Source organism: Rhizobium sp. 2YAF20 (assembly GCF_052114685.1).
Lineage (GTDB): Bacteria > Pseudomonadota > Alphaproteobacteria > Rhizobiales > Rhizobiaceae > Rhizobium.
The window spans coordinates 1-54,082 of sequence record NZ_JBFRFF010000007.1 but is presented as its reverse complement, the minus strand read 5'-3'; the positions used below and the strand labels follow the sequence as shown (position 1 = coordinate 54,082).

The window sequence follows — 54,082 nt, the reverse complement described above, 5'->3', positions numbered from 1 at the left end:
ATCGGAGAAATGGAGCGTCCGGCAGTCGTCAGCCACATGACAAAGCCGCTGAGGACAAAGAATATGTCGACGCCGGTCTCTCCGAACAGGTGGAATTCCCAATCGAAGCCGGGATTGACCTTTGGGACCTGAAGAACCGAATGGAAATAGACCACCAGCAAGGCGGCGATGGCGCGCAGATATTGAAGCTGGACAAGCATGGATCGCTGTTACACCTCGTGAGGTCCGGCGCCGACCTGTTGTCTCGGTCAGCCCGGTGCTCGGCTACTCCTGATATTTGCCAGGTGCGCCTCGCTGGTGCGTGGATTCTCGGAAAACCGCATGAACCCGACCAGGAGCCACAGCAACCCGGCGATCTTCATGGAAAAGATCGCCGTGCCGCCAATCATCATATTCAGAAAAATGAAAAGAGAAAGTGAATGGCCGCAGCGGCGTTGCGCGGCGGTTGTGCCTGCGGGATAGAGGCATATGAACAGCCAGAAGACGATGAGGCCAAAAATCGTCGTTCCATAGATCAGGTAGACATAGCCGCTATCGGCAAATTCGACGGTGCGCGAGACGGAAAGGCCGAGGACTGCATTGAAATCGAGATCGAGCATCTTGGTGATCGTCAGTCCGACGCGACCGGTAAAATTGTCGCCGACCTCGTTCGGTTTCATGAAGTGCACGAAGAACCCGACAAGGATGAGCAATGGCATCAGCAGCAGGTCGAACAGTTTCGGAATCTTTGGAAAGATGAAATACCCGACGATGCTGACGACGGAAAAGATCAGCATCGTCCGAGTGTTGTTGGTGAGCAGGATGAGCACGATCGTTGCCACGCACAAAGTCTTCTCCAACCGCCCGAGCCTCGGCCAGAAGGAAAGGAGATAGATTGCGACGACGCCGCAGAAGTTGGCGAGCGACACTTGCTCAAGGAAGATCGATGACGACCGATGGTCGATCAATCCAAAGGAGAAGCGCCCCTCAAAGCCGAGTGCATTGGCAAACAGGCCCGTATTATTAAAGCTCATCTGCTTGATGCCGCGGGTATTCTCGAAATACTCGGCAGGGTGGAACAGGTCCACGTATAGCGTGACATCGACGATCTCGCAGACCAGAAACAACAGCACGAGAAAACAGGCAATGGAAAATGCAAGCCGCACCGTCCGAGCGGTGGTCCAGCTGCCAATGCCAGCAAAGCAGAAGAGCGCCAGCACATTGCGGAACTGATCGATGAAGGCAATCCGATTAAGCACCGTCACATAGAGGGTCATGATCAGGGTGAACAGGAGGTAGAGGAAGATGGGCAGATCGTCCTCGTAGATGCCTTTCTTGAGAATATAGGCAACGCTCGCAATCATGATCACCGCCTCGCACAGGACGACATGCGAAACAGACAGAGGCATGATGTTGTGGTTGATGTAAGCGAGGATGCCGTTGTAAAGGACCGAAAACAGCGTGATCGCCAGAACCGGATAGTCGATGCGCTCCTTGTCGGCGAACTTCTGCATGGTGTGTCCAGAATGGCGGCCGACCTTGGCCCTAGATCGAGGATATCAGGCGCCTGATTCGCGACCAAGCACTATCCGGACAGACGGCGCTTCCGGAAGAGGTCAGATCACAGGCTTCACCGCAGCGCACACCAGCCCAGCAGGCGCACCCAATCCTCTCCCTGCAGAGCGTCCCACAATGACGGCCATCTGTCGGCTATCTCGGCCGGCGCGAGGCTGCACGTTGAAGGGCTCGGTCGGCGGCCACCAGTCCCCTGCCGCCCAATAGGTCGAGCCGAGCCATACGTCGGAGTTATTAGCTAACACGCTCATCATCTGCTGCAGTCCGCCGAGGCAGGTCTCGTTCGCCGCTGCGCCGAATTCACCGAGAAAACCACGCTTCTTGTTCTTCCTGAGCCACGTCGTGACGTTGGTCAAACCGTCGCGCGCCTGGTCGGCACCTTCGCATGTCGAATGCGTGCCGGAGGAGTCGGAATCCAGATATTGGTGAAACTCATAGGCATAGTAGTTCAATGGGTCCTTGACGCTAAGCATGACCGTAGCATTGGAGCCGCCGCCGAGCGCGTCGGTTTCCCAAGTCCAGGCGCCGCTCCAGATCGTGCCCGGCACCAGGATCATGTTGCGCGCACCCGTCGTCCGGATGCTCTGGATCGCCATGTTTGCAGCCCTTAGCCAGTCCGTTGGTTTGATGTCGTGCGGTTCGTTCATAAGGCCGAAAAGCACCCCGTCGCGATTGGCGAATTCAACTGCAAGGCGTGCCCAGAAGTCGCCGAAGGCAAGGTCCGTTGCTGGCGCCGTTGTGACCTGCGTCTTGTCGTAATAGCCAAAATTATGGGGATCGAGAATAACGGACATACCATTCTTGCCGATCAGATCGACGGCGTCCTTTAGGTTCTGCAGCTCCGTTGCGTCAAGCGGCTGGTTGAGAACCGGCTGCAGCCGCTCCCATTTGAACGGCAGGCGTACGACATTCATTCCCTTCGAGGCGAAATATTTGACCGTTGCTTCCGAGGGATAGGTATAATTCGTGCCGAGAACCCCGCTGCGGTCGCCATACTCGGCGCCGGACAGATTGATGCCGCGATAGCACAATGCCTGTGCGGCGCGCGTCGGATCTGCGATAAAGGAGGGCGAGGCAAAGACCGCGCCGGTAAGGGCAAGTCTCAATATGCTTGCAATGGTGGCAGTCATATAGATCTCTGCTTTTGTGGTGATCGCGCTGCACGCCTGCGTCTTGCCATCGTCTTACAGTTCGCTTGACGCGAGGTCTAGAACAAATATGCAACTTATGGTGACATCTACGAAACAAGATTGGGAATCTCCTTAAGAATCCCTTAGCCAAACATTTATAGAGTGACGGAGATCCGCCCACGCAGTCTGCGGAGAGGCGTTGAAAGTCACGCGTGAGCTCGCATGAAGAAAGCAAGGGCATGAGCCGCCTCCCGAACTGGCGCACCAACGAGCACCCGCCAGAGGTGCTTGAAGGTGCGCGTGTGCGCGGCCCGCTTGTAAAGCCCTCGGATTTCGTTCGGGATAGGGTACCGCCACCCGCTGTTTCTGCTGAAACGACGGCGCCGGGCAGGTTTCAACGAGATGAGGAAAATAGTCCCGAACGCGTGATTGGAGCAAAGCCGCCCCTCCAAGTGCGCCAGGTCGAGCCGATGGCGGCGGCGGAAGAGATGCCTCTGGCTGCGCCCGCGCCCAAGCCGGCATCCCAGGTGCTTGAGCCTGCGACGCCTGTCCTCGATTTGCGCTCCATCGTCCAGGCGACATGGGCTCGGCGGAAGCTCGTTGCAATTCTTGCGCTTGTTTTTGCAGTTGTCGGCGCGACGCTCATTCCGCTCCTGCCACGGAAATACACTTCGGAAGCAAGTCTTTATTTCGATCCGCATAATCCGGGCGTGCCCGATAGCCAGCAGGTACCCGTCGCCCCGGAGCTGATCCAGGCGACGATCGGCAGCCAGACGCAAATCCTGTCGTCCGGCAAGGTGTTGGGACGCGTGGTCGATGCCTTGAAGCTCGACCGGGATCCGCAGTTCGGCGGCGCAGAGACTGGAGAAGCAGCTAAATATAGTGCGACGGCGGTACTGCGGAGCGTGCTCCTGATCACTCGGGAGCCGAATACCTATGTGGTTTCCCTGAAAGTGACCACCAACAATGCAGAAAAGTCCGCCCAAATTGCCAATCAGATTGTCGCGTCATTCGCAGATGAGGAAAGCAAATCGGCGGCGAACACATATCGCAGCGCCAACACGGTGTTGGATAGCCGATTGGATGATCTGCGTCGGCAGGTGCTTGATGCGGAGAAGGCTGTCGAGACCTATCGCGCCGACAATGACATGGCCGCGGTGCAAGGCAGCCTGATTTCCGACAAGAGACTAAATTCGCTCAACGACTTGCTCGTCACCGCGCAGCAGAAGACGATCGACGCGAAGGCGCGGGCGGATTCTGTCGATAAGCTGAGCTTCGAGGATGTCGTTTCAACGACGAGGCCGGATGCGCTGAACTCAGCCTCCAATTCCCTGACCAATCTGCGCCAGCAATATGCATCGCTCGCCGCAACGGTCGGCAGCCTTGAAAGCCAGCTTGGCGCCCGTCATCCTCGCCTCCTGGCAGCACGATCGTCGCTGGAAAGCGTGGCCGGTGAGATACGAAGCGAGTTGCAGCGGCTTGCGACCTCGGCGAAGGCGGACTACTCCCAGGCCCAGAAGGCGGAGCAGGATGTTGCCAAGGAACTGGCGGTGCAAAAGGCACTTCAGGTCAACACGTCGGGCAAGCTGGTCGAGCTCAACGAGCTCCAGCGCAAGGCGACAGCAGCGCGCGACATCTATGAGACCCTCATGAAGCGCTCTGACCAGACAAGCGAAGACCAGCGGCTGACGCAAACCAATATTCGCGTGATCTCGGAGGCCCAGCCGCCGATCAAGGCGGATGGCCCTGGTCGGATGGTTATGATGATGGCGGGCTTTGTTGCTGGCGCCCTGTTGGGCCTTGGCATCGGAGCGTTTATAGCGATCGGCGGAAGCATCTTCCGACATCCCGTGATCCGCAGCTATCTCTCACGATGAGCTCGGGAAACATGATATCGCACAGCACTTGCGGCGCCATCGGATCGTATGATTGCTAATCTAAATGCCTGGTTTGCTCTAACGCCAATTGCCTTTTGGCTCTGAAAGCAGCAAGACAGGCTCGTGGTGCCAATGCGCTGCGAGCAACCAGTACGAGACCTATGGTATGATCACTCTCAATGACCGGCGCCGAAGGAAATTTTAGCGATGGTTCCTGCGGATAAGCTCGTCTTGCCGTTTTTGGCGTTGCCACGCGCAACCAAGCGCGCACTTGCATTACTCGTCGATGCCAGCCTATGCGTCCTGACTGTCTGGTTTGCTTACTGCCTTCGCCTGGACGGTTGGGTGGTCCTTCAGGGGATACAATGGCTGCCGGCCATCGTTTCACTAGTCGTTGCCATTCCGATCTTCATTGTTCTCGGGCTCTATCGGGCCATCTTCCGATATGCCGGGCTTTCCGCCTTCATGACGGTCGTCAAGGCGGTGTCGATCTATGCCCTGGCCTTCATGACCATCTTCACCGCGATCAGCGTTCCCGGCGTGCCGCGCACCGTTGGCATCCTGCAGCCGCTGCTGCTTTTGATCGCCATAGGCTTGTCGCGCATGTGGACACGCTATTGGCTGGGAAATGCCTATCAGCGACTGCTGAACCGCAGCGCCTTGGCGAAGGTCCTGATCTACGGAGCCGGAGCATCAGGGCGGCAGCTTGCAGGCGCGCTTGCCAACAGTTCCGAATTGAATGTGGTCGGCTATCTCGACGATGACCGGCACCTGCACGGCAGCATCATGGCCGGCCTGCCGATCTACAATCCGCGCGATCTGGCGGCTTTGGTTGAATCGAGCGGCATTCGGGACGTGCTTCTGGCTCTCCCCAATGCGGCGCGCCAGCGTCGCAACGAAATCCTCGAGAATATGCGCAAGGCGCGTGTAACTGTCCGTACCATGCCTGACCTGACCGCCCTGGCACAGGGACTTATCTCCATATCCGATTTGAGAGAGCTCGACATAGAAGACCTCCTCGGGCGCAACATCATCGCCCCAGACCAAGCACTTCTCGATCGCAATATTCGCAACAAGGTCGTTCTGGTCACGGGCGCCGGCGGCTCGATCGGCAGCGAGCTTTGTCGCCAGATTCTAAAGAACCGGCCCGCCAGCCTGCTCCTCGTGGAGCAGAACGAGTACGGGCTCTACGCCATCCACGGCGAGCTTGAAAAATCGGCACTGACGATCGGCGACAGCGATATCCGCATTATTCCCTTCCTGGCATCGGTGCGCGACGTTCAGCGCCTTCATCACATCATGAACGCCTGGAAGCCGCACACGGTCTACCATGCGGCTGCCTACAAGCATGTGCCGCTTGTCGAGTACAATCCGACCGAAGGAATAAAGAACAATGTGCTTGGCACCGTTGCCGCAGCCCGGGCAGCGCAGAACGCCGGCGTCGAGAATTTCGTTCTGATCAGCACGGACAAGGCGGTCCGCCCCACCAATATCATGGGTGCAAGCAAGAGATTGGCGGAGATGGTGCTGCAGGCGATCGACGCAGAGGAACCTGTTGGCGGGATGCGCACCAATTTCTCGATGGTCCGTTTCGGAAACGTGCTCGGCTCCTCGGGCTCGGTCGTCCCGCTGTTTCGCCAGCAGATCCGTGACGGTGGACCGGTAACGCTGACGCATTCGGAGATTACCCGCTATTTCATGACCATTCCGGAAGCATCCCAGCTGGTTATCCAGGCAGGCGCGATGTCGACCGGCGGCGACGTCTTTGTTTTGGATATGGGTGAGCCGGTAAAGATCGCCGATCTTGCGCGGCGCATGGTTGAGTTGTCCGGCCTCATTGTGCGTGACGAGGAAAATCCCGACGGCGATATCGAGCTTCACATCACAGGCCTCAGGCCCGGCGAGAAGCTTTACGAAGAGTTGCTGATCGGCGACGATCCGCAACCGACCCCTCATGCAAGGATCATGCGCGCCCGCGAGGATTTCCTGCATTGGCCGGAACTGTCGAGAAGGCTGGCGGCGCTCGAAAAAGCGCTTGATGACAACGATATCCCATCGGCCCGCACGATGCTGGAGACATTGGTCTCCGGCTATACGCCGAGCGTCGATGTCGTCGACCTTGTCTTTCGCGAACGTGAGACCGACACGGCAGCATAGCGGTCGGTGTAGGAAAGCGGCCGATGACCTATCCGCGCGACCCGGAACGCGCTCTCAGGGCGTAGAGCCAGCGGCGCAATTGATCGTGGGTCCGGAACCAATGCGCCGAAGCCCGCAGGATGAAATGCTTCTTGACGGCTCGATAATGCGATCTCTTGCCGATCGTCGTTTCGCTCCTGTGCGGACCGAAATCTGCCAGATTGCCCTCGGTGGAAAATGTACCAACACCAGTCGCCCATCCACGCTCGAGTGCCACGTCATAAGGCAGCAACATCGGGCGCAGCGTCATTAGCAGCTTCCTTGCAGCACTTCTGGTGACGATATAGCAGGCAGCCGAGCCTTGCGGCCCATGCAAGCAGCGTCCGACAACATCTCTTTCGGCACTTTCCGTTGCGCGCCTGAAACCCACCATTCTATGGTTGACCAGCTTGATGAGGCCCGCGCTCGGGACAGCTTCGAGCGCCGCGAGCGCCCGAGGAATAAGGCGCTCATTGAGGTCGATATCATCTTCCATGATGATCGCAGCGGCATCGCCACTGTCGACGAATTGCGTCAGAGCCATTATATGACTGCGGTAACAGCCATACTCGCCTGCGAGAGCCTTTCGACCATTGTGATAGACGAACTGCCTTTGATTGAAGTCGGCGCGCTCGTGTTCGCCGACCAGTCTTCCGTCGACCGCACCGACGCGGACGACGTTCAGTCCGAACTGCACTGCCTGAGCGCGCAGCCTCTGCCAGCGCTCCGCGCAGCGATCAAGATTGATGGCGTAGATGAAAATAGGCGAAGCCGGCGTCTCGACGCTCAGGTCGTCGGCAAAAGATTTGGTCCGACTGATCCGCTCAAGAATTGCACCGACTCCCGCTACAAATACGGCTGCATCGCGACGCCGTATAAATGTCACAAGTATCTCGCCCAATACAAACTCTGATTGCGCGGTAACTATGTTAATACAAGCTAATGGCATTTCCTGGTTTCGATTTCAAGCGCATGACAGTGACGCTCGCGCGAAAGCTCAACCGTATTCCCCAGGCTTGAGCCATCCTCCTGATCCCGGTAACGAAGTTGGGAAGCATCACAGAGCCTTTTCGCTACCCTTCCGCTTTTCCTTGGGCAAGCCAGTGATTATATCCACGATAGCCGCATTTGCATGACGTATCGTAAGGGTTTCGGCAAAGATGAAGATCATCTCGAACATGGCTGTAGCGACCGCACTTGCTCTTTTGCCCGGTGGCGCCTTTGCCCTCAGCCTCACCGATCCAATCCCGCCCGGCCATATCGTTTACCCCTACAAGGACCTTCCTGGTGTCACGGCGCCACATCCGGCTGTCGATGATAACTTCAAATGCCACACCGCCATCGGTCACCTGCGCGAGATTGACGGCATCCGCTTCCGAAGCCTTCCTCGGCTGATCTACGTTTGCGAGCAGAATGGCGTCATTTCCGAAAGCACGCGCCCGCCGAACCGACCATATTGGCAGTATAACGATCCTGAGAGATAGTCGCGAACACTGGGTGGAATTACCGAGGGCAAGTTTTCGCTCCCGACGGCGACTGGGAGGTCTATGTGAAAGGCTTGCGCTGCGGTGGCTACCTTGCCGGGAGTGGATCACGCTCGATAGTCATCGACGATGACGGCACGATCGACATCAACGAGCGCGCAGACAGCTGGCAGTCAGCAGGCTAGTTGGACCGCCAGGATAATGCCCCCTTGAAAGGCTGATCATGCAACGAATTCAAGGGGGATAAATGGGAATGGTGCCCAGAAGAGGACTCGAACCTCCACACCCTTTCGGGTACCAGCACCTGAAGCTGGCGCGTCTACCAATTCCGCCATCTGGGCGACGGTCAGGCATGTAAGGGGGTGGTCGTCCGGTGTCAACAGCGTTTTTGAAGATTTCATGTCAATCCGCAAAAAAGCTGGTCAGGTTAGCTTCGCAGCGAAGGTGCGGATAAGGCCAAGTCCTTGGCTCAACAATGCTTTTGCAGCTTCTTCGCTCGGTCCCTCGACGTAGCACCGCATCTCCGGCGCGTTTCCGGAAGGGCGGAAATGGATCATGCGGCCATCGGCAAGCATGACCCTTAGACCGTCGATGTCGCTCGTCGAGGCAACGCTGCCGATAGGGGCGAGAAAGGTCGCGAGATTGGCGTCCGACGCCCTCAGATAGGCCATCAACGCCGCACTCTTCTCCAAGGCGAAATTCTCCAGTCGATCGGCGGCGGCAAAGGGCAGACGAAAGCCTGACGCGACCGACGACAGCGGCTTGCGCTTACTGGCGGCGGCATGGAGCGTTGCAAGGATGGGCAGGAAACAGTCCCGCGTCGGCAAAGCACGTACCTGGTGACCAGCGACGGTAAAGCTGCTGCCTGTCAAGGTTCCTCCATTCGCTTCGAAACCCATCACAGCCGACTTGCCGCTGGCAATCGCCTCCTGCATTCCGGCAATGACGTAGGGCGAACCGACGCGCGTCCGTGTTACCAAATAGCTGCCTGCCGCCTCGATGCCGGAATTGGACGTCACCGGCGTCACGACGACAGAGGCGCCAAGGTAATTGGCGGCGATGAGGCCGAGCAGATCGCCGCGCAGCGGCTCGCCGGTTTCATCCGTGACGAGCGGACGGTCGCCGTCGCCGTCGGCAGAGACAATCGTATCGAGCCGATAATGCGGAGCCCAACCCTTGAGCAGTGCCACCGTCTCCGGCGAGACGGCTTCGGTGTCGACCGGAATGAAGTCGTCTGAACGGCCGAGGGGCACTACGCGGGCGCCGTAGTGCGACAGCACCAGCCCCAGCACGTCGCGGGCAACGGAACTGTGCTCATAGACGCCGACGGTAAGCCCCCTGAGGCTGTTGTCCGGCAGAAGCGTTGCGTTTCGCTTGAAGAACATCGCCTCGGCCGTGGCAGAGCGATCTTCCGCTGTTCCTGAGGTAGCGTCGAGCGGTCCGTCGCCGATGGCAGCGGCTTCAGCCGCGATCGCCGCCTCGTCCATCTTGTCGATTTCGCCGTCCGGGCGATAAAATTTGATGCCGTTGCGGTCGGCTGGAATATGCGAGCCGGTGATCATCAAGCAGGCGGCTTTCACCTCAAGCCCGTAAAGCGCGAGCGCGGGGGTCGGTATCGTCCCGCAATCGAGCGGCGCAAGGCCTGCGCGCTTGAGCGCTCCGATGCAGATGGCAGCCACCTCGGGGCTCGAGCTGCGGAAATCGCGACCGACAAGGATGGGGTCCCCAGGCTTGGCAAGGCCGCTCTTTTGCAGGTGTCGTGCAAAGGCGGTGGCATAGACTGCCGACGCCCGGCCGTTAAGGTCGACGGACAGGCCGCGAAGGCCGCTGGTTCCAAATTTGAGGCTGGTCATGATACTCCCCGATAAGCTCTCAGTCTTATTGCCTAGGAACCGTGGCCGATCAACACCTTGGATCGGCCAGGTACCGTCTTTGAACGTGCTACGTGCCGCATCAATATGGCGTGAGCCGTACCCGTCGGTCTTTGCGTGCTCCGATTTCGACTTATATCTTGAAGGTGTGTTCCATTTGGAGATCTGGAGCAATGAAGAGACATCGTGAGGCCTGGCGTCGCGAGACCGGGGATCGAGTTTGGATATGAGCGCGATAAACAGATGGATGCTTGGCGGATTGTTGGGCTTTGTTTCGATGATGCAAACCCTTGCGGCTGCGGCAATGCCCATGGCAGGCGTGGTAGCGCAGCGGTCTGACATCGTCGATGCGCAAGTGACTTGCGACGCGCGCGGCTGCTTTAGTTTCGGCCCGCGACAGTCCTATCGCCCTCCGAGCTATCGGCCCCCCGATTACGGCGGAGGGACTTACTACAAACCCCGCGGAACTGTCGTCCAGCCGTTCGTCTACCGCCCGCAGCCGGCAAACCCAGCGCCGGCAACCGGGGTGCCGGCAACCGCCATCAGCAACCGTCACAAGCAATGGTGCGAGGATCGTTACAAATCCTATAGCCGCATCACCGACCTCTACAAGACCCAGACCGGCCACTTCCAGCCATGCCAATCCCCCTATGATTGACAGGCGGCGCCTGCTTAAGCGTCTGTCGCCGTGCGATCGGTATGCCCAAGGTCGCGATCGGGGTCGATGACGTCGCGCACGCGTTGCTTCAGTTCCTTTGGGCCGGGGAAGCCGCCGTCACGCTTGCGCTCCCACAAAAGCTCGCCGTCGATGCGGATCTCGAAATTGCCGCCGGTCCCGGGAATGAGCGCCACTTCTCCCAGGCTATCCGTAAATGTCTGAAGCAGCTCCTGCGCCATCCAGCCGGCCCGAAGCAGCCAGTTGCATTGGGTGCAATAGAGGATGGTAATCCGTGGCTTGTCGCTCATCACATTGATTTCCCGCGGCTGTCGACATCCGCGAACCGGTCGCCAGCCGTCGCTTACTCGTCACTCATCTTCAGCGCAGCAATGAACGCTTCCTGCGGGATATCGACCTTGCCGAACTGGCGCATGCGCTTCTTGCCGGCCTTCTGCTTGTCGAGCAGCTTGCGTTTACGAGTTGCGTCGCCGCCGTAGCACTTTGCGGTTACATCCTTACGCATCGCCGAGATCGTCTCGCGGGCAATCACGTTGCCGCCGATCGCCGCCTGGATCGGGATCTTGAACATGTGCTTCGGGATTAGCTCTTTCAGCTTCTCACACATGTCGCGGCCACGCTTTTCAGCGGCCATCCGGTGGACCAGCATCGACAGGGCATCGACCGGCTCGCCGTTGACGAGGATCGACATCTTAACGAGGTTACCTTCCTTGTAGCCGTCGAGATGATAGTCGAAGGAGGCATAGCCCTTTGAGATCGACTTCAGCCGGTCGTAAAAGTCGAACACCACTTCGTTGAGCGGCAGTTCGTAGGTCAGCATCGCGCGCGTGCCGACATAGGTAAGCTCGGTCTGGACGCCGCGGCGGTCCTGGCAAAGCTTGAGAATGCCGCCGAGATAATCGTCCGGGGTCAGGATCGTCGCCTTGATCCAAGGCTCGCGGATTTCGGCGATCTTGACGACATCAGGCATGTCGGCCGGGTTGTGCAGCTCGCGCTCGCTGCCGTCGGTCATGCTGAGCTGGTAGACGACCGACGGTGCGGTCGCGATAAGGTCGAGATCGAATTCGCGCTCGAGCCGCTCCTGGATGATTTCCAGATGCAGCAGGCCAAGGAAGCCGCAGCGGAAACCGAAGCCGAGTGCCGCGGACGATTCCATTTCGAACGAGAAGCTGGCGTCGTTGAGCCGCAGCTTGCCCATGGCGGAGCGGAGTTCTTCGAATTCGGCCGCATCGACCGGGAACAGGCCGCAGAACACCACCGGCTGTGCCGGCTTGAAGCCGGGCAGGGCCGAAGCGGTTGGGCGCTTGTCCTCGGTGATCGTGTCCCCGACCCGGGTGTCGGCAACTTCCTTGATGCTGCCGGTGAAAAAGCCGATCTCGCCTGGGCCGAGGCTTTCGACAGTCACCATCTTCGGGGTGAGAACGCCGACGCGCTCGACCTGGTACTTGGCATCGGCGCCCATCATGCGGATGGTCTGGCCCTTGGTCAGCACGCCGTCGATGATGCGCACGAGCACCATGACGCCGAGATAGGCGTCATACCAGCTGTCAACCAGCAGCGCCTTCAATGGTGCCTTGTCGCCGCCGGGGCTCTTGGGCGGCGGCAGCCGATGGACGATCGCCTCGAGTACATCGGGAATGCCGAGCCCGGTCTTTGCCGAGATCAGCACAGCTTCTGACGCGTCGATGCCGATGACCTCCTCGATCTGTTCCTTGATGCGGTCAGGCTCGGCGGCCGGCAGGTCGATCTTGTTGAGAACGGTGACGATCTCGTGGTTGTTGTCGATCGCCTGGTAGACGTTGGCAAGCGTCTGCGCTTCCACGCCCTGCGACGCGTCGACGACGAGCAGCGATCCCTCGCAGGCCGAAAGCGAGCGCGAGACTTCGTATGCAAAGTCGACGTGGCCGGGCGTATCGATGAGATTGAGGATGTATTTCTCGCCGTTGTTGGCCTGGTAGTGCAGCCGCACGGTCTGCGCTTTGATGGTGATGCCGCGCTCGCGCTCGATATCCATGCTGTCGAGTACCTGTTCCGACATCTCGCGCTCGGCAAGGCCGCCTGTCGTCTGGATCAGGCGGTCGGCCAGCGTCGATTTGCCGTGGTCGATATGCGCCACGATCGAGAAGTTGCGGATGTGCGAAAGCGGAATGGTCGAATTGGTGCTCATGCGCGCCATATAGCAGCGGCGACAACGTCCGCAAAGCGGTAAATTAACCCTATGCGGGCCCTATTTGTAGACGTGCGGATCCTGGGCGGCCATCGGCACCCGTCATGAACCCTATACCGGCCATTGCTCCAGCTTCCAGGCCGAGTCCCAGAACATCCATTCATATTGCGCCGCGCGGACGAAGGCCTCCAGCATCTGCGCCCGCTCATTGGGCGATGCGGCCTCGGCGGCGATGTCGGTGAGCGCGATCACTTCGCGGGCACCGGCTGCAAATTGCGGGTCGCCATAGGTGTTGATCCACGCCTGAAAGGCATTGCCTACCGTAGCGGGCCGGCGCTTGATCGCCTCCCCGACATCCCAATAGATCCAGAAACAGGGCAGGATGGCGGAAAGCGCGACAGCGTAGGAACTGTGATAGGCGGTGGCCAAGAGGAAGTTCGTGTAGGCAAAGCCGCTCGGCGAGGGCTCGGCAAGGGCGACATCGGCCGCGCTAATGCCGAACGCCGCCAGAAATCCGGCATGCAGGCCCTGTTCGACCTGTATGGCCTTTTGCGCCGAACTCAGGAACCGCACGACCTGCGCGCTATCAGGCGCCTTTGCAGCGACGATCGCCAGGCAACGGGCATAATGGTTGAGATAAAGCGCGTCCTGCTGGATGTAGTGCCGGAAAATTTCGGGCGGCAGCGTTCCATCCGATAGCTTCTCAAGCAGGGGCAAGACATCGATCTTCTGCCGGATCAGCGCGATCGTCCGCCATGCGGCAGCGGTGAAGCTCTCGGTTGTCGGGTCGCCGGCCATGTCGTCATTTCCCGCTATTGTTAGGGTAAGCCGCCTATATCAGGGCCACCGCGGGCCGCAAAGCGGAAAGCGGGTCAAGCGCGGCATGGCGATAGTATCCCTTGATTCCATCGGCAGTCCGTGTATTTCTTCTATAGTAGAAATATGGCGCTTATGATGGAAGACGAACTGGAAATCGCGATCGGCGCACGCGTCAGGCAGCTGCGAGTAGCGCAGTCGCTGACGCTGGACGAGCTCGCCACAGCTTCCGGTGTCAGCCGGGCAATGATCTCGCGCATCGAGCGGGGGGAGGCAAGCCCGACTGCCTCGCTGCTGGGCAGGCTATGCGCGGCGCTTGGCCTGTCACTATCGTCATTCTTTGCCGAGGAAGAGCGTGCCGTCTCGCCGCTTTCCCGCCGCATCGACCAAAAGGTCTGGCGCGATCCGGAAACCGGCTATCTCAGGCGTTCGGTTTCGCCGCCGGGCGCGGCCTCGCCGATAGATCTGGTCGAGGTCGTGCTGCCGGCAGGCGCCCGTGTCAGCTTTCCGCCGCATGCGGCAAGCCACGCAATGACCCAGCATGTCTGGCTCTTCGAGGGCGAGCTTGAAATGACGACGAAGGATGACGTCCACCGTCTCGAGCCAGGCGATTGCCTGTTCATGCCCGTCGGCGACGGCCACGTCTTTCACAATCCCGCCGGCCGGCCGGCGCGCTATTGCGTCGTGCTCAACCGCGGCGGACGCTGAACTGCAGGAGGAGCAAACATGGCGACGATCCGCATTCTGGCCGGCGAAGAGGCACGCGCCGCCATTCCGGCGCTTTCCGGGGTGCTGGTAGATTGCGTCAGCGGCGGAGCCTCCGTGGGCTTCATGAACCCTTACGGGATGGACGATGCGGCACGTTATTGGAAGGATGTCGCCGATGCCGTTGCAGCCGGCACGACCCTCCTTTTTGTCGCCGATGTTGACGGCAGGACGGTGGGAACGGTGCAGATCGGGTTCGCCCAGATGCCGAACCAGCCGCACCGCGGCGATCTGAAGAAGCTGCTGGTGCATCGCGCCGCGCGCGGCAAGGGCCTGTCGCGGTTGTTGATGGATGCTGCCGAGCGGGAAGCCGCAGCACGCGGTAAGACCCTGTTGGTCCTCGATACTGCCACCGGCAGCCCCGCCGAGGCAATCTACCCGAAACTCGGCTGGGTCCGCACCGGCATTATCCCCGGCTACGCCCTCTGGCCCGATGGCGGCTTTTGCGACACGACGATATTCTACAAGCGGATTGCTGCCGCTTAAAAACATCAACCGAGGACCCCAATGCGCGTCATATATTCAGAAGACCATAAGCTCAGGGACGCCAGGACGGAGTTGCACGACGGGCAGCTCGTGACCCCGTTCGAGGCGCCTTTCCGCGCGGAATGGATTCTTGCCGCGGTGGAGCAGGCCGGCTTCGAGGATATCGTTGCCCCTGATATGCATGGCCTGGAAACGGCGCGAAAGGTGCATGATCCGGGCTATCTCGAATTCCTGGAAACCGTCTGGGAACGTTGGGTCGCGGCCGGCTATAAAGGCGAGGCGATAGCGAATTCCTTTGCTGTGCGTCGCACCAGCCAGCGCATCCCGGAAAATATCGTCGGAGTGATCGGCCATTATGCGAACGCGGCCGACACGTCGATAACGAAGGGTTCCTACGAGGCGGCAGTCGCGTCGATGCGCTGCGCCCTGACCGGTGCCGACTGGCTGAACGCCGGCAATCGCTTCGCCTTCGCGCTCTGCCGCCCGCCGGGGCATCATGCGGGCATCGATCTCTTCGGCGGCTATTGCTTCATCAACAACGCAGCAGTCGCGGCCCAGCGCTTGCGAGATCATGGCGCAGCAAAAGTAGCAATCCTCGACGTCGACTTCCATCACGGCAACGGCACACAGGATATCTTCTACCGGCGCGGCGACGTTTTCACCGCTTCGCTTCATGGCGATCCGATCCACGCCTTTCCCTATTTTCTCGGCCACGCCGCTGAGACGGGCGAGGGCGAGGGAGCGGGCGCGAACAGGAATTACCCAATGCCGCGCGACACCCCGTGGAAGACATGGTCGGCAGCCCTTGTCGACGCGCTTTCGCATGTCAAGACTTTCGGCGCGGAAGCGATCGTTCTCTCCCTCGGCGTCGACACATTCGAGCGCGACCCCATCTCGTTCTTCAAGCTGACCTCGGAGGATTTCGTGCGCATGGGTGGCCTGATCGCAGCGGTCGGGCTGCCCGTGCTTGTCTGCATGGAGGGCGGCTATGGCGTCCCGGAAATCGGGCTGAATGTCGTCAACGTGCTGAAGGGTCTGGAAGCATAGAACGTCGAGCCGCCATCAATCTACCTGATACCGGCATGAAAACTTTGCGTTTGTCCAAGCTTTGCCCTCAGCGTAAGAACCCGCCACGTGTGGGGGGCATGCATGGATAGCGACGCTATAGTGACCGGAACGGATGGCGGCGCAGCACTCCTGCAACGGTCCGACGTCCCGCCTTCTTCGAGCGGTGTGGCGGCGGGCGCGGTCATGTGCCTGTTGTCGATGTCCTCGATACAGTTCGGCGCGGCGCTGTCTTCGACTGCCATCGATGCATATGGCGCGGTCGGCGCAACCTGGCTGCGACTGGCTTCCGCCGCACTGATCCTTGCCGTCATCGTCCGGCCGCCGTTGCTGCGCTTCAGCCGCGAGCAATGGATTGGCGCGCTGCTCCTCGGCGCCGTGACCGCCTGCATGACCATGTCCTTTTTCGCAGCGATAGAGCGCATTCCGTTGGGGCTTCTGGTGGCGATCGATTTCCTCGGGCCGCTGTCCGTTGCAGCCTTTGGCTATGGCGCAAGCTGGCGGCTCGCATGGCCGCTGGTCGCCGGCATCGGCGTCGTTCTTTTGGCACGGGACGGGAACGGCTGGGTCGGCAATCTTGAAGGCGTGCTTTTTGCCGGTTGCTCCGCGATCGGCTGGGCGGCCTATATCCTGTTGACCAAAAGGGTCGGCGCGGCCTTCAAAGGGTTCGAAGGCCTGTCGATGTCGCTGATCGTGGCCGCCATCGTGTCGACGCCATTCGGCCTCTTTGCGGCAGCGGACGCATTGACGGTCAAGGGATTGGTTGGCATGGTCGGGCTGTCGATCCTTGTCCCACTTCTGCCCTATGCGCTCGAAATGGTGGCGCTGAGAAGCATGCCGACAGCGTCCTTCGGCATCCTGATGAGCCTTGAGCCGGCCATCGGCGCCGTCGCCGGTTTTCTCATTCTCGCTCAGCCGATGACGGCGCTGCAGATGCTCGGCACCGCCTTCGTGGTTGCAGCCAGCGCCGGGGCTACCCTCATCGCTCGGCGCAGCGAATAGGATCAGGCCGGCTTTGTTGCAGGGTCGTCCAAGGCGGGATTGTAATACAGTGATAGCGACATGCTGCTTGCGATGCGCTCGGCCGTTGCCGTGAACCAATTCTCCGCCTCTTTGGAGGGCGCGATCTCGGCGAGTGTGACGGCAAATAGCGCCAGCCATTCCGGAAAGAGGTCGGGCGCAATGCCCTCGACGCCGAGATGCGCCTGCAGCGGCTTACCGCCATAGGCTCCGCTCTTGAGGGCGACCGACGACCAGAAGCGCTTCATTTTTTCCATATGCTCCGGCCAACGACCGGAAAGCTTGGCGTCGAAAACGGGACCAAGCCGCGGATGCTTCTGGATGCGAATGTAAAAAGTGTCGACGAGCTTCTCGATGAAAGCGGCGTCGACGCCGATCCGCAGCATATCGGTCTCAGCGCGTTCACGGATACCAGCCACATGCGCGGCGCGCCCTTGCAAGTCATTGTTCATGCGATTCTCTCCAACCGTTCACGATCGCATCTTTTGAAAGAGGGATGGCGAACGTCAGCCGTATGTAGGACCTCGGTCGCCGCAACCACAGTGCAGCCATCGCTATTGCGGCAATCTGTCAAACCTCGGCAACATGCCCTTGACCGCAATTGTCTCCCTCTCTAAAGTTTAGAATAATTCTAAAAGGAGAATGTCATAATGTTCGCCGGGCTTTTCAGGTCACCCAAGCGCTCCTTTTCCTCGCTGACCGAACAGGAAATTCTCGCGGTCGCCATTGCTGCCGAAGAGGATGATAGCCGCATCTATCTCGCCTATGCCGACATCCTGAGACAGGATTATCCTGCTTCCGCCAAGGTATTCGAGGATATGGCCGAGGTCGAGGATACCCATCGCAAGACGTTGATCGACATGCATCGCAAGCGTTTCGGCGAGCGTATTCCGCTGATCCGCCGCGAACATGTCGACGGCTTCTACGAGCGCAAGCCCGACTGGCTGCGAAAGAGCCTGCCGCTCGAGGCCATGCGCCAGGAGGCTGAAGCGATGGAGGGGCAGGCCTATCGCTTCTACGTCGAGGCTGCCAAGCGAACATCAGATGCCTCGACGCGAAAGCTGCTTGGCGACCTCGCCTTGGCCGAGCAGGGGCATGAAGATGTTGCGGCCATGCTCGCCGACAAGCACACGCCGACCACCGTCAAGCAGGATGAGGATGCCGATGCGCGCCGCAAGCTGATATTGACCTATGTCCAGCCGGGGCTCGCCGGCCTGATGGATGGTTCGGTTTCGACATTGGCGCCGATTTTCGCCGCGGCCTTCGCCACGCAAGACACCTGGCAGACTTTCCTCGTCGGTCTCTCCGCTTCGGTCGGTGCCGGCATTTCCATGGGCTTCACCGAAGCTGCCCATGACGATGGCAAGATTTCAGGGCGCGGTTCGCCGATCAAGCGCGGGCTTGCCTGCGGCATCATGACGGCGCTCGGCGGCCTTGGCCATGCGCTGCCCTATCTCATCCCGCAATTCTGGACCGCGACGATCATTGCCGGCATCGTCGTGTTCTTCGAACTCTGGGTTATCGCCTTCATCCAGAACAAATATATGGAGACGCCGTTCCTGCGCGCCGCCTTCCAGGTGGTTGTCGGCGGATCCCTGGTCCTTGCCGCGGGAATTCTCATCGGCAACGCCTGACGTTGCCACTCCGGAAAAGCATAGGGCCGGCGATGAAGCCGGCCTTATGCTTGACGGTATCGAGGCGGCGCGATTGCTACTTCACAGCACCGACGACGAGATCGCGGCCATTTTCGATCGTGACCCAGCGGCCGGCATTATAGCTCGCTTGGCGCTTGATGTAGGAATAGGGCGTCTGGTACCAGATCTTCACGTCGTCCTCGAGATTGTCGAGTTCGTAGTCGCCCTGCGCGGTGCGAAGCGTGAGAATGGCATGACCTTCGCCATCCGGCTTGCGCACGACGGTCATGAGAAGGTTTGACGGGGCAAACCCGCGCTGGATGAGGATACGGCGCTTCAGAAGCGCGAAATCCTCGCAATCGCCTGCTGTCACTGGATAGGCCCAGTATTCTTCGACGCCATAGACTTCCATGTCGGTTGCCGGCGTGATCGTCTTGTTGACGTTGCGATTGACCTGGTTGACCGTTGCCCAGTTGTCCGCGGTCATCTTGACCGGCATCAGATCGCGGTTCGGTCCACATTCGTTGCGGTAGCGCTGACAGAAATCATAGTGGCCGATGGGCTGCGAGGTGACGCTGCCGGTCACCATCGAAGGTCCCTCCTGGGAAGCCGGCATCGCCGATGTCGACATCGCAACAATAGCCGCGAAGGCTAGAAACAAGCCCTTTAGACGCACGCCCACTATCCTTGTATCGCCCCTGTATTTATTAACAAATTGTTAACGGAGGAGGATGCGGGTCGTCAATCGTTACTTAAGTGTTAACGCCATCTACCCACGAACATGGTTAAAATGCCGCATAATTTCGGACTTCCGTCACGTGAGCGGAGGACATGTTTGACTATACATCAGGCAGATGCCGCCGATTTGCTACTTGGCTGCCAGCGCCTCGGCGGCGGCAACAATGCGTTCGATGTCCTGCGGCCGCGACAGCCGGTGGTCGCCGTCGCGGATGAGGGTCAAAACGACATCATCGGCCGGCAGATGCTCGACGAGCTTAAGGGCGTGCGAAAACGGCACGTCGGGATCGAGCATCCCTTGGAGAATATGCACGGGGCAGCCCGTCTCGACGATGCCCGTCAGCACCCGATTGGCCCGGCCATCCTCGATCAGTGCCCTGGTGAAAATGTTCGGCTCGGGACTGTATTCCGAGCGTTCCTCGAAATATCCACGGTCTAAAAGCGAGGCACGCTCGATTTCAGTCAGGTTAGGCTCGATGAGATCGGTGGTGAAATCAGCGGCCGGGGCGATCAGAACAAGGCCCTGCAGGATTGGCCCCTTCTTCCTCTTGCGCAATTCCTGCGCCAGCCGAAGACCTATCCAACCGCCCATCGACGAGCCGACGATGACGATGCGCTTTGGCTTGGCGTGGCCAAGGACGGCAAGCGCTTCCTCCAGCCAGCGGGAGATCGTCCCATCAGTGAATTTTCCGCCTGACACGCCATGTCCGGAATAGTCGAAGCGGATGCAGCCAAGGCCGAGCCGCTCCGCCAGCCGATCGAGCTCAAGCGCCTTGGTGCCGCTCATGTCCGAACGGTAGCCGGAAAGCCAGACGAGCGTTGCGCCCTTCGACCCTCTCTTTGCATCGCGCAGCATCATGGCGATCGCTCGCGCCTGATCGTCGCTGCCGACGGTCAGGAATTCGTGTTCGGCGATGTCTAGGGCTTCCGACATAATAAAGACTCCCGTTTTAGGCCCTATAAAACAGTTTTGCCCGGGCTGACAGCAGGTGATTTATGTCTTAAAGCGTGCTATTGACTTCGCCGCAGCTTTAAGAGGCTTTCCGTCAGTTGCGCCGATGGAAGTGGCAGGCTGGAAAAATCCGAAACAATTCGTGGAGAATACGACCATTCGCAGACCTTTTAAAACCGACGCGCCCGTGAAGGAAGGGCCGCGTTCCAACAGGGATATTCGCATCCCCAAAGTCCAGCTCATTGGAGCAGATGGTGCGAATTTGGGCATCGTCCCGACAGACGAGGCATTGAAGATGGCAGAAGATGCCGGCCTCGATCTGGTTGAAATTTCCCCCAATGCCGAACCGCCTGTGTGCAAGATCCTGGATCTGGGCAAGCTGAAATATGCCAACCAGAAGAAGGCCGCCGAGGCGCGCAAGAAGCAGAAGATCGTCGAAATCAAAGAAATCAAGATGCGCCCCAATATCGACACCCATGACTATGAGGTGAAGATGAAGGCGATGGGCCGGTTCTTCGACGAGGGCGACAAGGTCAAGGTGACGTTGAAATTTCGCGGTCGTGAAATGGCCCACCAGGAACTCGGCATGAAGCTTTTGCAGCAGGTCAAGGAAGACACCCTGGAAATTGCCAAGGTCGAAGCCGAACCGAAGCTCGAAGGCCGCCAGATGATGATGGTGCTTGCGCCGAAGTGATAAGCAATTGCCGCTTTGGATCAGAGCCGTCCCTCCGGGCGGCTTTTTCCTTTTTCAAGCACTGTCATCATACTGAAAGATTCCCGCCCTTCGCCCGTTGCACTTTGACGGGACTGCGGTTATAAGCGCGCGTCCGAACTGACCGGCAGGGCATGCCGTGGCAGTTCAGAATGCTTGTGGGTTCGGTTCGTCGCCACCCGCAGTTCAACAACAAAGCCGCCGCACTTTTGCATGACCGGCAAAGCCGGGCCTGCGAGGGGCGCTTTTTAGACAAAGCGCAGCCGGGGCATAGAAGGAGTAGCAAAATGCCCAAGATGAAGACGAAGTCCTCTGCCAAGAAGCGGTTCAAGATCACCGCAACCGGCAAGGTCAAGGCAGCCGCTGCTGGCAAGCGCCACGGCATGATCAAGCGCAGCAACAAGTTCATTCGCGATGCACGCGGCACCATGGTTCTGGCTAAGCCAGATGGCGTCAAGGTCATCAAGAATTACTTGCCGAACGGTCTCTAAGACTTTTCGTACCGCTATATATTAAGGAGATCATGACATGGCACGCGTAAAAAGAGGTGTAACCTCCCACGCCAAGCACAAAAAGGTTCTGAAGCAGGCCAAGGGCTTCTACGGCCGCCGCAAGAACACCATCCGTACGGCAAAGGCAGCGGTCGATCGCTCCAAGCAGTACGCTTACCGCGACCGCAAGGTCAACAAGCGCAATTTCCGCGCTCTGTGGATCCAGCGTATCAACGCTGCCGTCCGCGAATTCGGCCTGACCTACGGCCGTTTCATCGACGGCCTCAACAAGGCTGGCATCGAAGTCGACCGCAAGGTTCTGTCGGACATGGCAATCCATGAACCCGAAGCCTTCGGCGCGCTCGTTGCCGCTTCGAAGAAGGCGCTGGAATACTTGAAGGACGCCGGCACCAAGAACGAGTTCGAAGCAGCCGTCAAGTAATCGACCGGCGCATCGGATATCATTAAAACCCGCGCTGGCGAATCCGGCGCGGGTTTTGTGTTTTCACGGCACTCTTCTCTGATGGTTTTGTCGATTGCCCGGTTGATTGGCCGCCTGCAGATGGGTAGTGATCTCCAGCGCTTCTTCATAGCCACCAGCGATCTGGCGACAGTCTTCGTCGACGTGCTGCCAAGAGAGTGAACGACAACCAGGACTGACGCCGGTAAGGCAGGACACGATGATCGAACTCGACACATTGCAACACCAGCTCATGGCCGACGTTGCCGCAGCGGCCGACGAACAGGCGATCGAGGCTGTAAGGCTCGCAGCTCTCGGCAAGAAGGGTTCCGTATCGGAGCTCTTGAAGACGCTCGGTTCGATGTCGCCGGAAGAGCGCCAGACCCGCGGCGCTGCGATCAACGCGCTAAAGACGGTGGTCGCCGATGCAATCAGCAGCCGCAAGTCGGCCCTGAAGGATGCGGCGATCACCGCCAAACTGAAGGCCGAGACCGTCGACGTCAGCCTGCCGGTGCGCTCGTCCCCGGCCGAGCGCGGCCGCATCCATCCGATCAGCCAGATCGTCGATGAGATCACCGCCATTTTCGGCGATATGGGTTTCTCGATCGCCGAGGGTCCCGATGTCGAGACCGATTACTACAATTTCACGGCGCTGAATTTCCCCGAAGGCCACCCGGCCCGCGAGATGCACGACACCTTTTTCTTCCAGCCGGACGAGAAAGGTGAACGCAAGGTGCTGCGCACCCATACCTCGCCGGTTCAGATCCGCACGATGGAAGCACAAAAGCCGCCGATCCGCATCATCATCCCCGGCAAGACTTACCGGCAGGATAGCGACGCCACGCATTCGCCAATGTTCCACCAGGTCGAGGGCCTCGTGGTCGACAAGAAGGCCAATGTCGCCAACATGCGCTGGGTACTGGAAGAATTCTGCAAGGCATTCTTCGAGGTCGACAGCGTGACGATGCGCTTCCGCCCGTCCTTCTTCCCCTTCACCGAGCCGTCCTTCGAGGTCGACATCCAGTGCGACCGATCCGGTCCGATCGTGAAGTTCGGCGAAGGCACGGACTGGATGGAAATCCTCGGTTGCGGCATGGTCCACCCGAACGTGCTGCGCCACGGCGGTCTTGACCCCGACGAATATCAGGGCTTTGCCTGGGGCATGGGCCTCGATCGCATCGCCATGCTGAAATACGGCATGCCGGACCTTCGAGACTTCTTCAACGCCGACGTCCGCTGGATTTCCCACTACGGCTTCCGCCCGCTCGACATGCCGACATTGTTTGGCGGTTTAAGCGTGTGACATTATATTGTGGTCACGAATAAATAGATGGCGGCATGCGTGGAGCTCAAATGGGACGAAGAAAAGCGGCAAAGAACCCTTTTGGAACGGGGACTTGATTTCGCAGATATCGCACGGTTTGAACCGGACGGCAGCGCCACTTATGTGGACGAGTGAAAAGACTATAGCGGGCCGTGCTTTAACTCTACCCGAATACTTGGACGGAATTCTCTGCAGTTTTTGCTGGACAGCTAGGAATGGCAAAGTGCGCGTCATCTCGATGAGGAAGATCAATGCCCGCGAACGCAAAATCTATGAAGCCGGTCAACACCGATCTCCCGACGTTGGATGATCTGGCAAAAGGAAAAGTCTCCCTGGATGAGTGTGAGAAGGCCGATGGTGAGGATGTTCCGGATTTGACGGATGAAATGATGGCGCGCCCCCGTCCTCAATCAGACTTTCCGGAATTGTCAGCGTTTTTCGAACGAACCCGCGGCCAGCGCGGTCCGCAGAAGACGCCGGTCAAGGAGCGGGTTGGTCTACGCCTCAATAAGGACATTGTGGACTATTTCCGCCACACCGGTCCCGGCTGGCAAAGCCGGATCAATGAGGTGTTGGCGGAGTTTGTGAACACCTCGGGAAAATAGAAAATTTCAGGCGCGAACCTGCCCAGCACCAAGCCTAAAGTTCAAGCGAGACAATAACCGATGAAATTCACACTCTCCTGGCTTAAAGAGCACCTCGAAACCGAGGCGACGCTTAATGAGATCTGCGCGCGCCTGACGATGATCGGGCTGGAGGTCGATGCCGTCGATGACAAGGCGGCGTTCAAGCCTTTTGTGATCGCCAGGGTCCTTTCCGCCGAGAAACACCCTCAGGCCGATCGCCTCAAGGTGCTGATGGTCGATACCGGATCAGGCAAGCCGGTCCAGGTGGTCTGTGGCGCCCCGAATGCGCGCGCCGGTCTCGTGGGTGCCTTCGCTGCCGCCGGCACCTATGTTCCGGGCATTGACGTGACGCTTACGGTCGGCAACATTCGCGGTGTTGAGAGCCACGGGATGATGTGCTCGGAAAAGGAACTCGAAGTTTCCGACAATCACGACGGGATCATCGATTTGCCTGCCGATGCGCCGGTCGGCTCAAGCTATGCCGCCTATGCCGGTCTCGACGACCCGATGATCGACGTCAACCTGACGCCGAACCGTCCGGACTGCACCGGCGTTTATGGCATCGCTCGCGATCTCGCGGCCTCCGGCCTCGGCAGGCTGAAGGTCCGCTCGACGGCGAAGATTGAAGTCGAAGGCGAAACCACGACGGATGTTAAAATCGACCTGGATGACGAGCGCCTTTGCCCGGGCTTCGCTCTGCGTCTGGTGCGCGGCGTCAGCAATGGTCCGAGCCCGAAATGGATGCAGCAGCGGCTGATGGCGATCGGCCTGCGCCCCATCAGCGCGCTTGTCGACATCACCAACTACATGACCTTCGACCAAGGTCGGCCGATGCACGTCTTCGATGCAGCCAAGGTGAAAGGCAACCTCGTCGTCCGCCGCGCCAGGCAAGGCGAGACCGTGCTGGCGCTCGACACACGCGAATACAATCTGTCCCCGAGCAATGTCGTCATCGCCGATGAAAACGGCGTTGAATCGATCGGCGGCGTGATGGGCGGCGAACATTCCGGCTGCGACGAAAATACGAGGGATGTGCTGATCGAATCTGCGCTCTGGGACGCGATGAACATCGCCAAGACCGGCCGCAGCCTCGGCATCATCACCGACGCGCGCTATCGTTTTGAACGCGGTGTCGATCCGGAATATATGGTTCCGGGCCTGGAACGCACCACGGAACTGGTGCTCGATATCTGCGGCGGCAAGGCAGCTAGGGCAAGGGTCGTCGGCTACAAGGGCTACGAAGCCAAGATGGTGGATTTGCCGCTCTGCGAAGTCAAGCGGTTGACCGGCCTCGAAGTCTCTGCCGAAGAAAGCAGATCGATCCTGACAAAGCTCGGCTTCTCGGTGTCCGGCGCCGGAGAGCGCGTCTGCGTATCGGTGCCGTCATGGCGGCCTGATGTCGACGGCAAGGCGGACCTTGTCGAAGAGATCATGCGCATCCACGGCGTCGATAACATCAAGCCCGTGCCGCTTGAGAGCTATGCGGCGGTCAACGGCAAAATCCTGACGACGCTGCAGATCCGCACGCGCACAGCCAAGCGGGCACTTGCGGCGCGCGGCATGCTCGAGGCCGTCACCTGGTCGTTCATCTCGACCGATCAGGCCAAGCTGTTCGGCGGTGGTTCGCACGCGCTGAGACTCGCCAATCCGATCGCGGCCGACATGTCCGACATGCGCCCGTCGCTGCTGCCGGGGCTGCTCAGCGCTGCCCAGCGCAATGCTGACAAGGGTTACGGCGACGTCGCGATCTTCGAGGTGTCGGGCACCTATGAGACTGATACGCCGGACGGTCAGCGACGCGTTGCCGGGGGTGTCCGCCGAGGTACAGCGTCGATCGCGGGCTCTGGTCGCATGTGGTCGAACGCGGCCAAGGGCGGCGGCAAGCCGGTCGACGTCTTCGACGCCAAGGCCGATGCGTTGGCTGTTCTGGAGGCCTGTGGCCTGCCGATGGGCAGTATCCAGATCGAGCAGGGCGGCCGCGACTGGTACCATCCGGGCCGCTCCGGCACCATCAAGATTGGCCCCAAGGTCATCCTCGGCTACTTCGGCGAATTCCACCCGAAAACGCTGGAAGCGCTCGACGTCTCCGGCGCGCTCTGTGGCTTCGAGGTCTATATCGACGCGATGCCTGAGCCGAAGAAAAAGGCGACGCGGACCAAGCCGGCGCTCGAGCTTTCTCCGTTCCAGGCCGTCCGACGTGACTTCGCCTTCGTCGTCGACAGGACGGTTGAGGCGGGCGCCATCATCCGTGCCGCGAGTGGCGCTGATCGCAAGCTGGTGACTGGCGTCAATGTGTTCGACGTCTTCGAAGGTGCATCGCTCGGTGAAGGCAAGAAGTCGGTGGCAATCGAAGTTCAGATCCAGCCGGCGGACCGTACGCTCACCGACGAGGATTTCGAGGTACTGACCCAGAAGATCATAGCCAACGTCGCCAAGACGACGGGCGGCGCGCTGCGCAGCTGATGTCTGAAATTGGGCCTATGAAGCCGGCGATGATCTCGCCGGCTTTTTCATGAATGCAGATGATAGAGCTTGTTGACGATGGCCCAGCGGCCGTCGATCTTCAGCAGCGACAGGTAATCCGAAAAGCGCATCCCGGCGAATTCGTCGACCACGCGGACACTGGCGGCATCACCAGTAATCTCGATCATCTCGATCTCCATCAACGGCTGCGTATCCGGCCGTGCCGGCTCTTGTGCCATGATCGAAGCGATGAATTCGTCGCGCGACAGCCATTCGACAGCACCCCGGTAGTTGCCGATAACGGTCGCTTGTTGGTGAAAAGCCTTCTTTAGCGCGGGCTCGTTGGCAAAAGCCATTCCATCGACATAGAGATGGACCACCGCACGGATCGCCTGCTCCTCAGACATCTCGCTCCCTCCGTTTTGGTCACCTCACGGTAGCACGGTTGCGGGGATCGGGCAAAAGAGGTCTTGGGAGGGCGAAAGCCTCACCGATTGGTCATTGCCAGCGATGCGTCGGAATAGCGCTTGCCCGCGACTTCTGCAAGCGGGATCGCGTTGCTCAGCTCCTCGACCTCGGCGGGCGAAAGCGTGATACCGGCGGCGGCGGCGTTCTGCTCCAGATGATGCAGTTTCCGCGCGCCGGGGATCGGCACGATATCATCGCCCTGGTGCAGCACCCAGGCGAGCGCCAGCTGGGCCGCGGTGACGCCCTTCTCCTTGGCGAGTGCCTCGACGGTTGCGACCAAAGCGGCGTTTGCGTCGAAATTCTCGGCCTGGAAGCGCGGCAGGTTACGGCGAAAATCGTCGGCAGCAAGGTCGTCTATCTTCTGTATCGCGCCGGTGAGGAAGCCTCGGCCGAGCGGACTATAGGGCACGAAGCCGATGCCAAGTTCGCGACAAGTGGCGAGCACGTCCTCTTCCGGGTCGCGCGACCAGAGCGAATATTCGCTTTGCACGGCGGCAATGGGGTGAACGGCATGGGCGCGGCGGATCGTGGCGGAGCTTGCCTCGGAAAGACCGAGTGCGCGAACCTTGCCTTCCCTCACCAGTTCGGCCATTGCACCAACGGTGTCTTCGATCGAAACGTCAGGATCGACGCGATGCTGATAGAATAGGTCGATGACATTGGTATCGAGCCGCCTTAGCGACGCCTCGGCTACTTGCTTTACGTGCGAAGGGCGACTGTCGAGACCCACCATTGACGAGGGTCCGGATTTTGTAAGGTCGAGCTTGAACCCGAATTTTGTGGCGATGATGACCCGATCACGAACGGGTTTCAGGGCCTTTCCGAGAAGTTCTTCGTTGTGGAACGGGCCGTAGGTCTCGGCGGTGTCGAAGAAGGTAACGCCCAGATCGAAAGCGTGGCGCAGCGTGTTGGTGGACTCGTTGTCATCCTTCGCGCCATAGGCAAAGCTCATGCCCATGCAGCCAAGACCGACGGCCGAGACGGTGAGTTCGTTTCCGAGTTTCCGAGTTTCCATGCCTGATGCTCCTTGAGCAGATATTGTTCCGATCGCCAAGCCTTGGGCTGGCCATGCAAGGGGGAAACTAGGGCGCAGCCGACCGTTTGAAAATCCGTGCAAATTGCAACGGGCTGTTCTATAATTTCGATCAATGAACCGCACACAGCTATCCCAACTCGCCGTACTTGCCTCGGTCGCCGCGCACCGCAGTTTCCGGGCCGCGGCAAGGGAGCTTGCAATTGCGCCCTCGGCGGTCAGCCACGCGATCTCCAGTCTGGAAGAGAGCCTCGGGGTTCGCCTGCTTGCGCGAACGACACGCAGTGTCGCCCCGACCGAGGAGGGGCGGCGGTTGCTCGATCGGCTGCGGCCGGCACTGGATGAGATCGGCATCGCGGTCGATGCGGCTATCGAGACACGCGACAGGCCGGCGGGCAATTTGCGTATCACTGCGCCGCGCTTCGCGTCCGATGTGCTGCTTGGGCCGCGCCTTGGCGATTTCCTCAATCTCTATCCCGATATCACGCTCGAGATCGCCAACGAGGATGGTTTCATCGATATCGTCGAGCAGGGTTTCGATGCTGGCATCAGATTTGAAGAGAGCCTCGAGGCGGACATGATTGCGGTGCGGTTTTCGTCAGATCTGCGGACCGTCATTGCAGGTTCGCCGGAATATTTTCAACGTTATCCGAGGCCGCTTCACCCGCGAGATCTTGCGCAACATCGTTGTATAAAGCGCCGCTTCACCAACGGCACGATCTATCGCTGGGAATTCGAGAAGGATGGCCGTGAGTTGGTTGTCGCGATCGATGGCCCCCTGATCGTCAGCGAGGATCGGCTGTCGCTGCTGGCAACACTCAACGGCGCCGGGCTTGGCTATCTTTTCGACATACGCGTCATGAACGAGCTTGCCGAGGGCAAGTTGATCCGCGTGCTGGAGGACTGGTGCCCGCCCTATCCGGGGCCCTTCCTGTATTACCCAAGCCGCCGCCAGATGCGGCCGGCGCTACGGGCCTTCATCGATTTCTTCAAGGTTTCCGGTTGACGATTGTTTGGTCTGCAAGGGGAGGTATCCACGATGAAGAAGCCTGTATCGATGAGGGGGTTGGAGGATCTCGGCCGCGTCCGGCTGTCGAGGAATTTCTTTCTTCGCGATTTCCTTCACTCCGAGATCGGCAACCTCTACGGTATTCCCAATATCCCTGAGGACCCTGATCTGGCCATTGCTGCCGGCAAGAAGCTCTGCGAGGAATTGCTGGAGCCACTCGAAGCCACCTTCGGACGGCTGCATATACGCTCCGGCTACCGCTCGCCGGCGCTGAACCGGTTTGGAAACGAGAACAATCTCAACTGCGCTCGAAACGAAGCAACAGCAGCCAACCATATCTGGGATTTAAGAGACGCTAAGGGTTGCATGGGAGCGATGGCCTGTGTCGTCGTGCCCTGGGTCTGGGACCGGCACCAGCAGCCGGGAGACTGGCAGAAGCTTGCCTGGTGGGCTCACGACCATCTGCCCTATTCCACGCTTCAGTTCTTCCCGAAGCTATGGGCCGTCAACATCGGCTGGCACGAGAAGCCGGTACGCGAAATCAGCAGCTATGCCATGCCGCGCGGCATCCTGACGCGACCCGGAATGGCGAATTGGCAGGGCGATCATTCGAGCGCCTATGAGGGTTTCTCGCCGCTCAGAGCGTGATCCGGTAACGGATATGGCCGTCGCTTTTGACGTAGCTGTCATAGAGCATTCTGGCGGTGGCATTGGTCTCTTCGGTGTGCCAGTAGAGCCTCGCCCAGCCCTTGGCCTTCGAAAACGCCACGAGATCGTCGAGCAATGCCCTGCCAACGCCTTTGCCCCGTGCAGCCTCGTCGACGAACAGGTCTTCGAGATAGCAATCCAGCGCGTGCGTCCATGTGCCTTCATGCGTGATGCAGAGCGCAAAACCCATCATCTCGTCCTCGACCGTCGCCACCCGCATGAAGATCGTCGATGCCGGATCGAAAATCCGGCGCCACGTCATGTCGGTAATATCTGGCGCAACCGTGACACGGTAGAAATCAAGATAGTCGGACCAGAGTTCGCGCCAACCCATTTCGTCCTCGGGTCGGGCATTGCGGACGGTCACGCTCATCTTAGTTCTCCTGAGCGCCGGCCTTGTCGAGCACGGCCATAGCCTCTGCCGACAATTCCAGCTTTGCGGCGTTGATCAGCGCCTGAAGCTGGGTGAGGCTGGTGGCGCTGGCAATCGGTGCGGTAACTGCCTTTTTCCCAAGGAGCCATGCGAGCGCGATTTCCGCCGGCTTGGCACCCGTCTCTTTCGAAATGCCATCGAGTGCGGCAAGGATCTTCAGGCCCTTGGCATCGAGATATTTGGCAACGCGATTTTCGCGGGCTCTGCCTTCAGTATCCGCCTTCGTCCGATACTTGCCGGAAAGAAAACCTGCCGCCAGACTGAAATAGGTGATGACGCCGATATCTTCCTGGAGACAAAGGTCTGCTAGCGGGCCTTCGAAGCCGCTGCGGTCGTAGAGGTTATATTCCGGCTGCAATACGTCATAGCGCGGAAGACCGGCCTTCTTCGCCGCCTCGAGCGACCCCTGCAGCTGTCCTGTATCGAGGTTGGAGCAGCCGATGGCGCGGATCTTGCCCTGTTGCTTCAATTTGGCGAAGGCGCCGAGCGTTTCCTCATGGGGCGTTTCGGGGTCCGGCCAGTGCGACAGATAGAGATCGATATAGTCGGTCTGTAGCCGGCTTAACGAGTCCTCGACCGCCCTGAGAATGTAGCTCTCTTTCAGACCCTTCCGGCCCGGTCCCATTTCCGAGCCTACCTTGGTGACGATGATCGCCTTGTCGCGGGAAAGGCCGCTTCGCTTCAGCCACTTGCCAATGATCTCTTCGGAATCGCCGCCCCTGTTTCCGGGAACCCAGGCGGAATAAACGTCGGCGGTGTCCACCGTGTTGAAGCCGGCGTCGAAGAAGGCATCGAGAATGGCGTAGGAGGTCTTCTCGTCGGCAGTCCAGCCAAAGACGTTGCCGCCAAAGACGATCGGGGCAATCGAAAGACCCGTTTTACCAAGCTGGCGCATCTGCATGGCGCTCTCCCAAACTGATTGAAATCATTGAAATGCGTGCACGGCGAACGGCCGTTCTTCCTATGTAGGGCCAGCCGTCGAAGATGGAAACCAATCTTCCGTGAACTCGTCCTTCGGCATTGCGCCAAGTTCGGTGGCTGAATAAGGTGCGCCGAAAGTGGCTTGGAGGAGAAAATCATGTTGCGTTTTGGGATAATGTCGACCGCAAAGATCGGCCAGGAACTGGTCGTGCCGGCCATCCAGGATGCCGAGAATTGTGTCGTCACCGCTGTTGCCAGCCGCGATCTTGGTCGCGCCCGGAAGATGGCTGATCGCTTCTCGGTGCCGCACGCCTTCGGTTCCTACGAGGAAATGCTTGCCTCCGACACGATCGACGCCGTCTACATTCCGCTGCCGACCTCCCAGCACGTCGAATGGTCGATCAAGGCTGCCGATGCCGGCAAGCATGTGCTGTGCGAAAAGCCAATCGCGCTCAAAGCCTCTGAGATCGACAGCCTGATTGCCGCGCGCGATCGCAACAAGGTGCTGATCACCGAAGCCTATATGATCACCTACACGCCGGTCTGGCAGAAGGTTCGCTCGCTTCTTGCCGACGGGGCCATCGGCAAGCTGCGCCACGTCCAGGGTGCATTCACTTACTTTAATCGCGACGCCGGCAACATGCGCAACATTCCGGAACTGGGCGGCGGCGGGCTTCCCGATATCGGCGTCTATCCGACGATCAGCACCCGCTTTGTTACTGGCAAGGAGCCTCTTCGAATCCAGGCCGTCACCGAACGCGACCCCGAATTTGGAACGGACAACTATTCGAGCGTCAAGGCGGACTTCGGCGATTTCGAACTGACGTTCTATATCTCGACCCAGCTTGCGGCGCGCCAGGTCATGGTGTTCCATGGCAGCGACGGCTTCATCGAGGTGAAGTCGCCCTTCAACGCCGATCGCTACGGCGCCGAGGAAGTCGAGCTCACCAACCGCAACCATTCGCAATCACAGGTCTTCCGCTTCCCGGACAGCCGCCAGTACAAGCGCGAGGCCGAGGCCTTTGCTGATGCTGCGACCGGCGGCAAGGCGGAAGTCGTGACGCTCGAAAGCTCGAAGAACAATCAGAAGATGATCGACGCCATCTACCGCGCCAGCGAAAAGGATGGCTGGGAAGCGGTATAAGCCGAAAAAGCGCTCAGCGGCGGAAGACGAAGCGCGAATAGCCGAAAAAGCTGAAGCCGGTCGCCGCCGCCGATGCGAGGACGAGCGCCACAGTCGGGCGCAGGATCGGCGTTGACATCAGCAATGCTGAATAAAGGGCATAATTCAGCAGTGCCGAGGTGACGCCGATCGATCCGTACCGAAAGCCTTCGACGGCAAGCGAGCGGCCGGAACGATCGAAGGTGAAGGTGCGATTGAGCATCCAGGCAGCGATCACTGCCATCGGAATACTGATGGCACGGGCACCAAACGGGCCGAGCGATGTGAAGTGCAGGAGCAACATGAGGATGCTCACATCGACGATGAAACCCACGCCACCGGCTGCTGCGAACCGAAGGAATCTTCTCATGCCTTGCTCACGTCGCCGCTGGTGATCACGGTCGTCCTCAGCCATTAATTGCCAGCATTCCGGCGACGATGAAAGCTGCACCGAGCAGATAGCGAAGCGTCAATGCTTCGCCGAGAAAGACTTGCGCCAGAAGAGGAACAAAGCAGAAGGTCAACCCCATGAACGAATAAGCTACGGTCAAGGGCACGACTTTGAGGACATAGATCCACACAAGTGTTCCAAAAGCATAAAGCACGAGCGCCGCAATCAATACTGGATTGAATAGCAACGATACGATACCACGCAAATTCGGTTGCCCGGCAGTCGCGCTTGCCAGTTTGAAAAGGACCTGTCCGGCCGCAATGAGAAGCGGCGTTCCGATCAGTCCGATCCAGGTGCTGAGAGGATAGGAGAGAGCCAATGCGGAATCCTCAAATATCGACCGGACGGTCTTCGCGATAGAAAATATCGCGTCCGATGTCCTCGCACGCATAAATTTCGGGGACGGGATGAACCGCCCTCAGGAAGGAATGCGTGTATGGGAAGAAGTTGAAATGCGGGTTGAACGTATATTTGTATTCGCGCTCGCGGGGAACAACGATGATAACCCGCCGCCGGGATATGCGGCGCAGCTCTGCTATTGCCTGCCGGTAGTCCAGGATATGTTCGATGACATGCGTGCAGATGACAGTATCAAATTCGCCGTCGCCGAATGGAAGCGATTCGACTTTTGCCGCGACATATTCGATGCCGTCCAGTTTCGAGGCGTCATCAATGACAAAATCTACGCCTGTCAGCTGCGTAACATCGGGCCGGACCAGACGGATATGGCTCAACAGCGCGCCTGTGCCGCAGCCGATATCGCAGACGCTGGTTCCGAGGACAGATTCACTGATGCGTTCGATGCAGGCAGCCGAATTATCGGTGCCCTCATGAACGCGCGGATGATTGCGATAAAGCTCGGCGTATTCGTCTGGCGACAGGAATGGCGCCCTTTCGCGAAAGGTCGCCAGATGGGTTATGTGGTTGCCCCACGCAAGTTGCGCAGCCCATCGAAACAGTGCCGAATCGCGCAGGATCGGCGGAATGATATCTTCTATGACGAAGCGGAGACGATTTGTCGTTTCTCTATTCATGTGCTGTCCTTAAGTATTCAGCCGGCAAATGGCGCTAGGAAGCCTTTGCTTCCTTGTAGTCGACATTTTTCCTGAGACCGACAGCTTGCATGGCGGAAGTCCCCGACGACACGTTGAGATAGTGGATCCGGAGTTGCTCTGCGCGGGATCGCGCGACCGAGTCCAGAATGATGCCCGCGGTCAGGAGCATGAACGACACCATCATCAGGGCCATCGACAGCACCCATGTAGGCATTCGATTTACCAACCCGGTTTCGAAATACTCGATCAGAACGGGCGTCATAAAGGCGAGGCTGGACGCCATGAAAAACGTGGCGAGGATGCCGAAGAAGGCAAAAGGCCGGGTCTCTTTCATCAGCATGGCGATCATCCAGAGGATTTTCGCACCGTCCTTGAAGGTCGAAAGTTTGGAATGCGACCCCTCCGGCCGGCGGCCATAGTCGAGTTCCAGTTCGCTAATCGGCAGTTTGAGCCGGGACGCATGCACCGACATTTCCGTTTCTATCTCAAAGCCCGCAGAAAGCGCCGGGAAGCTCTTGACGAAGCGGCGCGAGAACACGCGGTAGCCGGAAAAGATGTCTGTGAAATCGGGGCCGAAGATCGTGCGGTAGAGGATGTTGAAGATGCGGTTGCCGAAGGCGTGGCCGTGCCGGCCGGCATCGTCATGGACCCCGCGGCGGGTACCGACGACCATGTCGGAGCGTTCCGTCAGCAGCGTCCGTATCAGTTCTTCGGCATCAGCCGGCGTATAGGTGCCGTCGCCGTCGGCCATCAGGTAGATGTCGGCCTCGATGTCGGAGAACATCCGGCGCACGACATGGCCTTTGCCCTGACGCCGTTCCCGGTGCACAGTCGCCCCTGCAAGCATGGCTTGCAGCGCCGTACCGTCGGTCGAATTGTTGTCGTAGACATAGATGCGCGCGGATGGCAGCGCGGCACGGAAACCATCGACGACGGCGCGGATCGTCGTTGCCTCGTTATAGCAGGGCAGCAAGACCGCAATGTTTAGGCTTTCACTCCAGGCGTCCGGCATGATTTCCACTCGCTACATCAGAAAATCTCGGCATCAGCCTACAGCCTTGCCGTTAATAAGACCCTATGAGCGGTCGGAACGGGCAGAAAGGATGGGCATCGAAACCCTTCTGCGCCCTGTTGGCGCTGGCTTTACTCTTTCTTGATGGCGGAAGGTTAGTTTGGCGTTTCGCAATGGCTGGCGCAAACGAGGTAGACGTATGAGCGACGCGGTGGGTACGCGGCATTTGATGGCGACAGGAGAGAAGAGCGGCGCGTCTTCGCTATTGTCGAAAACCTGGTTCGTCGCCCTGGTCTACAGCGTTGTCGTCATCGCCGCCCTGCTGCTTTTGAACTACGGTGCGCTCGACTACGTCGGCCCCGACAATGACGACGCCCTGCGCCTCGTCGAGGTTCGCGATCTGTTGGGCGGCCAGGGCTGGTTCGACATGATGCAATACCGCCTCGGCCTCGATGGCGGTACGCTGATGCACTGGTCGCGCTTCATCGATCTGCCGATCGCCAGCCTGATCCTGTTCTTTCGCCTCTTTGCAGCACCGGAGCACGCCGAAGCCATCGCGCTGATGGTCTGGCCGCTTTTTCTGGTTATCCCGCTGATGACGGCAATGGCGCTTCTCGGTCGCCGTATCGCCGGTCTGCCGGGAGTGCATGTGGCGCTCGGCCAAACGGCTCTCTTTATCGTAGCCTCCGGACGCTTCCTACCGGGATCGATCGATCACGACAATGCCCAACTGGCGCTTGTCGCCCTGTTGACTGCCATGCTGGTCGATCAGCGATTTCGTCCGGCAAGCTTTGCGATCGCAGCGGTCGCCGCCGCCGTCGCCATCGGCATCGGCGCCGAAACGACGCCCTTCATCGCCGTCGCCTGCGTCGTCGTCGCCATCCTTTGGGCTTGGGAAGGTGTGGAATTCGCGCCCGCCGCCCGCGCCTTCGGGCTGACGCTCACCGTCGCCATCGGCATCGCCTTCTTTTCGACCGTGCCGCCGCGGCTCTATTCGGCCGTCACATGCGATAACCTGTCGCTTGGCTTCTACGGCATTACCAGCGTCGGCGGCGCTGCCCTGTTCGTCTCGGCAACTTTCGCAAGCCGCCTTGCGCGTCCCTGGCGCTTTGGCGTCCTTGCGGCCAACGGCGCACTCGTCCTGGCAACGACCCTGGTGTTGGCACCGAAATGCCTGCACAATCCGCTCGCGGACCTTGATCCGATGCTGATCGAGTTCTGGCTCAACTCCATCACCGAGGCGCAGTCGATCCTGTCCGTCGCACATGAGACGCCGGAAGCCGTTGGCGCCTTCTATGCGGTCGGCCTGCTCGGCATGGTGGTTTGCGTCTTTCGTATGATGCGTGGAGAGCGTATCCAGCTGCATGCGATCTTTCTGGCGCTGCTTCTGATCAACTGGGTGATCGCGCTGCTTCAGGTTCGCGGCGCCCTGTTCTCCAACCTGCTCGCCATCCCGCCCCTGACCCTGTTTATCCTCGACCTCAGGCGCCTTTCCAATGCGGACAGCGACAATGTCGCGGCGGCGTTCTTCTATGTGGTCGGCGTTCTGATTTCGGTGCCCTCGGTATGGGCGTTCGGCGGCGGGCTCGCCGTAAGCAATGTCGCAAACGTCTTTGCCAAAACCACCACTGTCACGGCCGCCGCCGACGATGAGAGCGAATGCGTGTCGAAGGAAGGCCTTTCTCCGATCGCCGGCCTTGATCCGGGCGTGGTCGTTGCTCCGTCGAACCTCGGCGCTCCTATTCTACGCTTTACTAGGCATCGCGTGCTGTCGGGACCATATCACCGCGACGTCGGTGGCATGCTGACGGAGCTGCACATCGGCCTTGCAATTGCGAGCGATGCGGAAGCTTTCATGCGCGGCGCGAATGTCACGCTCGTCGTCTACTGCCCGAATGATCCGCAGACGGCGCTGTTGGCGAAGACAAAGCCGGATGGGCTTTACGCACAGCTGGGTCTCGGGCACGTCCCGCCCTATCTCGAGCGCCTTCCGGGCCTAGAAAAAGCCAAGGTCCAGTTCTTCAGGTTCAAGCCTGAATAAAGCTGCCAGAAAGGCAGGAGCGAGCCTCAAGAAAACGTTGCTCTCGGTCGAAGCGCTGCTGATCTTTGTCGAGGCTTCCGCTAAAACTGCGGCATGAGCAGCTTCCTCGAGAATGATTCGCCGTCGAACCTTGCCGAATATACCGTGTCGGAGCTTTCGGGCTCGATCAAGCGCACGGTCGAAAATGCCTTTGACCAGGTTCGTGTCCGTGGCGAAATATCCGGCTATCGCGGACCCCATTCGTCCGGCCATGCCTATTTCTCGCTGAAGGATGACCGGTCCCGCATCGATGCGGTGATCTGGAAAGGCACTTTTTCCAAGCTGAAGTTCCGCCCGGAAGAGGGCATGGAAGTGATTGCCACCGGCAAGGTCACGACCTTTCCGGGTTCGTCGAAATACCAGATCGTCATCGAAACGCTGGAGCCGGCCGGTGCCGGCGCGCTAATGGCGCTGATCGAGGAGCGCAAGCGAAAGCTCGGCGCCGAGGGCCTGTTCGATGCCGATCGGAAGCGGCGCTTGCCATTCATGCCTGGTGTCATCGGCGTCGTCACCTCGCCGACCGGTGCCGTTATCCGCGATATTCTGCATCGCATCGCCGATCGTTTCCCCGTTCACGTCCTGGTCTGGCCGGTGAAGGTCCAGGGCGAGGGGTCTGGCGATGAAGTGGCAAACGCCATCCGCGGGTTCAATGCTCTTGAGCCCGGGGGGCCGATGCCGCGGCCGGACGTGCTCATCGTTGCCCGCGGCGGCGGCAGTCTGGAGGACCTGTGGAGCTTCAACGACGAGGCGGTTGTCCGCGCTGTGGCCGAAGGGACAATTCCGCTGATCTCGGCCGTCGGCCATGAGACCGACTGGACCTTGATCGACTACGCAGCCGATGTCAGGGCTCCGACGCCGACGGGGGCCGCCGAAATGGCCGTGCCGGTCAAGGCCGAACTCGAGGCGCAAACATCGGCGCTGGCTGCCCGACTGCAGGCGGGCATGGGCCGTCATATGGACCAGCGGCGACAGGCGGTGCGCGCTCTGGTTCGCGCGCTGCCATCGCTTGATCAGCTTCTTGCTTTGCCACGGCGTCGTTTCGACGAGGCGGCAGCCGGGCTTGGACGTGGGCTGGAACTGAACACGCTGAACAAGCGCGGAGTATTTGAACGCGCCGCCTCGCATCTGCGCCCGCAGCTGCTGTCAAACCGCATCGCCGAGAAGCGCCAGATGCTGAACGAGCGCATGGTGCGCGCGGAGCGACGGCTGGACCGGCTGTTGTTCGAAAGCAGAAACCGGATTTCAAGCGCGGATGCGTCCATGCGCGGCGTGCCGGGCCGCCTGCTCGCGCAAACCAACCGGTCGCGCGATCGTCTGGCCAATCTCGCGCGCCATTCGGACACTGCAATCAGCCACATGCTCGCCCAGGCCCGCGGCTCCATCCTTGCGCAGGAGCGGGTGCTGCAATCTCTCTCCTACAAGAACGTACTCAATCGTGGCTACGCCGTTGTCAGGGACGAAGCCGACAGGCCGATTTCGGCAGCCTCGGCGCTGGCCGCAGGCGCCGCCATATCGATCGAGTTCGCGGACGGTCGGCTCGATGCCGTAACCGGCGAAAATCCGTCTGCCTCCCATGCGACATCTCAGACCAAGAAGCGCACCGCCAAGGCCGGCGCGCCCGACGATCCATCCAAACAGGGAAATCTGTTCTGATGCGGGTACTGCTGGTCCTGGCACATCCGCTTGAGGAAAGCTTTGCCGCCGCTGTCGCACAGACGGCTCGTGCCGCCTTGCAAGCCGCAGGTCACGACGTGGATTGGCTCGATCTTTATCGCGAGAATTTCGATCCGCGCCTCTCTGCAGAAGAGAGGCGCGGCTACTTCGGTGAGGACTACGACATCTCCGGTGTCGCCGGCATCACATCCAGGCTACAGGCGGTCGATGGGCTGATCCTTGTCTTTCCGCAATGGTGGTTCAATTTTCCGGCCATCCTTAAGGGCTTCTTCGACCGGGCTTTGGCACCGGGCGTTGCCTTCCGTCCTGATGCTGCCGGTGGCCGCATCCTGCCGCAATTGACCAATATCCGCCATTTCTGGGCACTGACGACGACGGGCTCCCCCTGGTGGATCGCCAACCTCTATATGGGAAACCCGGTTCGCCGACTGCTGAAGCGCGGCATCGCGAACTTCTGCTCGAAACGGCCGCGCTTCCACATGTTGACGCTACACGATATGGACAGGGCGACGGAGGCCAAACGCAAGGCCCATCTTCAGCGGGTCGAAAGAGCGCTTGCAGCCTTGAGGTAGCGAGGAGGGCGGCACCGCCACAGTCGGCAATGCCGCGCGACCTTGTCAGTAAGCCCATTCGCCCTTGCGCATCACCGCGACGCGTGAACCGTCCTGCTTGACGCCATCGATATCGACCTTGTCCGAGCCGATCATCCAGTCGATGTGGATCAGGCTGGAGTTGCCGCCCTGCGCCTTGATCTGATCCTGGCTGAGCGTAGCGCCGTTGACGAAGCATTTCGAATAGCACTGGCCGAGCGCGATGTGGCAGGATGCGTTTTCGTCGAACAGCGTATTGTAAAACAGGATGCCGCTTGCCGAAATTGGCGAGGAATGCGGCACCAATGCCACTTCGCCCAGCCGGCGCGCGCCTTCATCGGTGTCGAGAACCTTGTTCAACACCTCTTCGCCGCGTGTGGCCTTGGCTCCGATAATGCGCCCGCCCTCGAATTGCACCTGGATATTGTCGATCAGCGTGCCCTGATGCGATAGCGGCTTGGTGCTGGAAACATGTCCGTCGACCCTCAGCGCATGCGGTGTCGTGAAGACCTCTTCGGTCGGAATGTTCGGATTGCAGGTGATGCCGTTCTTGGCGACTGACGCGCCGCCGTGCCATTCGTGGCCGTCGGCAAGACCGACCCGGAGGTCCGTACCTGGCCCCTGGAAATGGAGGGCCGCAAAGTTCTGCCCGTTCATCCAGGCCGAGCGCTTGTGGAGATTGGCATTGTGTTCGGCCCAGGCGGCGATCGGATCGGCAACATCGACACGCGACGCGGCAAAGATCGCCTTGGCAAGTTTGGCAACGGCTATCGCCTCCGGATCGTTCGGGAAGACAAGCTTCGCCCAGGAGGGGTTGGGATAGGAGACGATGTTCCAGTTTATGTCGAAATTGGAGATCTTTTCCAGCGCCGGCTTGTAGGCGGTCGAATTGGCACGGTTGGCGCGCGCCACCTTGGCCGGATCCTGATCGGCAAGCAACATCGGATTGTCGCCGGAGATTGCCAGTCGGGCGGCGTTGTTGGCATATGCCTTCGCCATGCCCTCATAGAGCCAGCCGGAGGCGCGATCGAAACTTTCGTCGTTGCCGTACTTGTAACGGGCAAGCGTGGTTTCTTCGTCGGAATAGAAAACGGTGACGAGACCGCCGCCGACGACATAGGCGTGCTGGGTGATCAGCCGCACCAGTGGCATGGCGACGACCGGTGCCGTGATGACGAGATCCTGACCTTTTTGCAGCTGTAGCCCGACCTTGACGGCCACTTCCGCAAGCTTCTCGAGCTTTACCGGATCGACGGAGTTCTGGCTCTGGGGCATGAAAGTCATTGGTTCAACCTGCCTTCTGATATCGACGATTTGAAAACGCCAGACTTATCTCGCTTTGCGGTGAAAATGAAGCTTCCAGCATCCGAAATTCAGAGCTTGCACCTGTTCGTTGCTCAGGCGATCAAGGCAACTGCCGCCGCCTTCAGCACCTTCAACGCATCTCGCGGATCGAGCCGAACTTGCAATCCACGCTGGCCGCCATTGATGAAGACATAGGCTTCCGACATCACGGCGGCTTCGACGGCGGTCGGCACCGTCTTTTTCTGGCCGAAGGGACTGATACCGCCGACATGATATCCCGTCAGCCGCTCGGCGTCTGCCGGCTTCATCATATTGGCGGATTTGCCGGAGAACGCGCCCGCGAGCTTTTTCATGCTGACTTCACGATCGGACGGGACCACGACACAGACAGGCTTGCCGTCCACTTCCGCCATCAGCGTCTTCAAGACGCGGTGCGGCAATTCACCAAGGGCGTCTGCAGCCTGCAGGCCGACGCGCTCGGCATTTGGATCGTAGTCGTAGGTATGAACGGTGAAAGCGACCTTGGCCGCAGCAAGCGCCTGCGTCGCGCGCGTGGTCTTCGACATCGCCTTCCTCTTAGCTACCGCTCTCAAACAAGGCAGCATAGGCCTCCGGCTTGAAGCCGATCAGCACCTTGCCGTCCGCCTCCAGCACCGGTCGCTTGATCATCGAGGGTTGCGCCAGCATCAAGTTAATTGCCTTTTCCCTGGTCAACCCGGAACGGTCATCCTCCGGGAGTTTGCGGAAGGTGGTGCCGGCGCGATTGAGCACGGTCTCCCAGCCACCCCTTTGCTCCACGCTTGGAGACGGTGCTGGTCGATTCCCTCGGCCTTGTAGTCATGGAAGCGATAGTCGATGCTGCGCTCGTCGAGCCAGGTGCGAGCCTTCTTCATCGTGTCGCAATTTTTGATACCGTAGATCGTCACCGACATTGAACGTCAATCCTCCAGCGTTCCGGGCTTGCGCGTAGCAGCACTCGGATTGTCACTGCCGATCTTCATCAGGTCGCCGCGGCGGCGCACCAGCCTGTCGGAAACGCGCGTGACGATCAGCCCTGCCTGCGGTGCGCGCACCTCGATCGCGCCGTCGGGCATGCCGGGCGCGACGATGATCGTCGCTAGAAGATCGCCCTTGGAAACCCGCTCGCCGATATTGCGGTGAAACAGCACGGTTCCTGCCTGCGGCGCCCGGATCATCTCGACATTGTCGAGCGGCACGGCCGGGCCGGTGAAGCCGGAAAGCTTGACCGTCTCGTCGCGCACGATGCCGCGGGCGGCAAGGAACCGCCAGAGCCCGGCAGCATCCTCGGCCGCCATTTCCGGATAAACGTCGCGTGTCCCGCGAAGCTCGACCGTCACCGACAGCTTTCCCGGCAGCTGCGGCTTCTTCTCGCCCGGGGTTTCGTATTTCCACGCAAAACTGACGGCCTCTTCAAAGGCGGAGCTCTCTCCATCGGACAATAGAACGGCATCCATGCCAAGCGCTGCCGCAAGGTCGGAGGCCTCGGGCCAGAAGGCCTCGTCAATATAAGCATATTGCAGGGATTCGTCGTCGCAATGCAGATCGATGACCAGATCCGCACCCAGTGCCATGTGGATGAGATGGCGCTTGAGCCGGTCCGGTGCGCGATAGCGATCGAGATCCTCGACGAGAAGCGAGCGGTCGCGAAGCGAGATCAGCGGGAAATCGCGATTGAAATTCGTCCGGGATCCGAGATCGAATCGGCCCTCCATTTCTCCGAAAAGCCCCTGAGCGGCACCGATCGGATTGGCATGGGGAACGACGGTGATGTCACCCAAGATCGCACCATCCGCTTCCGCCTTTCGCAGGCGTTCGCAAAGGAAATGCAAAAGGGCAGTGCCGGGCAGTTCGCCGGCATGAAGGGCCGCCTGGATGTAGACCTTGGGTGCGTCTGGATCGGAACCTCCAAAGCGCAAGATCGGAAAACGCCAGGCGACACCAGTCGAATCTCCCTCGATGACGATTTCGCTGATATCCATCCGCGTCTCTCCCTGGCCGTGGCTGCCGCCTCAATAGCAAGCCGGGACGGCGATGCGCAATGACTTTTGGAGCGCGGCGACCAAGGCATCGACCGCAATAGATGCCCCGCGTCAGACGCAGCGCCCGATGATCAATCGACGGTCAGGATGACGCTGCCTGTCGTCCGCCCGGCTTCGAGGTCTGTATGCGCCTTTGCGGCGTCCAGCAGCGCATATTCCGCGCCGATCGGATTGATCAATCCGTCCTGAAGTTCGGCCAGAAGAGCTGCAGCCCCGCGGCGATAAAGATCCGGATCGTTGGCGTAAGCAAGCACGCTTGGGCGCGCCAGTCCAATGGTGCGCGCCGAGAGTTCTTCGACCCGGACGGGAGGAATGGGACCTGCAGGCTGGCCAAGGCTTGCGACGACCCCAAAAGGACGAGCGGTCGTCAACGTCTTCGCCAGCATCGCGCCGCCTATACCGTCGATCGCAAGATGGACACCCTTGCCATCCGCGATCCGGCGCGCTTCCTCCATCCAATCGTCCGAGCTGTGCAGCAACACCGCGTCAACCCCTGCGTCGAGCGCGATCGAAGCTTTCGCCGCCGATCCGACTGTGCCAATGACGTGCGCACCAATGCGGCGAGCCCAGCGCGTTGCAAGCTGGCCGACGCCTCCGGCTGCCGCATGAACCAGAACCCAATCGCCGGCTTGCAGCGGATAGGTCTTGTGCAGCAGCATATGGACTGTGAGACCGCGCAGCATCGAGCTGCCGGCCACGCGCTCGCTGACGCCTTCGGGCAATTTCACGAGCCGGGATGCGGGCAAAGCACGGACTTCTGCATAGCCTCCCAGCGGATGGCCAGTATAGGCGACGCGGTCGCCAACCTTGAAGCCGCCGACATCATGCCCGATTGCCTCGACGACACCGGCGCCCTCGAGGCCGAGAACGTTCTGGCCGGGTTGCCTGGGGTAGAGACCTTGGCGATAGTAGATGTCGACGAAGTTGACGCCGATGGTGCTCTGGCGGATCCGAACTTCACCGGCGCCGGGAGCGACCTCGGCAACCGTTTCCGGCTTTAGCATCTCTGGTCCGCCGGGGGCGATAAGAGTGATGGCGATTGGCATGGTGTGCGTCTCCTTTACCAAGAGATGACCACACACGGATATGCGAATAAATTCGGTATCTCTTCACAGTATATGTGCAATAATGCACTAATGGTGGATTGGCAGGATCTCGTCCATTTTGCTTCGTTGGCGCGTGCTGGCTCGCTCTCAGGTGCGGCCAGGGAACTCGGATGCGACCATGCGACAGTCGGCCGGCGAATTGCATCGCTGGAAAGGGCACTTGGTCTTCGCCTTGTCGATCGCCTGCCGCGCAGCTCACCGCTGACATCAGATGGACGAGCCGTCGCGGCACTTGTCAGCAATATGGAGGACAGCGCAGAGGCGATCCGCCGTTATGCGAAGAGTGCTGCTGCGGCACCTTCGGCAACAATCAGGATCAGCGCGCCGCCGTCTGTCGCCGCGCGCCTGATTGCGCCAAACGCCGCGGCTTTTCACGCGGCAAATCCCGGGATCACCATGGCGCTTTATGGGGTCACGGCAAACTCGGCGCTTGACCGGGGCGAGGCGGATATCGCCGTTCGCATGACCCGCCCGGAGGAAGGCGAGCTGCTCATTCGACGGATCGGTGTCATGCGCTTTGGCATCTACTCGACGGCCGCGATGGCCGAACAACCGGCGGAAATGTGGAGCTTCATCGGCTATGACGCTACCCACGATCAACTGACCCAACAGGTCTGGCTGCGCAGCCTCCTTGCTGGACGCGCCATCGTCTTCCAGGCGAGCGATGTATTCGGTCAGCTGGAGGCGGCCCGCGCCGGGCTCGGGGTCGTCGCGCTGCCCCGGTTTCTCGGCGACAAGGATCAGGTACTCGTTCGGCTGACGCCGGCCTCGCCATCGCCAACCCGCGACGTCTGGCTCCTCACCTATCCCGACCTGCGTCGGTCTCCGGCAATCCGCAGCGTCATGGATTTCCTGACCCGGATCATCGGCGAAGCCTGCCCGATGCGGGAATGAGGCCTGCATCCGGGCCCGCAACCCTATCTCGCGCTCGCTGAAAGGCGTTTGCTGAACCAACAAGACCTTGCCGGCATTCAGCTGCGCACGACATACATCTCTGCTATTGACCAGTTCGACGAGTGTTTTGCCTTTCGCCAAAGCAAGCCTGGGGAGACCACATGACGCTGACCCTTTATCATCATCCGCTTGCCTCCTTCTGCCATAAGGTTCTGTTGGCTCTCTACGAGAACGATACGCCGTTCACGAGCGTCGTCGTCGATCTTGGGGACAGGCAGGCAAGTGCGGAGTTCTTCGCGTTTTGGCCGATCGGCAAGATTCCGGTCCTTCGCGACGGCCGCGTCGACCGGACGCTGCCGGAAACCTCGATCATCATCGAATATCTGGAGCAGCACTATCCCGGCGCTCGCCCCCTGCTACCGCATGATCAAGCCGCGCGATTGGACACGCGGCTTTGGGACCGCTTCTTTGATTGCTATGTTCAGGTGCCGATGCAGAAGATCGTCGCGGATCGGATGCGGCCGGAAGGCGAAAAGGACCCGCGTGGCGTGGGCGATGCGCATGCCACCTTGCAGATTGCCTATTCGATGCTCGATCGTCGGATGGCCGACAACACATGGATTGTCGGCGATGCGTTTTCCATGGCGGATTGCTCAGCCGCCCCGGCATTGTTCTACGCCGGCATCGTGTCGCCCTTTACAGGCGACTATCCAAACACGGCCGCCTATTTCGATCGGCTGGCCGGGCGTCCGAGTTTCAAACGGACCATCGCGGAGGCGCGGCCATATTTTGCTCTTTTCCCGTTCGTGGACGATATTCCCAAGCGCTTTTTGACAGATGACGCCGCCCCGTGACCCCGCACGATCGAACATCGGGGCCTTCGTGAGGTGCAAGAAACGGGTTGAAAGCGCGGCTGCGGCATATGATCTTATACGGCACGCAAATATGAGGGCTATGTCATGAGTAAAGCAGAGCACCATTACCTTGTCTTTGAAACCGCAGGCGGTTTCTGCGGTATCGCCTGGAACGACACAGGCGTCGTTCGTTTCCAGCTGCCGACCAAAAGCGCTCATTCCACCGAGCAGCTCCTGCGGCGTCGACTGCCGGACGCAGAACCTGGAACGCCGCCTTCGACGGTAATCGAGGCAGTTGAAGCCGCAAAGCGTTATTTCGAAGGCGAGGAAACGGACTTTTCGAGCGTCACTCTTGATCTGAGCGGCCAGGATGAATTCTTCAATCGAATATATGGCGCTGCCCGACGCCTCGGATGGGGACACACCACCACCTACGGAGCGCTCGCCAAGGCGCTCGGTGCCGGACCTGAAACCGCGCGCGACGTCGGCCAGGCGATGGCCAAGAACCCCGTGCCACTGATCATCCCCTGCCATCGCGTGCTCGCAGCCGGCGGCAAGATCGGTGGATTTTCAGCGCCGGGTGGCTCGACTGCAAAACTCAGAATGCTCGAGCTCGAAGGTGTCCATATCTAGCCGCCGCAACCGGCGCAGCAATCATTGGGAATTTAAGCGCGCCGTCTCTTCTCGTGGTTCTGCGTTCGACGAATGTTGAACAGAGCTTCGAATAAAACAGGTCATTGGGTTGTTTATTCCCGGTCGCGCGCATTTCGCGTCCGCGCTAGGAAAGGAATGAACCCACATGCTGGTAAGAACCATCTCCTTCGCCATCTTCTTTACCCTCGTCTGCCTTGGCGTTTCGGCGTGCACTACGGCCGGAAATTCCGGTGGCATGACACATGCTGCTCCGAGTGCCCCGAGCGGCGGCGGATATTAGGCGTCTCGCGATCAGGATGTCTCGCATCGATCTGGCATTGGCGCCTTCCGAAAAGGTGGATGCCAGATCACCATTGACGAGCCCGACGGCATTTCACGTCGGCGGCATCTTGTCGAATTTCGGCAGGGTTGGGTCGAGATGATCCCATACTTGGCCGCTGGCGCTCCACGAGATCATTTGCGGCTTGTATCTGGCTGGATCGTCCAGGCTGCCGGCACGCACGACGAAATAGTCCGGTATGTCTCTAAAGGTCATGTAGACGGGTGACCCGCAGGTCGGGCAGAAGGCCCGCGATTTGACCGTTCCGTTGTCCCCTACCGCGTCCCAATGGCTTGCTTCGCCCTCGACTTTGACGCTGTTGCGCAGGAAAGTCAGATGGGACGCGTGGCCTGTGCCGCTTTCGCGCTGGCACTGGCGACACTGGCAGTCAAGCATGACAATCGGTTCGGCAGAGATTTCATAACGGATCGCGCCGCAGGCGCATCCGCCGGTATAGGTTTTGGTCATGGATTTTCCCTATGAAGTACAGTTGGACCACGATCTTGCCGCTGGGTCAGTCCTGACCGTCGATGAAGGCGCCAATGCGTGGCACGATCTTCTTCCAGCCGTCGCTCATATTCTTGAAAGCGGTATCGTTCGTCGGCGTGACGAAGCCGGAATGAACGAGGTGAAGCCGCGTTCCGTTTTCAACTCTCGAAAGGACCCATGTGACCACCGTGTCCAGCCGTGAGCCGTATCCGACGTTTCCTTCATCTCCGCCTTTCCAGGCATAGACGAAGCGTTCGTTCGGTATCACCTCCAACACCTGGCAGCGAATGACACCATCCCAAGCGCCGGCCGGCGTTGTCTGAAACGTGAAGCGATTGCCCTTTATGGGCTCAAAGCCGGTTGGCGTCATCATCCAACGGCTCATCAGCTCGCCTGTCGTCAGCGCTTTCCAGATCGTCTCAGCGGCGTGTGGCAAGACCTCGTCGACGACGATCTCTTGCGTGACGAACTTCTGTGCGGCGTCGTTCATGGATCGATCTCCTTCAAGAGGGTTTTAAGGTTGGCGAACCGCTCGCGCCAGAAGACGCCGTAGTGGCTCATCCAATCGACGAGCGGCTCGAGCCCCTCGGGCTGAGCGCGATAATAGACGTTGCGGCCTTCCGGGCGCTCGGTGACCAGGCCAGCCTGCTTCAACGACTTGAGGTGTTGGGAGATGGCCCCCTGCGTCACACCGCTTCCCCGCGTCAACTCGACCACGGTAATCTCATTGGCCCTGACGATCCGCTCGAATACGGCTCGCCGCGTTGGATCGGCGAGCGTTCGCATGACGGTATTGATGGTGGCAGCTTCAATCATGACGGAAACATTAGTCAGCACTAATCAATTAGTCAATACTAATTCTTTGTTCAAATCAGCGCGCGCCGGCGGACGAACCGTTGAAAATCGTCGACCTATCGAAATGAGAGCTCCAAGCCATTCACTCAGGCAGGGCAATGCGTATCGGGCGTGTTCCGATCGGCGCGCCGGTCGCACGGTCTATGGTGATGGGATCGATCTCCGTCCCGGTCTCGGCGTCGAAGAACCGGGTCACACCGACTGCACTACGATGTTTTCGCCCCCACGCGCCGATTGCGAACAATACCGGCAGGAAGTCCTGCCCCGCTTCTGTCAGCACGTACTCATCGCGCGGCGGGCGCTCTGAGTAGCGCCGCTTCTCCAGCAGACCGTCCTCCGTAAGCGCCGAAAGCCGACGGGTGAGGATCGTCGGAACGATGCCGAGGCTTTTGCGGAATTCGTCAAAGCGGGTGAGCCCGGCATGGGCGTCCCGCAGGATCAGCACGCTCCATGCGTCCCCGACCAGCGCAAGGCTACGGGCGATCAGGCATGGCTGGTCTGAAAGATTTTGCATGTTAGTATCTTTTTGATAGTGACTGCATATCGATATGATAGTAACTGAATATTCATCAAAGTTCCACGACAAAAACGAAAGCTAAGACAAATGAGCAATAAAGTACGCGGCGTCGCCCTGGTTACGGGCGCTTCGTCCGGCATTGGGTTGGCGACGGCACGAGCGCTACGCCACAATGGCTACCGGGTGTTTGGAACCAGCCGAAAGCCGATGGCCGACACTTCCGATGGTGTGACGATGCTGGTCTGCGACGTTACCGACGATGGGTCCGTGCAGAGCGTGGTCGACGATGTCGTAAGCCGCGCAGGACGCATCGATCTCCTCGTCAACAATGCCGGGATTGGACTGCTCGGAGGTGCCGAGGAGTCCTCCGCCACGCAGGCAAAGGCCCTGTTCGACGTGAATGTCTTTGGCGTCGTGCGTCTGACGAACGCGATATTGCCCGTCATGAGACGCCAGCGAAAGGGCAGGATCATCAACATGAGCTCTATACTCGGGCTCATTCCGGCTCCCTTCAATGCCCTTTATGCATCGACCAAGCATGCCATCGAGGGCTATTCGGAATCGCTCGACCATGAGGTGCGAACGCAAGGCATCCGCGTGGTGCTGGTAGAGCCTGGCGTTACCCGTACATCTTTTGAGGAGAATCTTACGCGGGCGGATCAACCGCTTCCCGTGTACGACACCGTTCGGGCTGAGGCGGAAAAGCTGATGCGAGAGATCGTCGAGACGGGGGATGCCCCCGCGATCGTCGCCAGCATGGTGGTCAAGGCGGCCAATGCGACGGCGCCGAAAAGACGTTACACGGCAGGAAAGGCGGCAGGCCAGGTCCGCTTCCTACGCCGCTTCCTGCCCGAGTCATTCGTCGACAAAAATCTTCGGAAATTCAACCGGCTTCCCGCCTGAGCCCCTATCACTTCAACCTTAGTAAAAGAAAGTTAGCATTTATGAAGGCATTCGTTGTCGATAAATACAAAAAGAAGGGCACTCTGCGCTTGGCCGACATGCCAGCACCGGAGTTGCGGCACGATGATGTCCTGGTCGAGATCCACGCTGCCGGCGTGAACCTTCTGGATGCCAAGATCAGGGACGGCGAGTTCAAGCTCATTTTGCCATATCGCCCACCGTTCGTCCTCGGTCACGATGTTGCAGGGATCGTCGTTCGGGTCGGTCCGAAAGTTAGGCGGTTCAAGGTAGGCGACGAGGTGTATGCGCGGCCTCGCGATCATCGGGTAGGAAAATTCGCTGAATTTATTGCCATGAACGAAGCCGACGTGGCCCTAAAGCCCAAGAACCTGACGATGGAAGAGGCCGCTTCCATCCCATTGGTGGGCCTGACCGCTTGGCAGGCGCTGGTCGAACGGGCGGAACTGAAGAAGGGACAAAAGGTTCTTATCCACGCCGGTTCGGGTGGCGTGGGGACGATGGCCATTCAGCTTGCCAAACATATCGGTGCGACCGTGGCGACGACGACGAGCACAGCCAATGTCGATTTGGTTAGAAGTCTGGGAGCGGATGTCGTCGTTGATTACAAGAAGGCAGATTTCGAAAACGTCCTGCAGGGATATGATGTCGTGCTGAACAGTCTCGGCAAGGACACGCTGGAGAAATCACTTCGCGTTCTGAAGCCGGGCGGGAGGCTCATCTCAATCTCCGGTCCGCCGGATCCGGAGTTTGCCAGGGAGAACGGTTTCGGCTGGCTGCTTCAACAGGTCATGCGCCTGCTAAGCTTCAGCATTCGGAGGAAATCGAAACGTCATCGCGTCAGCTATTCGTTCTTCTTCATGACGGCAAATGGCGGACAGCTCGAGCAGATCACCGCGCTGATCGAGGCAGGGGCCATACGACCCGTCATGGATAGGGTCTTCCCATTCGAAAAGACCAACGAGGCGCTGGCTTACATCGAGACCGGTCGCGCCAAGGGCAAGGTCGTGATCGCGGTGAAGTGAAGCGTATGCAACTGAAGATCCGGAACGTGGACCGTCCTCACCGGGGCCAGAGCCCAATAGTCCGGCGAGCTGGCACGCCGGACTTTCCTCATTCCCACGCGACTGTTTTTCACAGACACCGATTGAAATATCACGACAATTTTTGATTCCGCCATCTATTGCCGCTCAGTTTCTCGCGCGTCCGATCATGGATTTCCGTGACCTCTAGCGTCAGACTCTAGTTGAAAATCAGCCATCTCGTACATTGGCCGGATTTCGATCTCGCTCGGTCCGGGCATCGGATTGGGGCAGCGCTTCACCCAGGCGACCGCCTCGTCCATGTCCTTGACTTCCCAGAGCCAGAAGCCGGCGACCAGCTCGCCGGTCTCAGTGAACGGCCCGTCGATGACCGTACGGCGAGGACCATCGAACGCAATACGCTTGCCCTGCGAGGACGGCTTGAGGCCATCGGCGTCGCGCAAAATGCCAGCATTGCGCAGCTCATCATTAAACCTGCCCATCGCCTCGAACATCTCTGTCTTGGGGAGGATGCCTTTTTCACTGTCATCTGTAGCCTTCACGAGCACCATCACACGCATCGTCTGTCTCCTTTTGGTTGAGACGGCCTGTTCGGCCGGTCATCGGAATGACGAACTGAGTGCCCGGAAACCGACATCGTCCGGAAAATTTTTCGACGGTCGAGGGCGCAGGGACGCGAATCTCCGCGTCAGGTAGGTATCGCGATCACGGGATGACCGATATCTGGCGCAAAGCGCACCAGCCAATTCGCGCGCCCCCCGACACTATTGCCGCCGAGGATATCCGGTCATTCCCACTCGTTAGTTTGAACAGCATATAACCACTTGAAATTACTTGCAAATTTATTCCGGCGACAAGAAAAATCCGACATTGGGGTCGTCAAATGTTATGGTATTGATTTTAAAAGGAAAATTTCATCAAAATATTCTTGCGGTTTCGCCGACTATCGGGGTCTATCAGTCGTACCCGCCACTGGAATGGGCAAGCGCCGTAGGGTTGCCGGTTGAGAAAGATCAGGCGGATTAGAGGAATTATCACGCATATGAGATGCGTGATAATCAGAACTAACACAGATCATATTCTCGCCGTACCGCAGGCTTTATATGCCAGATATGATGAGTTATCGAGTAATATCGTGCATATATGGAGCTTACATTGCGAGCGCTATCTCGGTCTGATCGTTCATGAAGGCCGATTCATATTGGCGGGCCAAGGACCCGGAGACGCCCACCTGTCGAAGCGCCTCACGCCATTCATCAGAAATACACCGCACCGCATCGCGGATCATCCTACGAGCGTCTGCTTCGGCGATCTCGAAGAACTCGCAGGCTTCCAGCGCCAGGCGGATCGACCGGTCGTGCACGCCACCTTCCAGTATCGCCGTTTCGAGATACCGATTGCGGTCAGGCGCCGGGTTCACATCGAAAACCGGAGACAATCGCCAGCGGCCGGCTCCCACATAGAGGAAGCCGTGATTCTTCAGATGGTCATCCTTGTTCGACACGAGGATGGTGAAGATCAAACGCAGAAAGAGTTCGCGGAAATCGGCCTGCGGATCAGCGGCATTTGCCCGCATGAAGTCGATGAGCTCCGTATAGGAACCGAGTTCGGTTCCCGTCTTCCCCAAAGCGGTGCGGGCTGATATGTAGGGAATTCGTGCGGTCCCGCGCCGGTCGAACCGCTGAATGAGAGCGACCGGGAATGGCGTATCAGCCAGTTCTAGCCTGACCTCCGGTGTCCGGATCCCGCAGGCCCGGGCGAGGCGGAGCGTGGCGACCTCGACGCATTCGATTGGCTGCTGGTCGTGGACCGACGTGAACTTGGCAAGCCAGAGCGTCTCGCCGTGCCGGACATTGGCCTTGGGACGTGCGCCGCCGGAACCGCCCGCGCCGGCGAGCGCCTGCATCTCCTCGGGGGAAATATCCTTGCCCTGCTCATAAGCTCGCGCGATGGTGGTGATCGCCTGTAGATCGACAAGGCGCGGCACAGCATCGGCCGCCCCACCCCGGATGATTTGCCCTGCATCGTCGAGAAACCGCAGAGCCCCCTGCCGGCAAGTGTCACCGGACAGGGTCAGACATTCGAATTCGGAAAGGCCGTTGCCACAGGCGCGCTCGAGAAGCCTGCGGCCCCAACTATCCGGCGCGGCGTCGGCAAAGACGCCCGCCAGTGCGTCGCGCACGTTTCCGGACTGGCCGGATGTGTGAAATGACCCAGCTTCAAGGCGGAAGATCGGCTGCACGGCAAAGGAGCGAGGATTCTCGATCCAGGCGGGGTCATAGGCGAAGGTCGAGAACTGGCGCGGCCCGGCCTGCGTGAAACGCAGTTGACCAACAGGTGTCCGGCTCTCGCCGAGAACGACATGTGCGTTGAAGTCGGGCATCAGAATGACGCGCCATCCGGATCGACGACATCCGGATCATCCTGTGCCGTCTTACCCTTCGCCTTCTGCCTGCGCAGTGTGGCCGCGAACGACCGCCCGCGACGCGGCTGGCGTTCGGCGGTCAAGGCCAGACCCAGATCATCCCTTCGGATGTCGATCAGGTCGGCCAGGCGGTCGACAAGACCAAGCACGACCAGGATATCCGCGAGCGTGCCGATCCCGACACCGGGATCCCCCTTTTCGAGGCGTGCGACGGTGCTTGGCGACGTGCCCGCGCGCACCGCCAGATCGGCCACGGCGATACCGCGCCGCAAACGAGCGCCGCGGACGTCGTGTCCAAGCCTTTTGAGGGCGGATCCTGATTTCGGCGATCCCATAGCAATTATCCAGATACGGTGATTAAAGGTATTTATAACGTCATATATGGCTAATTAATGGATTAGACAAGGGCGTCGTGCGACAGAAGTCCTGCCGACTATCCACTCATCGTGAAGCCGCTGGCTGCCGAGGGGTCTGCAGAGGCGCGTCGCGACGACTGGCGGCCGGCGGAGAATGCGGAATAGCGAGCCATCGATTCGCTCAACCCACGGGGACTGTGAAACTCAACCAGCTGAAAAACGTCATCCCCCCTGCGAAGACCAAAAAAAGCCGGGGCGGAATGATCTGTGTCCGTGCGGCAGTGGTGTAAAGTATAAGAGGTGTCATGGCCGTTAGGAGCGAGCCGAATCGAGAGCAGGCGACCGACGCCAGAGCGACCTTCACACTGCCGAGATAGCTTGGAAAGGCGGATAAATGCTCAAGGCCGCCGATTGTCCCCGGCCGGCCCGCTCAATCGTGCCCGGCGGCTTCGACGTCACATGGTAGACCATGGGGTTGATGCCGAGGACTTCATTGATGATCCTAGTCGCGGCACGGCCGAGGAATTCCATGTCATAGTGGTAGAAATCCGCGGTCATGCCGTCGTCGGAGGTAACGGCGCGGACCAGCAATCTCATTGCGAGGTGCGTGCCCCTCGTTCCCACTCGATTATTTGGACGTGCTCTAACGCATTGTTATTATCGTGCTTTGGAACTAATGACGCGCGAAACTGTTCATATTTAACTTTGATACGACGCTGACGTCGTGCCAGGCCGGCTGGGTAAGCGGCGCTCTTGAGGAGTATCTCATCATGAAGATTTCGTCTGGATTTCGTTCAGTCGCGGTTGCCGTCATCGCCGCTGCGGGAATTAGCTTTGCCAGCGCCGCGCATGCCGACAGCGGAACGATCCGTTTCGCCGTTTACAAGGCGGCCTTCTTCGTCGGTGGCTCAGGGGGCGATGGCACGCTGACCTTTCATGGTCACCGATATCCCGTCTCGATTGGCGGTATCTCGGGCGGCCTCGCCTTCGGGGCCTCCAAGACCTATTTCCAAGGTAGCGTGCGCCACATTCGCCGCGCCGGAGATGTGACGGGGGTATACGGTGCAGCGGGCGGTGGCGGCGCGGTCGGCAAAGGGGCTCAGATGATCGTTATGACCAATGACAAGGGCGCCCAACTCGAACTCACAGGCAGGCAGGTAGGCCTGCAAATCAACGCCGATATCAGCGGTATGAGCATCACG

General features: G+C 59.5%; 59 protein-coding genes, 1 tRNA gene and 2 pseudogenes (1 of these 62 cut by a window edge). 29 read left to right on the top strand and 33 right to left on the bottom strand.

Annotated elements, in window-relative coordinates:
- The 3 genes from AB4Z52_RS12045 to AB4Z52_RS12035 form a co-directional block, all read right to left on the bottom strand.
- On the bottom strand, positions 1 to 200 hold the start of the coding sequence (locus AB4Z52_RS12045; RefSeq protein ID WP_442218148.1) for an acyltransferase family protein. 826 nt of this gene lie to the left of the window's left edge; only the first 200 of its 1,026 coding nucleotides appear in the window; the start codon lies at positions 198 to 200; its stop codon lies off the left edge, out of view.
- A gap of 48 nt (positions 201 to 248) precedes the next feature.
- On the bottom strand, positions 249 to 1,493 hold the full coding sequence (locus tag AB4Z52_RS12040) for a hypothetical protein (RefSeq protein WP_442218147.1): 1,245 nt from the start codon (positions 1,491 to 1,493) through the stop codon (positions 249 to 251).
- 102 nt (positions 1,494 to 1,595) lie between these two features.
- The gene (locus AB4Z52_RS12035) at positions 1,596 to 2,684 is read right to left on the bottom strand and encodes a glycoside hydrolase family 5 protein (protein WP_442218146.1); all 1,089 of its coding nucleotides are present in this window, start codon (positions 2,682 to 2,684) and stop codon (positions 1,596 to 1,598) included.
- Between the two features lie 239 nt (positions 2,685 to 2,923).
- On the opposite strand from AB4Z52_RS12035, the gene AB4Z52_RS12030 reads away from it, so the two are divergent.
- Positions 2,924 to 4,561 (top strand): GumC family protein, encoded by a 1,638-nt coding sequence (locus AB4Z52_RS12030; protein WP_442218145.1) that lies wholly within the window; start codon positions 2,924 to 2,926, stop codon positions 4,559 to 4,561.
- Between the two features lie 207 nt (positions 4,562 to 4,768).
- Positions 4,769 to 6,718: a polysaccharide biosynthesis protein gene (locus tag AB4Z52_RS12025; protein WP_442218144.1), complete on the top strand. Its 1,950-nt coding sequence runs from the start codon at positions 4,769 to 4,771 to the stop codon at positions 6,716 to 6,718.
- Between the two features lie 28 nt (positions 6,719 to 6,746).
- On the opposite strand, the gene AB4Z52_RS12020 is transcribed toward AB4Z52_RS12025, so the two are convergent.
- Positions 6,747 to 7,622, bottom strand: coding sequence for a glycosyltransferase family 25 protein (locus AB4Z52_RS12020; RefSeq protein WP_442218143.1), 876 nt, complete (start codon positions 7,620 to 7,622; stop codon positions 6,747 to 6,749).
- Positions 7,623 to 7,896: 274 nt separating this feature from the next.
- On the opposite strand from AB4Z52_RS12020, the gene AB4Z52_RS12015 reads away from it, so the two are divergent.
- Positions 7,897 to 8,220: a hypothetical protein gene (locus tag AB4Z52_RS12015; RefSeq protein ID WP_442218142.1), complete on the top strand. Its 324-nt coding sequence runs from the start codon at positions 7,897 to 7,899 to the stop codon at positions 8,218 to 8,220.
- 254 nt (positions 8,221 to 8,474) lie between these two features.
- Here the strand turns inward: AB4Z52_RS12015 and AB4Z52_RS12010 are convergent.
- Both AB4Z52_RS12010 and AB4Z52_RS12005 read right to left on the bottom strand, forming a co-directional pair.
- Positions 8,475 to 8,561, bottom strand: a tRNA-Leu gene (locus AB4Z52_RS12010).
- An 81-nt stretch (positions 8,562 to 8,642) separates the two neighbouring features.
- Entirely contained in the window at positions 8,643 to 10,073 is a 1,431-nt protein-coding gene (locus AB4Z52_RS12005; RefSeq protein ID WP_442218141.1) for a phosphomannomutase, read from the bottom strand.
- A 244-nt stretch (positions 10,074 to 10,317) separates the two neighbouring features.
- On the opposite strand from AB4Z52_RS12005, the gene AB4Z52_RS12000 reads away from it, so the two are divergent.
- Positions 10,318 to 10,749, top strand: coding sequence for a BA14K family protein (locus tag AB4Z52_RS12000; protein WP_442218140.1), 432 nt, complete (start codon positions 10,318 to 10,320; stop codon positions 10,747 to 10,749).
- Positions 10,750 to 10,763: 14 nt separating this feature from the next.
- On the opposite strand, the gene AB4Z52_RS11995 is transcribed toward AB4Z52_RS12000, so the two are convergent.
- The 3 genes from AB4Z52_RS11995 to tenA form a co-directional block, all read right to left on the bottom strand.
- Complete coding sequence (locus AB4Z52_RS11995) at positions 10,764 to 11,057, bottom strand: SelT/SelW/SelH family protein (protein WP_442218139.1); 294 nt, start codon at positions 11,055 to 11,057, stop codon at positions 10,764 to 10,766.
- 53 nt (positions 11,058 to 11,110) lie between these two features.
- Positions 11,111 to 12,943 carry a translation elongation factor 4 gene (lepA, locus tag AB4Z52_RS11990; RefSeq protein WP_442218138.1) on the bottom strand — a complete coding sequence of 611 codons (1,833 nt, stop codon included), beginning with the start codon at positions 12,941 to 12,943 and terminating at the stop codon, positions 11,111 to 11,113.
- A 102-nt stretch (positions 12,944 to 13,045) separates the two neighbouring features.
- Positions 13,046 to 13,732 carry a thiaminase II gene (tenA, locus tag AB4Z52_RS11985; RefSeq protein WP_442218137.1) on the bottom strand — a complete coding sequence of 229 codons (687 nt, stop codon included), beginning with the start codon at positions 13,730 to 13,732 and terminating at the stop codon, positions 13,046 to 13,048.
- A 156-nt stretch (positions 13,733 to 13,888) separates the two neighbouring features.
- Here tenA and AB4Z52_RS11980 point away from each other — a divergent pair, with 156 nt between their 5' ends.
- The 4 genes from AB4Z52_RS11980 (at position 13,889) to AB4Z52_RS11965 (ending at position 17,068) form a co-directional block, all read left to right on the top strand.
- Entirely contained in the window at positions 13,889 to 14,458 is a 570-nt protein-coding gene (locus tag AB4Z52_RS11980; protein WP_442218136.1) for a helix-turn-helix domain-containing protein, read from the top strand.
- 18 nt (positions 14,459 to 14,476) lie between these two features.
- Positions 14,477 to 15,001: a GNAT family N-acetyltransferase gene (locus AB4Z52_RS11975; RefSeq protein WP_442218135.1), complete on the top strand. Its 525-nt coding sequence runs from the start codon at positions 14,477 to 14,479 to the stop codon at positions 14,999 to 15,001.
- Positions 15,002 to 15,022: 21 nt separating this feature from the next.
- Positions 15,023 to 16,048, top strand: a complete 1,026-nt coding sequence (locus AB4Z52_RS11970) for a histone deacetylase family protein (RefSeq protein ID WP_442218134.1) — start codon at positions 15,023 to 15,025, stop codon at positions 16,046 to 16,048.
- Between the two features lie 102 nt (positions 16,049 to 16,150).
- The gene (locus tag AB4Z52_RS11965) at positions 16,151 to 17,068 is read left to right on the top strand and encodes an EamA family transporter (RefSeq protein WP_442218133.1); all 918 of its coding nucleotides are present in this window, start codon (positions 16,151 to 16,153) and stop codon (positions 17,066 to 17,068) included.
- Between the two features lie 2 nt (positions 17,069 to 17,070).
- Here AB4Z52_RS11965 and AB4Z52_RS11960 read toward each other — a convergent pair whose 3' ends face one another.
- Complete coding sequence (locus AB4Z52_RS11960) at positions 17,071 to 17,538, bottom strand: group III truncated hemoglobin (RefSeq protein WP_442218132.1); 468 nt, start codon at positions 17,536 to 17,538, stop codon at positions 17,071 to 17,073.
- Between the two features lie 198 nt (positions 17,539 to 17,736).
- Between AB4Z52_RS11960 and mbfA the strand changes: the two genes are divergently transcribed.
- On the top strand, positions 17,737 to 18,720 hold the full coding sequence (gene mbfA, locus AB4Z52_RS11955; protein ID WP_442218131.1) for an iron exporter MbfA: 984 nt from the start codon (positions 17,737 to 17,739) through the stop codon (positions 18,718 to 18,720).
- 76 nt (positions 18,721 to 18,796) lie between these two features.
- On the opposite strand, the gene AB4Z52_RS11950 is transcribed toward mbfA, so the two are convergent.
- Positions 18,797 to 19,396 (bottom strand): transglutaminase-like cysteine peptidase, encoded by a 600-nt coding sequence (locus AB4Z52_RS11950; protein WP_442218130.1) that lies wholly within the window; start codon positions 19,394 to 19,396, stop codon positions 18,797 to 18,799.
- Positions 19,397 to 19,588: 192 nt separating this feature from the next.
- Positions 19,589 to 20,392, bottom strand: coding sequence for an alpha/beta hydrolase (locus tag AB4Z52_RS11945; RefSeq protein ID WP_442218129.1), 804 nt, complete (start codon positions 20,390 to 20,392; stop codon positions 19,589 to 19,591).
- A gap of 175 nt (positions 20,393 to 20,567) precedes the next feature.
- Here AB4Z52_RS11945 and infC point away from each other — a divergent pair, with 175 nt between their 5' ends.
- From infC to pheT, 6 genes are all read left to right on the top strand, one after another.
- Complete coding sequence (infC, locus tag AB4Z52_RS11940) at positions 20,568 to 21,104, top strand: translation initiation factor IF-3 (protein WP_442218285.1); 537 nt, start codon at positions 20,568 to 20,570, stop codon at positions 21,102 to 21,104.
- A 305-nt stretch (positions 21,105 to 21,409) separates the two neighbouring features.
- Positions 21,410 to 21,613, top strand: coding sequence for a 50S ribosomal protein L35 (gene rpmI, locus AB4Z52_RS11935; protein WP_442218128.1), 204 nt, complete (start codon positions 21,410 to 21,412; stop codon positions 21,611 to 21,613).
- A 37-nt stretch (positions 21,614 to 21,650) separates the two neighbouring features.
- Positions 21,651 to 22,055 carry a 50S ribosomal protein L20 gene (rplT, locus tag AB4Z52_RS11930; RefSeq protein WP_442218127.1) on the top strand — a complete coding sequence of 135 codons (405 nt, stop codon included), beginning with the start codon at positions 21,651 to 21,653 and terminating at the stop codon, positions 22,053 to 22,055.
- Positions 22,056 to 22,293: 238 nt separating this feature from the next.
- On the top strand, positions 22,294 to 23,376 hold the full coding sequence (pheS, locus tag AB4Z52_RS11925; protein WP_442218126.1) for a phenylalanine--tRNA ligase subunit alpha: 1,083 nt from the start codon (positions 22,294 to 22,296) through the stop codon (positions 23,374 to 23,376).
- Between the two features lie 272 nt (positions 23,377 to 23,648).
- The gene (locus tag AB4Z52_RS11920) at positions 23,649 to 24,002 is read left to right on the top strand and encodes a BrnA antitoxin family protein (protein WP_442218125.1); all 354 of its coding nucleotides are present in this window, start codon (positions 23,649 to 23,651) and stop codon (positions 24,000 to 24,002) included.
- Positions 24,003 to 24,062: 60 nt separating this feature from the next.
- On the top strand, positions 24,063 to 26,486 hold the full coding sequence (gene pheT, locus AB4Z52_RS11915) for a phenylalanine--tRNA ligase subunit beta (RefSeq protein ID WP_442218124.1): 2,424 nt from the start codon (positions 24,063 to 24,065) through the stop codon (positions 26,484 to 26,486).
- A gap of 47 nt (positions 26,487 to 26,533) precedes the next feature.
- Here pheT and AB4Z52_RS11910 read toward each other — a convergent pair whose 3' ends face one another.
- Positions 26,534 to 26,893 carry a nuclear transport factor 2 family protein gene (locus AB4Z52_RS11910; protein WP_442218123.1) on the bottom strand — a complete coding sequence of 120 codons (360 nt, stop codon included), beginning with the start codon at positions 26,891 to 26,893 and terminating at the stop codon, positions 26,534 to 26,536.
- Positions 26,894 to 26,973: 80 nt separating this feature from the next.
- Complete coding sequence (locus AB4Z52_RS11905; protein WP_442218122.1) at positions 26,974 to 27,969, bottom strand: aldo/keto reductase; 996 nt, start codon at positions 27,967 to 27,969, stop codon at positions 26,974 to 26,976.
- Between the two features lie 133 nt (positions 27,970 to 28,102).
- Between AB4Z52_RS11905 and AB4Z52_RS11900 the strand changes: the two genes are divergently transcribed.
- Positions 28,103 to 28,993: a LysR substrate-binding domain-containing protein gene (locus AB4Z52_RS11900; RefSeq protein WP_442218121.1), complete on the top strand. Its 891-nt coding sequence runs from the start codon at positions 28,103 to 28,105 to the stop codon at positions 28,991 to 28,993.
- Positions 28,994 to 29,026: 33 nt separating this feature from the next.
- Positions 29,027 to 29,644, top strand: a complete 618-nt coding sequence (locus AB4Z52_RS11895; RefSeq protein WP_442218120.1) for a hypothetical protein — start codon at positions 29,027 to 29,029, stop codon at positions 29,642 to 29,644.
- On the opposite strand, the gene AB4Z52_RS11890 is transcribed toward AB4Z52_RS11895, so the two are convergent.
- Both AB4Z52_RS11890 and AB4Z52_RS11885 read right to left on the bottom strand, forming a co-directional pair.
- Positions 29,634 to 30,077, bottom strand: a complete 444-nt coding sequence (locus AB4Z52_RS11890) for a GNAT family N-acetyltransferase (RefSeq protein ID WP_442218119.1) — start codon at positions 30,075 to 30,077, stop codon at positions 29,634 to 29,636. The two genes, AB4Z52_RS11895 and AB4Z52_RS11890, sit on opposite strands and share 11 nt — an antisense overlap.
- Position 30,078: 1 nt before the next feature.
- On the bottom strand, positions 30,079 to 31,038 hold the full coding sequence (locus tag AB4Z52_RS11885) for an aldo/keto reductase (protein ID WP_442218118.1): 960 nt from the start codon (positions 31,036 to 31,038) through the stop codon (positions 30,079 to 30,081).
- Positions 31,039 to 31,215: 177 nt separating this feature from the next.
- On the opposite strand from AB4Z52_RS11885, the gene AB4Z52_RS11880 reads away from it, so the two are divergent.
- Positions 31,216 to 32,202 (top strand): Gfo/Idh/MocA family protein, encoded by a 987-nt coding sequence (locus AB4Z52_RS11880; RefSeq protein ID WP_442218117.1) that lies wholly within the window; start codon positions 31,216 to 31,218, stop codon positions 32,200 to 32,202.
- A gap of 13 nt (positions 32,203 to 32,215) precedes the next feature.
- On the opposite strand, the gene AB4Z52_RS11875 is transcribed toward AB4Z52_RS11880, so the two are convergent.
- The 4 genes from AB4Z52_RS11875 to AB4Z52_RS11860 are packed head-to-tail and all read right to left on the bottom strand — an operon-like array spanning position 32,216 to position 34,738.
- Positions 32,216 to 32,590 carry a GtrA family protein gene (locus AB4Z52_RS11875; RefSeq protein ID WP_442218116.1) on the bottom strand — a complete coding sequence of 125 codons (375 nt, stop codon included), beginning with the start codon at positions 32,588 to 32,590 and terminating at the stop codon, positions 32,216 to 32,218.
- A 37-nt stretch (positions 32,591 to 32,627) separates the two neighbouring features.
- Positions 32,628 to 32,990 (bottom strand): transporter, encoded by a 363-nt coding sequence (locus AB4Z52_RS11870; RefSeq protein WP_442218115.1) that lies wholly within the window; start codon positions 32,988 to 32,990, stop codon positions 32,628 to 32,630.
- A 10-nt stretch (positions 32,991 to 33,000) separates the two neighbouring features.
- On the bottom strand, positions 33,001 to 33,705 hold the full coding sequence (locus AB4Z52_RS11865) for a class I SAM-dependent methyltransferase (protein WP_442218114.1): 705 nt from the start codon (positions 33,703 to 33,705) through the stop codon (positions 33,001 to 33,003).
- Positions 33,706 to 33,739: 34 nt separating this feature from the next.
- A complete protein-coding gene (locus AB4Z52_RS11860; protein WP_442218113.1) occupies positions 33,740 to 34,738 on the bottom strand; it encodes a glycosyltransferase in 999 nt (332 codons plus the stop codon).
- 199 nt (positions 34,739 to 34,937) lie between these two features.
- Between AB4Z52_RS11860 and AB4Z52_RS11855 the strand changes: the two genes are divergently transcribed.
- From AB4Z52_RS11855 to AB4Z52_RS11845, 3 genes are all read left to right on the top strand, one after another.
- Positions 34,938 to 36,779 carry a hypothetical protein gene (locus AB4Z52_RS11855; protein ID WP_442218112.1) on the top strand — a complete coding sequence of 614 codons (1,842 nt, stop codon included), beginning with the start codon at positions 34,938 to 34,940 and terminating at the stop codon, positions 36,777 to 36,779.
- A gap of 93 nt (positions 36,780 to 36,872) precedes the next feature.
- The gene (gene xseA / locus AB4Z52_RS11850) at positions 36,873 to 38,471 is read left to right on the top strand and encodes an exodeoxyribonuclease VII large subunit (protein ID WP_442218111.1); all 1,599 of its coding nucleotides are present in this window, start codon (positions 36,873 to 36,875) and stop codon (positions 38,469 to 38,471) included.
- Positions 38,471 to 39,064: an NAD(P)H-dependent oxidoreductase gene (locus AB4Z52_RS11845; protein ID WP_442218110.1), complete on the top strand. Its 594-nt coding sequence runs from the start codon at positions 38,471 to 38,473 to the stop codon at positions 39,062 to 39,064. The genes xseA and AB4Z52_RS11845 overlap by 1 nt, the downstream gene beginning before the upstream one ends.
- A gap of 45 nt (positions 39,065 to 39,109) precedes the next feature.
- Here AB4Z52_RS11845 and AB4Z52_RS11840 read toward each other — a convergent pair whose 3' ends face one another.
- From AB4Z52_RS11840 to AB4Z52_RS11820, 5 genes and pseudogenes are all read right to left on the bottom strand, one after another.
- The gene (locus AB4Z52_RS11840; RefSeq protein ID WP_442218109.1) at positions 39,110 to 40,366 is read right to left on the bottom strand and encodes an aminopeptidase; all 1,257 of its coding nucleotides are present in this window, start codon (positions 40,364 to 40,366) and stop codon (positions 39,110 to 39,112) included.
- Positions 40,367 to 40,479: 113 nt separating this feature from the next.
- Positions 40,480 to 40,953 (bottom strand): Cys-tRNA(Pro) deacylase, encoded by a 474-nt coding sequence (gene ybaK, locus AB4Z52_RS11835; RefSeq protein WP_442218108.1) that lies wholly within the window; start codon positions 40,951 to 40,953, stop codon positions 40,480 to 40,482.
- Between the two features lie 10 nt (positions 40,954 to 40,963).
- Positions 40,964 to 41,319 (bottom strand): annotated as a pseudogene (locus tag AB4Z52_RS11830) (ArsC family reductase).
- Between the two features lie 6 nt (positions 41,320 to 41,325).
- Positions 41,326 to 42,387, bottom strand: coding sequence for a succinylglutamate desuccinylase/aspartoacylase family protein (locus AB4Z52_RS11825; protein ID WP_442218107.1), 1,062 nt, complete (start codon positions 42,385 to 42,387; stop codon positions 41,326 to 41,328).
- Between the two features lie 131 nt (positions 42,388 to 42,518).
- Positions 42,519 to 43,493 carry a quinone oxidoreductase family protein gene (locus tag AB4Z52_RS11820; protein WP_442218106.1) on the bottom strand — a complete coding sequence of 325 codons (975 nt, stop codon included), beginning with the start codon at positions 43,491 to 43,493 and terminating at the stop codon, positions 42,519 to 42,521.
- Positions 43,494 to 43,583: 90 nt separating this feature from the next.
- On the opposite strand from AB4Z52_RS11820, the gene AB4Z52_RS11815 reads away from it, so the two are divergent.
- The 3 genes from AB4Z52_RS11815 (at position 43,584) to AB4Z52_RS11805 (ending at position 45,934) form a co-directional block, all read left to right on the top strand.
- Positions 43,584 to 44,447, top strand: coding sequence for a LysR family transcriptional regulator (locus AB4Z52_RS11815; protein WP_442218105.1), 864 nt, complete (start codon positions 43,584 to 43,586; stop codon positions 44,445 to 44,447).
- A gap of 161 nt (positions 44,448 to 44,608) precedes the next feature.
- A complete protein-coding gene (locus tag AB4Z52_RS11810) occupies positions 44,609 to 45,301 on the top strand; it encodes a glutathione S-transferase family protein (protein ID WP_442218104.1) in 693 nt (230 codons plus the stop codon).
- Between the two features lie 105 nt (positions 45,302 to 45,406).
- The gene (locus tag AB4Z52_RS11805; protein WP_442218103.1) at positions 45,407 to 45,934 is read left to right on the top strand and encodes a methylated-DNA--[protein]-cysteine S-methyltransferase; all 528 of its coding nucleotides are present in this window, start codon (positions 45,407 to 45,409) and stop codon (positions 45,932 to 45,934) included.
- 394 nt (positions 45,935 to 46,328) lie between these two features.
- Here AB4Z52_RS11805 and AB4Z52_RS11800 read toward each other — a convergent pair whose 3' ends face one another.
- The 4 genes from AB4Z52_RS11800 to AB4Z52_RS11785 all read right to left on the bottom strand — a co-directional run bounded on the left by AB4Z52_RS11800 (position 46,329) and on the right by AB4Z52_RS11785 (position 48,132).
- Positions 46,329 to 46,742 (bottom strand): GFA family protein, encoded by a 414-nt coding sequence (locus AB4Z52_RS11800; protein WP_442218102.1) that lies wholly within the window; start codon positions 46,740 to 46,742, stop codon positions 46,329 to 46,331.
- Between the two features lie 46 nt (positions 46,743 to 46,788).
- Positions 46,789 to 47,253, bottom strand: coding sequence for an SRPBCC family protein (locus tag AB4Z52_RS11795; protein ID WP_442218101.1), 465 nt, complete (start codon positions 47,251 to 47,253; stop codon positions 46,789 to 46,791).
- Positions 47,250 to 47,579, bottom strand: coding sequence for an ArsR/SmtB family transcription factor (locus tag AB4Z52_RS11790; protein WP_442218100.1), 330 nt, complete (start codon positions 47,577 to 47,579; stop codon positions 47,250 to 47,252). Before AB4Z52_RS11790 ends, AB4Z52_RS11795 begins: the two co-directional genes overlap by 4 nt.
- A 121-nt stretch (positions 47,580 to 47,700) precedes the next feature.
- A complete protein-coding gene (locus tag AB4Z52_RS11785; RefSeq protein WP_442218099.1) occupies positions 47,701 to 48,132 on the bottom strand; it encodes a winged helix-turn-helix transcriptional regulator in 432 nt (143 codons plus the stop codon).
- Between the two features lie 90 nt (positions 48,133 to 48,222).
- Here AB4Z52_RS11785 and AB4Z52_RS11780 point away from each other — a divergent pair, with 90 nt between their 5' ends.
- Together AB4Z52_RS11780 and AB4Z52_RS11775 are read left to right on the top strand one after the other, a co-directional pair.
- Positions 48,223 to 49,038, top strand: coding sequence for an oxidoreductase (locus tag AB4Z52_RS11780; RefSeq protein ID WP_442218098.1), 816 nt, complete (start codon positions 48,223 to 48,225; stop codon positions 49,036 to 49,038).
- Positions 49,039 to 49,079: 41 nt separating this feature from the next.
- The gene (locus AB4Z52_RS11775) at positions 49,080 to 50,081 is read left to right on the top strand and encodes an NADP-dependent oxidoreductase (RefSeq protein ID WP_442218097.1); all 1,002 of its coding nucleotides are present in this window, start codon (positions 49,080 to 49,082) and stop codon (positions 50,079 to 50,081) included.
- 185 nt (positions 50,082 to 50,266) lie between these two features.
- Here AB4Z52_RS11775 and AB4Z52_RS11770 read toward each other — a convergent pair whose 3' ends face one another.
- Complete coding sequence (locus tag AB4Z52_RS11770; RefSeq protein ID WP_442218096.1) at positions 50,267 to 50,659, bottom strand: YciI family protein; 393 nt, start codon at positions 50,657 to 50,659, stop codon at positions 50,267 to 50,269.
- A gap of 274 nt (positions 50,660 to 50,933) precedes the next feature.
- Here AB4Z52_RS11770 and AB4Z52_RS11765 point away from each other — a divergent pair, with 274 nt between their 5' ends.
- Entirely contained in the window at positions 50,934 to 51,125 is a 192-nt protein-coding gene (locus AB4Z52_RS11765) for a hypothetical protein (RefSeq protein WP_442218095.1), read from the top strand.
- A gap of 124 nt (positions 51,126 to 51,249) precedes the next feature.
- Here AB4Z52_RS11765 and AB4Z52_RS11760 read toward each other — a convergent pair whose 3' ends face one another.
- Entirely contained in the window at positions 51,250 to 52,482 is a 1,233-nt protein-coding gene (locus AB4Z52_RS11760; protein WP_442218094.1) for a type II toxin-antitoxin system HipA family toxin, read from the bottom strand.
- Positions 52,482 to 52,859: a helix-turn-helix domain-containing protein gene (locus AB4Z52_RS11755; protein WP_442218093.1), complete on the bottom strand. Its 378-nt coding sequence runs from the start codon at positions 52,857 to 52,859 to the stop codon at positions 52,482 to 52,484. The genes AB4Z52_RS11760 and AB4Z52_RS11755 overlap by 1 nt, the downstream gene beginning before the upstream one ends.
- A gap of 175 nt (positions 52,860 to 53,034) precedes the next feature.
- Between AB4Z52_RS11755 and AB4Z52_RS11750 the strand changes: the two genes are divergently transcribed.
- Positions 53,035 to 53,196, top strand: coding sequence for an SEC-C metal-binding domain-containing protein (locus AB4Z52_RS11750; RefSeq protein ID WP_442218092.1), 162 nt, complete (start codon positions 53,035 to 53,037; stop codon positions 53,194 to 53,196).
- Between the two features lie 113 nt (positions 53,197 to 53,309).
- Here AB4Z52_RS11750 and AB4Z52_RS11745 read toward each other — a convergent pair.
- Positions 53,310 to 53,465, bottom strand: a pseudogene (locus tag AB4Z52_RS11745) (GMP synthase (glutamine-hydrolyzing)); the annotation flags it as partial.
- Between the two features lie 185 nt (positions 53,466 to 53,650).
- Here AB4Z52_RS11745 and AB4Z52_RS11740 point away from each other — a divergent pair.
- The coding region (locus AB4Z52_RS11740) for a hypothetical protein (protein ID WP_442218091.1) at positions 53,651 to 54,082 on the top strand (432 nt) is incomplete at its 3' end.

Bases quoted from the DNA above. Each gene is read 5' to 3' on its own strand.
- AB4Z52_RS11970 (WP_442218134.1), top strand. From the start codon at position 15,023: ATGCGCGTCATATATTCAGAAGACCATAAGCTCAGGGACGCCAGGACG.
- tenA (WP_442218137.1), bottom strand. From the start codon at position 13,732: ATGGCCGGCGACCCGACAACCGAGAGCTTCACCGCTGCCGCATGGCGG.
- AB4Z52_RS11885 (WP_442218118.1), bottom strand. From the start codon at position 31,038: ATGCAGATGCGCCAGCTTGGTAAAACGGGTCTTTCGATTGCCCCGATC.
- AB4Z52_RS11855 (WP_442218112.1), top strand. From the start codon at position 34,938: ATGAGCGACGCGGTGGGTACGCGGCATTTGATGGCGACAGGAGAGAAG.
- AB4Z52_RS12035 (WP_442218146.1), bottom strand. From the start codon at position 2,684: ATGACTGCCACCATTGCAAGCATATTGAGACTTGCCCTTACCGGCGCG.
- AB4Z52_RS12040 (WP_442218147.1), bottom strand. From the start codon at position 1,493: ATGCAGAAGTTCGCCGACAAGGAGCGCATCGACTATCCGGTTCTGGCG.
- rpmI (WP_442218128.1), top strand. From the start codon at position 21,410: ATGCCCAAGATGAAGACGAAGTCCTCTGCCAAGAAGCGGTTCAAGATC.
- AB4Z52_RS11960 (WP_442218132.1), bottom strand. From the start codon at position 17,538: ATGAACAATGACTTGCAAGGGCGCGCCGCGCATGTGGCTGGTATCCGT.
- AB4Z52_RS11760 (WP_442218094.1), bottom strand. From the start codon at position 52,482: ATGCCCGACTTCAACGCACATGTCGTTCTCGGCGAGAGCCGGACACCT.
- AB4Z52_RS11780 (WP_442218098.1), top strand. From the start codon at position 48,223: ATGAGCAATAAAGTACGCGGCGTCGCCCTGGTTACGGGCGCTTCGTCC.
- AB4Z52_RS11880 (WP_442218117.1), top strand. From the start codon at position 31,216: ATGTTGCGTTTTGGGATAATGTCGACCGCAAAGATCGGCCAGGAACTG.
- AB4Z52_RS11945 (WP_442218129.1), bottom strand. From the start codon at position 20,392: ATGTCGGAAGCCCTAGACATCGCCGAACACGAATTCCTGACCGTCGGC.
- rplT (WP_442218127.1), top strand. From the start codon at position 21,651: ATGGCACGCGTAAAAAGAGGTGTAACCTCCCACGCCAAGCACAAAAAG.
- AB4Z52_RS11890 (WP_442218119.1), bottom strand. From the start codon at position 30,077: ATGAGCGTGACCGTCCGCAATGCCCGACCCGAGGACGAAATGGGTTGG.
- AB4Z52_RS12005 (WP_442218141.1), bottom strand. From the start codon at position 10,073: ATGACCAGCCTCAAATTTGGAACCAGCGGCCTTCGCGGCCTGTCCGTC.
- AB4Z52_RS11905 (WP_442218122.1), bottom strand. From the start codon at position 27,969: ATGGAAACTCGGAAACTCGGAAACGAACTCACCGTCTCGGCCGTCGGT.
- AB4Z52_RS11920 (WP_442218125.1), top strand. From the start codon at position 23,649: ATGCCCGCGAACGCAAAATCTATGAAGCCGGTCAACACCGATCTCCCG.
- AB4Z52_RS11775 (WP_442218097.1), top strand. From the start codon at position 49,080: ATGAAGGCATTCGTTGTCGATAAATACAAAAAGAAGGGCACTCTGCGC.
- AB4Z52_RS11865 (WP_442218114.1), bottom strand. From the start codon at position 33,705: ATGAATAGAGAAACGACAAATCGTCTCCGCTTCGTCATAGAAGATATC.
- AB4Z52_RS11860 (WP_442218113.1), bottom strand. From the start codon at position 34,738: ATGCCGGACGCCTGGAGTGAAAGCCTAAACATTGCGGTCTTGCTGCCC.
- AB4Z52_RS11975 (WP_442218135.1), top strand. From the start codon at position 14,477: ATGGCGACGATCCGCATTCTGGCCGGCGAAGAGGCACGCGCCGCCATT.
- AB4Z52_RS11900 (WP_442218121.1), top strand. From the start codon at position 28,103: ATGAACCGCACACAGCTATCCCAACTCGCCGTACTTGCCTCGGTCGCC.
- ybaK (WP_442218108.1), bottom strand. From the start codon at position 40,953: ATGTCGAAGACCACGCGCGCGACGCAGGCGCTTGCTGCGGCCAAGGTC.
- lepA (WP_442218138.1), bottom strand. From the start codon at position 12,943: ATGGCGCGCATGAGCACCAATTCGACCATTCCGCTTTCGCACATCCGC.
- AB4Z52_RS11805 (WP_442218103.1), top strand. From the start codon at position 45,407: ATGAGTAAAGCAGAGCACCATTACCTTGTCTTTGAAACCGCAGGCGGT.
- xseA (WP_442218111.1), top strand. From the start codon at position 36,873: ATGAGCAGCTTCCTCGAGAATGATTCGCCGTCGAACCTTGCCGAATAT.
- pheS (WP_442218126.1), top strand. From the start codon at position 22,294: ATGATCGAACTCGACACATTGCAACACCAGCTCATGGCCGACGTTGCC.
- AB4Z52_RS11825 (WP_442218107.1), bottom strand. From the start codon at position 42,387: ATGGATATCAGCGAAATCGTCATCGAGGGAGATTCGACTGGTGTCGCC.
- AB4Z52_RS11995 (WP_442218139.1), bottom strand. From the start codon at position 11,057: ATGAGCGACAAGCCACGGATTACCATCCTCTATTGCACCCAATGCAAC.
- AB4Z52_RS11910 (WP_442218123.1), bottom strand. From the start codon at position 26,893: ATGTCTGAGGAGCAGGCGATCCGTGCGGTGGTCCATCTCTATGTCGAT.
- AB4Z52_RS11790 (WP_442218100.1), bottom strand. From the start codon at position 47,579: ATGATTGAAGCTGCCACCATCAATACCGTCATGCGAACGCTCGCCGAT.
- AB4Z52_RS12000 (WP_442218140.1), top strand. From the start codon at position 10,318: ATGAGCGCGATAAACAGATGGATGCTTGGCGGATTGTTGGGCTTTGTT.
- AB4Z52_RS11795 (WP_442218101.1), bottom strand. From the start codon at position 47,253: ATGAACGACGCCGCACAGAAGTTCGTCACGCAAGAGATCGTCGTCGAC.
- AB4Z52_RS11895 (WP_442218120.1), top strand. From the start codon at position 29,027: ATGAAGAAGCCTGTATCGATGAGGGGGTTGGAGGATCTCGGCCGCGTC.
- AB4Z52_RS11820 (WP_442218106.1), bottom strand. From the start codon at position 43,493: ATGCCAATCGCCATCACTCTTATCGCCCCCGGCGGACCAGAGATGCTA.
- AB4Z52_RS11755 (WP_442218093.1), bottom strand. From the start codon at position 52,859: ATGGGATCGCCGAAATCAGGATCCGCCCTCAAAAGGCTTGGACACGAC.
- AB4Z52_RS11815 (WP_442218105.1), top strand. From the start codon at position 43,584: ATGGTGGATTGGCAGGATCTCGTCCATTTTGCTTCGTTGGCGCGTGCT.
- AB4Z52_RS11980 (WP_442218136.1), top strand. From the start codon at position 13,889: ATGGAAGACGAACTGGAAATCGCGATCGGCGCACGCGTCAGGCAGCTG.
- AB4Z52_RS12015 (WP_442218142.1), top strand. From the start codon at position 7,897: ATGAAGATCATCTCGAACATGGCTGTAGCGACCGCACTTGCTCTTTTG.
- AB4Z52_RS12025 (WP_442218144.1), top strand. From the start codon at position 4,769: ATGGTTCCTGCGGATAAGCTCGTCTTGCCGTTTTTGGCGTTGCCACGC.
- AB4Z52_RS11965 (WP_442218133.1), top strand. From the start codon at position 16,151: ATGGATAGCGACGCTATAGTGACCGGAACGGATGGCGGCGCAGCACTC.
- AB4Z52_RS11840 (WP_442218109.1), bottom strand. From the start codon at position 40,366: ATGACTTTCATGCCCCAGAGCCAGAACTCCGTCGATCCGGTAAAGCTC.
- AB4Z52_RS11845 (WP_442218110.1), top strand. From the start codon at position 38,471: ATGCGGGTACTGCTGGTCCTGGCACATCCGCTTGAGGAAAGCTTTGCC.
- AB4Z52_RS12030 (WP_442218145.1), top strand. From the start codon at position 2,924: ATGAGCCGCCTCCCGAACTGGCGCACCAACGAGCACCCGCCAGAGGTG.
- pheT (WP_442218124.1), top strand. From the start codon at position 24,063: ATGAAATTCACACTCTCCTGGCTTAAAGAGCACCTCGAAACCGAGGCG.
- mbfA (WP_442218131.1), top strand. From the start codon at position 17,737: ATGTTCGCCGGGCTTTTCAGGTCACCCAAGCGCTCCTTTTCCTCGCTG.
- AB4Z52_RS11800 (WP_442218102.1), bottom strand. From the start codon at position 46,742: ATGACCAAAACCTATACCGGCGGATGCGCCTGCGGCGCGATCCGTTAT.
- AB4Z52_RS11810 (WP_442218104.1), top strand. From the start codon at position 44,609: ATGACGCTGACCCTTTATCATCATCCGCTTGCCTCCTTCTGCCATAAG.
- AB4Z52_RS11750 (WP_442218092.1), top strand. From the start codon at position 53,035: ATGCGGAATAGCGAGCCATCGATTCGCTCAACCCACGGGGACTGTGAA.
- AB4Z52_RS11770 (WP_442218096.1), bottom strand. From the start codon at position 50,659: ATGCGTGTGATGGTGCTCGTGAAGGCTACAGATGACAGTGAAAAAGGC.
- AB4Z52_RS11875 (WP_442218116.1), bottom strand. From the start codon at position 32,590: ATGAGAAGATTCCTTCGGTTCGCAGCAGCCGGTGGCGTGGGTTTCATC.
- AB4Z52_RS11785 (WP_442218099.1), bottom strand. From the start codon at position 48,132: ATGCAAAATCTTTCAGACCAGCCATGCCTGATCGCCCGTAGCCTTGCG.